Origin of the sequence: Paenibacillus sp. GCM10027627 (assembly GCF_042675505.1) — a bacterium.
GTDB lineage: Bacteria > Bacillota > Bacilli > Paenibacillales > Paenibacillaceae > Pristimantibacillus.
The window spans coordinates 57672-115342 of sequence record NZ_JBHTHB010000001.1 but is presented as its reverse complement, the minus strand read 5'-3'; the positions used below and the strand labels follow the sequence as shown (position 1 = coordinate 115342).

Below are 57671 nucleotides of genomic sequence, written 5' to 3'. Positions count from 1 at the left end.
CCCGTACATCACAACAATGCCGGGCGAAGGACTTGATTTCAATCCACACTCTCCTCACGGAGAGTGACTGACTCCGTTTGAGTGGTGGGCAAACAGTGTTGGATTTCAATCCACACTCTCCTCACGGAGAGTGACCCGAAAGTATGGTCTATACCGTTGTTAAGCCGCAATTTCAATCCACACTCTCCTCACGGAGAGTGACAACACAACGGGGCCGCATACGGTACTTGCTGAAATTTCAATCCACACTCTCCTCACGGAGAGTGACTCGCGCTCATTCTGCGTATTCCGCTCAAACAAAAATTTCAATCCACACTCTCCTCACGGAGAGTGACTTCGTCATTTTATCGTCTCCTTATCGTTGATTTTATTTCAATCCACACTCTCCTCACGGAGAGTGACTGGCGTGACCGGCACTTATAAGCGGAATTATCTCATTTCAATCCACACTCTCCTCACGGAGAGTGACCTTGTCCGTTCCTCTTGTTTCGGATTTAGTAATTATTTCAATCCACACTCTCCTCACGGAGAGTGACACGGCGAAGCTGAATGGTAAAACGATGGATCTGATTTCAATCCACACTCTCCTCACGGAGAGTGACCTTGCGCTCTGCCCGGAAAGCCATCTCTAAAATATTTCAATCCACACTCTCCTCACGGAGAGTGACAGCGACACATTTAAAGCCTTATCCAGCAAGGCTTTAACGGCTATAAAGTGCGAACCTCAAATTAACACTCTAATAATTTATGAAAAGAGCCAGCAACCACGCAAAATAATCCAATGGTACGCTAGGTGCGAATCTCCTAGGGATTTTATGTGAGCTTACCATTCGCACCTGCACCTATAAACCTTCATTATACGAATAGTGCTAGACTATTCTAGATCACTTGAATGAGTTCAACACCTACGGGTGTGCTTCCTCTATCGGCAGTTACTTCATAATACTTGAATTGTTTTGCCGACGCACTCTCATCTATCAGATACCTATCTTATCTTTTATTAAAAGAATTTGAACTTGTATTGTTTTTCTTTAAAATCTCAAACAAGTGGTACTGAGAGTCGTTATCTACTTCTTGTTCAACTGTAGGAAGCACCTTGAAAAACTGATTATCGCTACTCATATTAGTCTTAAACCACTGATGCGAAGCACTATCGTTTGCTTTATTGCTTTTTGCAGCAGCAGGCTTAAATTTCGGATAAGAAACGTGAGCAGACACAGAAGATCGCAATGTTAGTATATGTTGGAGTTGTTCCCTTGCCTTTGAAATCATCGGCAGATGTTCGTCTAGCTTTTTGAAATCGTAAGGGGATAATGCTCTCGCTCCGCTATTTGGATCAATTCGGCGAATCAACAGGTTATCTGGTTTCAATTGAACACTACCGTAGCCAAGTGGCTTGCCGTGTCCAATTTTATATGCGTATTTGCTGCTATCTCCTAATGTCAGAGCCCAATAAAGCTGTGCAAGTTCTTTTATTGTCACCTGATCGAAATAAACCCGAAACCGAAATTCGGTATTTGCTTTGACTGCCCGAACTTCCTTTCGCATTGAATCGTTTATACTCGGCTTACTCTCACTAACACTCGCTTTGTGCGACTGCTTAGGCATGTGGTGCCAATAAAACTTTCTTCCTCTCAGTTGAGGCTGATTCGACTTCAAGGGCCTTATTTTATTCCATGATTCCAGAACATCATCATATGTCCACTTTTTGTATTCTGATGCTCTCTTCACAGGCGGTATAGGAGGCATTGTATAGAACTCAACCGCGCCCGGCTTCGGTTCTCCCAACTCCTCTAGTTCCACTAACTGGTATAAATGTCCATAACTCTCTCCATCTGAATTAGAATCAGCAGAGAAATATTCAGCATCCGCAAAACGAATGCGCGAGCCAAGTGAAGCTTTCCCTTTTACGCCAACCATTCCAAATAATGCACATGCAGGACATACGTCCTCCCGATCGGTACAAGGCTGGTAGCCTCCGTTTGCTTCTAGCAAATCCCCGATCGTTTTACGATATACTTCTTTGGACATCATCGCGGGCGTCAAATAAGTAGCTTTAAGCTCCGTTCCCTGTTTGTAAGTGCTGTAATATACAAGCAGTTGACCCTGTCCGTTACTTTTAAAAAACTCACTGAATGCACTCTGAAACTCTGAATATCCGGTGTGCCCCTCTTTGCCTTTGTGTCGGTTCAACTTGGGGTCCCCGTACTGTTTTAAAACCTCTTCCAATCGTATAATTTCAGCGGAATCTATAGGAAGAAGATCATGTGGTTCGGACAGCGGTACAAATATAGACTCATGATGCTTTTTTGTCCCAAACCGTTCCCCTTTATGTAAATAACCAACATCCCATTCCTTTCCCTGACTCTCCTCTGAAAAAGAAAGTGCGACGTAGCTCTTCGTCTCTTTATTTTTGCTGGTTACAAAAGGCTTGTCGGAAACTAGTACATATAGCTGCTTTCCTTCCTCCCACTTCTCATAAACTGATTTTTCGACTTTCTCCCCATGCCGCTCATTTCCAATGTAAGTTGTATTTAGCATGACTCTCTTGCAAGGCACAATAACCCATCTTCCGTCTTTTTTTCGGAGGATTCCAGCTTCCTTTGCCTTCATCGCCCTTCTATACATTGTTCTACTCGTATCTGCCGTTGACAGACAGCCATTGAAAGCTGCTTCATGAATACTTCGAATAACTCCACGGAGTTCGGATCCAGGTATGACGGGCATGGCTGGTTCGCGGACACTACTCAGCGCTGCTCCACTCCCAGCTCCTTCTAAATTCGTATAAGAATAAAAATCGTAAGTCTGATCAACAGTGGTTTTAGAAGTATGCAGCGCCTTGTCATTGGAGGTATTAGGAATAATTAGCGGTGTCCGCGTCGTTAGCAAACATTCAATAAAACCCGCCAGCCGTTCACCTTCTCGATAATGTTCAACGTGTTGGCGTTGGCATTTCTCCTCTAGAGCAACAAAATTGTACGGATTTACAAATCGGTTTTGAGTCTCATCCCAATCTTTATTTTTTTCGCGGTTCATACATTCCCCTCCCTTTCATGCCAATCCACAAATTTGACGAAACGCTCATCGATAAATCGATATAAGCTCGCATCCAAGAAATCCGTTTCATAAATACCTGGAGGTTGGCGATTGAACTCAATATAACTGCGTATAATCAATCCTTTGCTTGACGCCTCTTTAGCTGTTTCTGGAACATACAAACAAGTTCCCCTAGCCGAAGAAAGCTTGCACCATCCTGGCACATTCTTTGATGCGCCTTGATCAACCGATCCCCAAAGCTTATGCGTTTCCTGATAAACCATATATGTTTTTTCTATTTCGCTATTTTCTTCTTCAAGTATACGACTACAGAAAGTGTCTCCTGTCCGAACAGCCTTGAACTCTCCAAATTCGCCAAACAATCGCAGTTCCTGCACATAAAGCAGCGAATCCAGTATAACCGGCAATCCATCAACGACTAGTATAATATCGGTGCCGCGGCACCAGCCGAAAGCTACGGTATGATCCATCATCGCATAAACATAAGCCTCCTCAAAGGATTCAAGCACTCCCTTTGCTTGCCTCAACACTTGTTGTTCGTCGACATCATGTTTAATGCGCCGATTTTTAATCCCGGCTTCATCTAAAATCAAACTCATAACCGACTCATCTCCTTGTGCTGTCGAGTACACCACAGCAAAGCCTCGCGGCTACACCGGGATTCAAATACGTCGTTGATAATCTCACCATCCAACCGAATTTCTCCGGCTTGCTTCAAAACACCGCGTCCAACTGCCGTTTCGCCGCCGATTGGCAGCAGACCTTCCTGCAAGTCCCGCACTACCCATAACAGCAAACCGCAAATAGCTTCTTGCGACAAGCCAGATTCATTGGATAGCAGATATTCCCTCGGCTCCATCCAACGAATAACGAGTTCAACGTGTCCATGCACCCAAGGACGAGTCGTAAATAACGCACCGCTCTTGACACCACCGGTAAAGCGGTCAACTGCCGTCCTTGATGTTAGAAGCGCAGTGCCTCCTATTATTTCCGTCTCTTCAATGCGCAGCAGTGATGCTTTAAGCCTATTGCGATTCTCTGCCGCTCCATTTGTCATAGAGCCGAATAGCTGACTGATTTTTAATGCCGCGAGATTCTGATCAGAGCCTGTTTCCTGAATGATCTGCAAGAGATGTCGCCGAATCGCTCCGGCCCAGCTCATACCCGGTATGACGGGACGCCCGTGTACACCTCCGGTTAATTGTTCATAATCAACATCGTCGGACAACGGTGTTTTATATTGGCGAATCATAATCGTCTGACTCACGGCAAGCGGAATTCGAAGCTCATGCCAACTGGAGTTCGCTCTCAAAGTACGAAGACAATCATTATCTACCTGTCTTAACGTACTTTTATCGATTTCCCACATGATGGAATAGTCAAATTCGTTCAAATCCCAGCCCCAATCCAGCCAGCGCAAGCTATCCTTTTCCGTATCTCTTAAGTGACGAAAAGAAGCGACCGACACCCGATCCAGCCCTAGACGACCGAATCCCCTCCTGCTCTTGGCACCAAAAGTTAACTCTCCCTTTGCGATACCGTCAATTATCATACATATGATTGCCTCTTCTTCGTCCTCCCGTTCCAAACTATCTTCTCGTAAAATCCATTCCAGCCGCATACGGAATGAAGTTCCGCTCTCTACGATCTGCATTTCATATTTTGCCTGGTCATCCGCTGTTTTGTATTCATCCAACTTCACGCCATCCCTATGTGATAGTAATACCTTTTCCCCAGGCACTGTCGGGAGCAGTTCCGTGTGATAACAATACAACCTGCTGCGATAACCGTCTCTTGATCCGAATAAATTCGTTAAAGGTGCAGTCTGATCGGGAAAAGACGCTTTTAAATAATGCAAGCTTGCACCCGCCACAGAACTTCCCGGCAGATAAGGATTCCCACTGGCATCTACGATCACATCGCAATCCGTTACCATATCTTTCCCTGATCCGGCAAGCAACGGAGAGGCGAGCTTGCCCTCTAGGAGCAAACAATATCGTTTGACAATCGGGTTGCTCATTTATTTCCCCTCGCTCTCAGCTCTAATGCTCGTAAATATGATCGGATAAAAACGTCACTTCTTTCTTCACAACACCGGATCAGTCTCAAGCAATTCTGCTGTGAAGATTTGTTCTTAATTTGCTCTATTTGATTATAAAAAGCATCGTAGCTGCTTCGACTTCCGTTATCAATAATAGCGTACGAATCCATCCAAGACTTCATCTGCTGGATTTTAGTAAGCCCTACTTTTTGCAAATCCTCGATAGAGATATGATCAGCACAGTCGGCGCCTAAAGCCTGTTGCTCCAGTATCCACTGCTTCCTTTGCTTTCGCTCGGCAAGCCAAATCAGAAGGGGATGAGTAGATACGCTATCGCTAGGCTGCTCCACATTACAATTCGAATTAGACAAGTTAAACGACTGCAGCTTACCTAGCTCCTCTTGACAAAGTGAAATTACCCGAACTTGCCCGTTGCCCTCCGCTGTATCCCATCCCCAAAATATCGACTCCAGCTCCATGCCCGCAATCGGACGGTCGAACTTTAAAACCAAAGCGGAGCCGGCATCCAGTGCAGGACGATTCGTCTTCGGCAGCCTCCATTTAGCGTTATAGCCGGATAATGTTGTATAACGAAGCCTTGCCGATTGAATGATGACATCACAATCTAATTTCCTTGATATCTGTTCTAGCAGCCACCTAGGATTTGGATCGGGACGTCCGCATTCATCCAATAGCAGCATTGGGGTAACTAATGACAAAGCGAGGTAAGGTGATGCTTCATTCCTTATTTCCTCCGATATGAGCACCGGACAGAATTCGAGCCGTGGTACGAAGCGTACATTTCCATACTCCGCAGTACGCGAACGTCCTAACCGGAGACGATAGTGATATTTTTCAGCAAGCTCCAGCAGCAACTGAACATCCTCACGTTTACCTTGCATAAGGCCATAGAACCGCTGGCCTGCCTCTATCGCTTCATATTGATAGAGCTGTCCGCGAATTGTGGAGTCTTTTTCCAGTGCCTGCTGTCGCTCATCTGTACTCGACTCCGAACCCAGTGCGCGCCCGATGGCTCGATTATTTGCCCGAGAGTGATGCATACGCACTTGCTTGCGAACCCTATGCTGGTACAGGATTGGATTTGGCGGAGACCAATCCGCATACACCATTCCGTCCAAATTCCGCAACTCAGCATCTTGTGGCTGAATTCCACGCATTAAGTCAAAGCCATGAGTCTCATTTTTCTCTTGCTGCCACATGATTGCACTTGGTGCAAATACACGTCCTTCGACCATCGGTAAAGCATAGCCGAAATGGACACCGCCTCTAAGAAATATCCGTGAAAATCGTTTATCCTCGTGTGCCTGCTGACCACAATCATATTCGCGGATGTACAATGCGGCGAAGGCGCCGAGCAGCGTGCTGCCCGGAATCCAATCCTCACTGCTGTCCGCTAAACCTTTACGCCCTGCTATAATAATTGGCTGATCCAACTCCAGATGGAATGGGAATTCTACCTTGCCATCGCCCAAATCCTTCATAATAGCAGTTGCTTGAGAGGCAGTTGCACTTGAAGCAGTCGCAAGCCCCGTTAAATGGCATGTAACCTCGCCACTACCTCGCGTATTCGCCAGCCCGAGATGACGCAGTCCTTTGACGCACATACGCAGTGTATTCTCCAGCGCAGCATTATCCGCTCTTTCGTCAATATCGATGCGGCAGCGCAGCACAACTCCTTTGTGTACTGCTCGCACTGTCCGTAAGTGCCCCTCTTTAGCCGAACCGTCTCGTTCATCAATTGCGGTGCGGGTGAACAGGCTTGTGAATGACTCTAGCACTTCCTGCTCCTCCCACCCCTTCACCTTAAGCTGTCGCAACAGTTCTGGGACATTCTCAATTACCTTTTTTGATGAGCCATCCTGAATTTGATGTAAATGAGCATCCTGAATTTGCAACGGTGAGCTAACATCGAGTCCCGACGTGCCGAACAACGCATACAAATCTTTAGCTTTAAGTAAGCCCCAGTCAACCAATTCTTTGCCCGTTTCAAGCAGCGCTCCCTTCAACCGCTTCGACGGTATAATAGGAAGACCACCTACATGGGCAATATCAACATCAATCAACCCTTCCCATGTATTGCCCGTCCCTGTTGTCAGTTCGCTTCTCAGCTCAATTTCCAACCATCCGCTTTTCATTCTGTGCCTCCCTTATCGCAAAACCACACTTTCTGGTCAAACATCTGGTACAAATCCAACGCATCAAGAAGAAGCCTATGCGCATCAATCGAGACATTACATTGCTTCGCACCTAAACGATAGAACACGTCCTCGGGCAGAAGCTGATCCAGCCTGTAGCCACGCGACTTGCATTCTTGCAAATAAAATTCGAGTTGTTTCAAATCGCCCACCAACGCGGAATACAATCTTTCCAGCCTCCAATTAGGCCACCCACTATCAGTAATTTTGGCTATACACGCTGCCAGCATATTGAAATTGTCGGGCCGTTGCTTGGAGTCTAATACAGACTTGTCAGGCAAACTATGATCATAGGCCGTTATTTGATATGGACGTGCACGTAAAGAAGATTGGCGATTCGAAAGCTGTGGATTGCTGTCTCGCACAATCTCAAAATCCAAATACGCAAAGCTGCCTCCCTCATCTGCACGCTTCTTTTTCGCTCTCTTACAGCAAGCTTCCGCTACTTCATATCCTAAATTGAACGGAAAGTGGCTGTGTACCAAAGCAACGCCAGCGCATGCCGACAACGAAATAAAATCCTGCGACGCAGTCCGAGATGTTTTCTCCAACTGCTTCAGCAATCGGGCCGCAAACGGTACGCCCCAAGCGCCTAAACAAACGATGGTTAAGTCGTCTCCATCCATAATAAGCGGACGAATCGGCAAATGGGTGGTGACCTTCTTCCAGCGATCCGTAGGCTGAATTTCCATTAAATCAACAATGGTCTTATTGAATACTTCTGAATAGCCGCTGGAGATGTACTTAGACAGTTGCCGCATCTCATGTACTGCCTCAGAATAAGCATGCTCATACAGTTCACGCTGCTTTTCACGCAATTGCTTCCCCATGCCGTTGCCGTCGATATGAACAATGGCAACCAAACTGTCTATCTCTCGCTCCTCTATCAATTCGTTCATCTCAAATGCCCATCGCTTATAACCGAATTCATTAGATGGAAAAGGGACAGGCTCCTGCTTATTTTCCTGCGGAATCGCTTCTAATTTAAGCCATTGCAGTCTAGATACGTTTCGATGCAGACTGATAGCTGTAATCGGCAACCCGCTTTGTGTCTCCTGCTCCGATATCGGAAATGCTCCAGGGGGCTGAGGACGCTGCATTTGCGCCTTCACCGTGGACATGCGGTTTTCGAGCATGCCCTTATCTTTAATAAAATTTCCAGTTGATTCAATCGCTGCCACAGCCAAATAGAGTGTATGACTGACGATCAGCAATCGTTTTGCCAATTGTTCATTCACGGCGTGATAATCCTCTACATGTCGATAAGCAATTAAAGCGTTGCCTCCGCCAATGTAAATGACTTCGATCATGACATCCTGATTCATAAGGAAAGAGAAAGACTGCTCCTCACACCATTCGCTAATTACTTGCTGTCCTGTACCGGACGCATACCGCTGTTCCAATACATTTGGCAGATGCACCTTAAGAATATCTCCAACAATCCGAGATGCACCGACATTTTCCTTCATACGGCTCGACTGAAAAATATATTGCTGTATGCCGCTTACATCGTACATGGCGAGTATCATAGAACGCCTCCTGACTCTGAGTGCCCATTCAAATGATCCATATCCGTATGATTCAAATGTTTGCGGAACATCTCAGCATAGGATTGATGAGGGAAAAATATCGGGTTGTTGATTAACATCAACAATTGATTCAGCTGGAGAGTAAGCGACAAAATAACGTTATCATCGTTTGCACCAATCTCCAGGTCTTTCATGGTCTTCTGAAGCGGAGGTTGAGATTGAGCGATCCTTTTGTAATTTTCACTTTCCTCATTGTAGCGGTCTAGTCTAAAATGATTCAGCTCCTTATACCAATCGCTGTAGTCCATTCCTTCCTTTACAATGACTTTGCTTAATCGCTTATTTTTATCGATATTTAGAACGATGTCGAAGCAGGTTGCATTTTGTTTCTTTTTCGTTTTAGGGTCTGCTGGATTTCCTGCCTCAACCAATGAACACAAAATGAATATAGGGCGAGTCGAAGTTTGGGACATGCTTTTGATCGGACTCCCTGCTTCAGGTAGTGCGTTTTTTATGTTGTTATGGCTCAAACCGCTAATTACCCGGGTGACCGATTCAAGCGAGGTTTTGAGCTCGGTTATCGATTTCACCCAATCCTTTGCCCCTGAAATATCTTTACTTTTACATTGCACCGCAACCGCAACGGCTTCAATTGGAATGAACTTGATCTTTCCAAATTTAAAGATATAGGGCGTATAGCTCTGATCAAATATCGCCAAGTCAACCTCATCCGAAATGTGACCGTTGGAATCAATGATGAATATTCCTTGCTCAATGTGAAACTTGCGCGGGACTATTTGAAGAAACAGAGAATACCATACTTCCTCCCGAAAACTACCGGTTGTCAAATGATGATTGGGAGTCTCCAAAGTGAGTTGATTGGCAAGCGACCCCGCCAATCCCTTGTAATTATTAATAATGGCATCAATTGCTTTCTTTTCAGCGTTAACTCGTCTCTCATTTTTCTTCTGTACATTGGTCATTTTGATCCCCTTCCAAGCAACTGGTTAAAAATCACAAAACATAAAGATATGTCATCGATCATAAAACAACTCGTAATGGCCGAAGCCATGTGTAGCATTTTTGCCGATATGCAAACGTTGCCCGGCTTCAAGAATCGCCGTTAATGGCTCCAAATTCCCTTCAAATCTGGCCCATCCTTCAATCGCAGGAAGCTCTAGATTTTTCGCCCGGTTGATTGAATATCTGGAGAAATCAATAGGAAACCAGCGCTCCTCCACCGTGCGAATTCGTCCTGCTTCTTGAAGCAGTGCTTCCTCATCCCATGACATGCGAACACCTGCATAGGCATGCGATAACAATGCTATCCGCCTGCTTGCAGATATCATAATTTGAGAAAAAGTCAAGGCATTGCAAACTTGTTGTGAAACAACGACCCGCGTCGGCGAATCAAATCGAATCAGCACACTTTTGGCTTTCCGCCCACTCGATTCCAATCCATGGGGCCTTACATTACGCAACCAAGACTTACCCCCTGACCAAACGATTTGCTCCGACTGTGGAATTATGACTTGTTCCAGCTCAAATCGCATTTGTCGTGCTCCCCAGCCTCGCTCTGACATAGCCTGCAAACCGTCGAGAAATACTCCGGCTGAATGCGCCGATTTTCCCACTAACGTCAAATCAAAAAAAAGCATGTCACCTGCATCCCATTGCGTTTTGCCGCGAATAGGCGTATAGATCACATAAGGATTTACCGATCCCGCTTCATGACCAGGCGAACAAAAATGCTGCGCATAATCGCATCCCGGAGCATGGCTGCACAGGTGACATTTTTCATTTGGATAAATACAGGCAAACTCTCGCATACAATGCCCGAGTACCCCTCGTATCGTAGATCCGAGATACGCTGGGAGGATCCCGACTTCTCTGGCCCGAAAATAGGCTCGCATAGTGAACAATTCCAGATGCCCGAACACAATGTTCCTCCCACCCACAATTACTAATATTAAAAGGTTAAATATGATTCTTTTGACATCGATCTAAAGAATCATATCTTTATTTGAATTTCGACAAAATGTTGAAAATACCTTCCATGATAACCCAACACTGTGAGTAAAGAGTGGTCGCATGTTGCTCATTTGTCTTTGGCTTTGTTGGCACGAACAAGCCCGGGCCCCTGTCTCCCCCCTTAGAGCTCAAAATAAAAAACACGCCTTAATTAGCGTGTTTACAAAATTATTTTGGCTGAACCCAGGTGGACCCTACTCCATAAGCTTAAATTCGTTGATGGTTTTCAGCATCTATAAAATCGCTAAAGTCTCGACAACAAAAGCGGATTACCTCTCTCATTTTCACCATAAACTGTTGGCGCAATGTACAACTATGCTTCCAGTATAATGCGCTGGCAAACAATATCTCGGCTATTATCGCGGTATCTTTATCCACATCCATCAATTTCTTCGTAGACGAAGATAAATGATTTTCTGAATTTTTGTTTCGGAAGAGAAATTGCTTGCAGCAATAATATCCCAGAGAACGTGCTCACAATGGGCAACAAGATCGGACGCTTCAGGATGTAGGAAACCGATATGCCGACCGAACCATTCAACTAATGCCTGAAAAACTTGCCTTCAAGCGATAATGAATCGTTATCCAGTATTTGCTCAGCCAAATGAAGGCCGTCATTGATCTTCATTTGAATTGAGGCGCTAAATGTTTCCTCTATATTTTTAAATGAAGGTAGATGCCTTGGAGAGAAATAACCGCTGCCGTAGCGATGTCCTCATTCCGATTCGCGAAGCGCTCGCTGGTTCTCAAGTCATCACGTCACCGATGACAACCGAAGTATTTGCTAACGCGCAACAGCTCAAGGAACGGTTGTGGATCAAAGGGGCGAGCCATGTCAACCTTTATGACAAAGAGAAGTATGTTGCGCCTGCGATTTGAAGCTTGCAGAATTTTAATACAAGTCTAATTGTAACCGGATTAGAAGAATAATAAGTTACAAAAAACGGAAGCAAGTAATATTCGCTTCCGTTTTTATTTAAGTTTTGTTGGAGCCTGAGGCAATTGAAACCTAGGCCTTACAGCTTAAAACGATATTCTCCCCACCTCATTAAAGGCTTATTTCACTTCATTAAATTATTCAAGGAGATTAAGACGTTCTTTTATAAAATTGGCTATCTGTTGCGGGGTGAATTTTATCCCATCTATGTAGCCATCAGTACTAGACACTCCATCAACATATCCCGTATCAAGTCGTATATACATAATTCTATTTACGGCTTTTCCTTTACCATCTCTCGAACTACTTTAAACTCAAGACCACACCACTCTTTCTCTTGATATTTCTCACATAAAAATACAACAATTAATTTTGAACGATTTCTATATATATCTTGTAGTAGAGTATCTAATGATGGTCTTGCTAGTTGGCTAATATAGTTATTATCATAAAATATATTATTAATGCCTATCATCTTTTCAAGCCCATTTACAATTTGTTCAACCAAATGCCGAGATTCTCCTGTAAATGTAAAAGAGACATCAAACTTATGTCTAGTTATATCAATGGGCCGACTTGTTTTTATTTTATTGAAGTCAATACCTAAGTGTTGTAGTTCTTTATATAGTTTAACTTTTTTTATTGCCCAATGCGTTCTGTTTAATTCCCAACTTTTTAAATCTAGCTCAAATTGCAATCTATGAAGGGTTTCTAATGAAAGTTCCTTCATTTTCTGGATCGTAACTTTAACACCAGACTGTCGTACAATAATATCTGTTATATAACCAATGCTAGCATCCTTACCACAATAGTTTTCATATGCAAAAATGCATGGAAGTCGTTTTATCTGTTCAATATCTGAGCTACCTAACTTACCGAACCTCTCAACAATGTCTTTTTCGGTATACTCCCGCAGACAACGATCTAAAGTAAAAATTATAGTACTAGATTCCCAAGCATTTTCATCTCCTGAAATAAACAGATTATATAAATCTTCTGTCATTAGCAGATCTCTCCTTACAATACATTAGAACCAAAATATCCTAATTTCAAAAACAAACGCCTCTTACTTGCATTTGGGTCTTATTGGAAACTAACTCTATTCCCTCCGTTAACAGCCTCTCCTAAATAATTCGGACTAACTAAAGCGATTATCTTTCTACAGCACGCTTAACAAAAAACTTGATTGGAAAATTGCAGTAAACGGCTAAGCGAATCAATCCTCTCGTAAACTTTCCAAGATCATATTTACTTTATCTGCTGTATCTGAGTTCTGCTTCATCTTGACATACTCTCGAAATGCGTCCTGTAGGAGAGCGCTCTTCTCTCTCTTACTTACAAAGGACCATGTATTGAGTAGATCAATAAAATCAATGTCGAATCTGAAACTGCTTGTCGTCTTTGATTTTGTCATTGTGTACCTCGATTCTATTAAAGTTCTTTCTCGCCTTTAAAGTGAATACGACTTTTCTCCGAGAGCCTTGTGTTGTATATATCGCTTAATATATCCAGATACTGACTAATTTGATTCCGTGGTTGCAGGTAACCACTCATATATTCAAGTTTCTTTGTCATGTTATCGTGGTTATATTTTGTACTATTTGAAAACAACAAGAAGGCTTTAATGAACTTTGTGGACTTATAAGTTTCATAGAAATACGGCGAGAAATCTTCGAGTAGATCCATAAACATTTGTACTTCTTCAATATTCTTCGCTTTATAGTGTCCATTTTTAAATGCTGTCATTGCATCCTGTTCGTTTAATTCCCCTCTTGTTAAAGAAATTCCTAAAATTGGTGTAATTCCGTTGTTATCAATAAAATCCTTTAACAAGACATAGTCAAAGAATTTCTCTTCTTTCTCGGCGAAAGTCGCGTAACCGTTTAAGAAGTCATTTGGCTTCCAATTATTACTTTTTTCATTTAAACGGTGAACTTCTGATAGACCGTATCCCTCACATACTATGTAGTACAACGGTAAACCCAAAATTGACTGAGATTTAAAGCGGTGCTGACCATCAATAATTTCATATTTCTCATTCACGATAATTGGTGTGATTAATTGTTTCTGTTGCATTGACTCAATAAGACGTTTTACATGCAACTCGTTGATAATTCTGTTTCCATCAATGGTATTAAACTTATCATAATCTTTCGTTACGAAAACCTCTGTATATGTATTTTGGGTCTTTACCTCTTCTTTAATCATTCAGAATCTCTCCTTTGCTTTAAACGCTGTAAACGCTTTATTTCGTTATTCACTGCATAATTATGCCTTATTTCTTTACCACATTGTTTGCACTCAGAACGGAACCTTTTCACAGAATAACTATAGTTAAATTCACGAAGTGTTTTCTCCAAATTGCATTTAGTGCAAATCTTGGTCTGGAACAAATCTATGTCTTTCGGAATGACTTTCTCGATTTCAACATAACCTATTGCCTCTATACGCTCTTTAAGCTGCTTTTCACGTTTTCGATTACGATATTGAACGGACATACACATTCTGCAAATATTTGAAAATCCATCCTTAGAATTGATGCTTTTTGTAAACTCCATGGTATTTTTAGTTTCTCTACAATTTTTACATCGTTTCTCAATAACTACTTTTTCTAAGGCTTGTTCCTTAAATTTTTCTTTTCGCTTCTTATCGAACACTCTTTTGCAAAATTTGCAATAGGTTTGTAAACCATCTAATGAGTAGTTGTGTTTGCTGAACTGACTTCTTTCTTTTATTTCCTTACAACTAGAGCACTTCTTTTCGGCTACTTGGTACAAGTCAGGATCTGCCTCGCGTCTTGCCTTAATAGCTAAATCGTACCTAAGCTTTAACAACTTCTCGCAGTCATGGCATGAGTTTTGCAAACCATCTTTTGTATACTTGTCCGTTAGGAACTCCTCTCGTAGTTTAACTCTATTACAACTAGCGCACTGTTTTGTTGCGACATATTCCTTTGGTTTCAACTCAAGTTTTAATAGTCTTTCTTTTTTTAAAAAATTAGAGCATTCTTTACAATCATTCTTCCCCACGAAAAATCCGGTAATAGGTTTGATTTCTTTGCACTTTGTACATTGTTTTTCGTCTGTCATATCCAGCACATCCTCCTGATTTACATATTACAATAAACCAAAAAAACTGTAAAACAAAATTTTTCTTTTTTTAAAATATAATCAATAAATATATACTATTACCATTTTTGATTGGAATATTGACCTTTCCGTTAAAACACATGGTCATACGTCTTACTACATAAAAATGTCGATGCATATTCATTAACTGAACCCCTTGATCCGTAACTTGAGGCTCCTTAATGCAAGAAAGGCTGATCCTTCCGAATTGGCTTTTATTGCATTATGGTGTCGCATCAGATAAAACTCTTACTAACTCAAATCTATGCCATAAGATGTCCTAATCTCAATTATATGACTGACGAAACCGACTCTACGAAGAGTACTAGGAGTTGTATCAAATTCTGTAATCCTTTATGAAGAAAATCCAAAGAAGCAACACATACTCCCATCCTTGCAGATTCATAAGTCCCGCCCTATTACGGTGGAGCCTAAGGGGTTCCCCTTTACCTCATTGCTGCCAGCTTGGAATAAGTTGTGTCTTTTAATATACCGTGGTGTCCGAAATTCTACTACGGTTTGTGTTTTGGACTTCTGTTTGTTTTGTTGCTTCCTTGAATATCAGGCGATAATCCAGGGTTCGTGATCATCTTTGTGATCACAGAGCTCAGTCGCGACAATGATTCATTCCAACTATTATAAATTCGCGATTACTTCTTTTAACAATTTTATTGCTCATCCCTCATTTGGATTATTAGTGCCTAGTTCACCACGGTATACACGAACAAGAATTGCTTTCTTAAAAAATCAATTTGTTCAACAACACTAGCGAGCTCCTTAAATGCTTGCTCCTTTAATAGCATTATTTATCCTTCTGCTCTTGAATCGGGGTCAAAGGGACTTTACAACTCCTCATATCACTTGGTTGATACTAGCTTGATTAATAGCCTGCTTAGAATTTTTTCTTAGCTCGACTAGACCACTAGAATTATTTAAATAACGGATAAGAAATATTGGATAAGCTTTTTGTTCATACACGGCTAACCGCATAATATTACTCTCAAAAATACAAACAAAAGATAAATCGCATACTATTGCTGATTTCCCCATATACTCCATGCTATTTACCCTATTGACGAAGATTACATTATTTCTCAAATCATAAAACTCAATCCATCGATGTGAAAGTGACTGTTGCTTTAATGTATCTCAAGGGTGTATTGATTCATCATATAAACTATCAATACGGACAGTTTCCGCAAAAAAGCAAAAACGCCGCCACAAAAGTGGCGGCATTTTCTTGACTGTCTGCCCAAGAGGGAACAGTCTCTTTTTTTTGCTTATTGGCTCAGTTCATGCAGGTGACGGACCAACTCATCCGTTTTGGATAAGAACGGAGCATGATCGGCTTCCATTGTAAGGATCGTTTTGCAAGTCGTTTCAGTATTCATTCTCCGCTGAAATTCAATTGGGATCGCTTGGTCCAATGTTGTCTCAATATAGACTCTCTCTACACTGCCGAATTTATCATCCGAGATGCTTACCTCTTGTTGAAATGGAACTAGAGGTTGCGGACGGCAAAGCCCCATTGCCCATTGTTTCAATTCTTCGTTTGCTACTGCGTTAAAAAATGTTGGCTCCACCGTTTCAGCCGCAGGAGCTAACGTCATATCCTTTTCGTTAAATTCGAATTTAGGCCCTTTCTCTCCTTCTGACTTCCCTGCAAGACTTTCCCCGTTTCTAGGCAAAAATGCGCATAAATAAACGAGCTTATCCAGCTTGTCCGATACATACTCAGCCGTCTGAGTAATGACGACGCCACCCATACTATGACCGACGAGAATAACATCCTCATTTTGTTGCTTGATCGCATTCACGACCTTGTCCACATACAAATCCAACGTTACCTCCTGCGGAGGCGTCATATCTTTCCCGCTGCCGGGCAAATCTAATGTAACAACTTTATGCCCTAACGATTCCAGTTCAGGTTTCACCCGATCCCATACCCATTCTCCTTGACACGCTCCATGTACCAATACATAAGTACTCATCTGTTATTTCCTCCTATTTCAGTTGTAGTGGTTGTACCATCTCTTGTTTACAACGATAATATAAATCCATATAATAAGTCCGTGACTTTGTCACCAAATGAATGAACAACTCACGAAAGGAAGTTTGTAATCGTGATACATAAAGAACAAATTAAAGAAGTCGTTGCTCGTTTCCCAAGTCTTGCTGCCCTTACCGAAGATGATTGGCAAGAAGAAGGATTATCTATAGAGGTCGTGCCAGCCAATTTCAGCATTTATGAAGGGAACTATTTAGAAAGTGCTCCTTTAATCTTAGATGGTTCCGTCAAAATATATAAGCTGAGCAGCGACGGTAGAGAAGTCACATTATATAGACTTGGCAGCGGACAATGCTGTCCCTTGATTGCGTCGAGTATACTGGGAGAATCCCCATATGACGCCTCCGCTTGCGTAGAGAAACCCAGCAAGCTTCTTATTATTCCAACTCATCTGTATAAAAAATGGGTAGGAGAGCATCAAGAGTTTCGACAGTTTATTTTTAAATCCTTTGCACAACGGCTTATTATTATGTCCAAGCTCATTGATGATATCAACTTCAAGTCCATACGAGAGCGGATTTCGGAGTATTTAATTGATAAGACAAGCCAAGATAACGATTCTCTTTCGATTACACACGACTTTCTAGCCATTGAATTGGGGACAGCCCGAGAAGTGATTAGTCGGACATTAAAAAAGATGGAGAACGACCAGATGTTACGTGTTGTTCGTGGAGAAATTACACATATTCAGCGTTCGCAATTGCTTAATGAAGGAAAGTGAGTGAGATGTTTGCGGTGGAATAAGATGCCTTGTTCGTCCGTTTGCATCAACTTCTTTAAAGCTTTCCGTTCACTCGATTCGTTCGGACCCAACCTCTGAAGTACGCTCCCTACGAGGCTGCAAAAACAAAAACGCCATCACATTTTTGTGATGGCGTTTTTGTTTTGAATGTAGTTTTACAAATAAAAGTGACCGGAGTAAACTGACTGTAATCCCTCTTTTATTAACGCTATGAATGAAAAAAAAACAATTTATAAGAAAGTAGGTTGTTATTCATGAAGATAGCTATTATCGGAACAGGGTATATTGGCGGTAACCTGACAAGAGTTTTTACTAAATCAGGGCATGAAGTCTCCATCGCAAACTCGAGCAACACCCACGTTTTACAAGCATTAGCCGATGAGACAGGAGCAACACCCGCGACAATTAACGATGTAACTCAAGGCGCTGAAGTTGTCATTATCTCAATACCACAAAAGAATATTCCCGACTTGCCATCAGGATTTCTAGATAAAATCACACCAGGCGCGATTGTTATTGATACCGGCAACTACTATCCTTTACTTCGTGATGGCCTGATTGAACCCATTGAAAAAGGAATACCTGAAAGTCGTTGGGTTGAGCAACAAATCAAATACCCTGTCATTAAGGCATTGAATGCCTCACTTTGGTACAACTTGACACCAGAAGTCCAAGCGGGACTTCAGGGTCGTCTGGCTATGCCGGTGGCTGGCGATAACCCCGAGGCCAAGGCTATCGCATTCAAATTAGTGGAAGAGGTCGGATTTGATCCAGTTGATGCCGGTGGCTTGGACGATTCATGGCGTTTACAACCCGGTTCGCCTGCCTACTGCGTCGAGCTTGATGTGCATAGCATGCGTAAAGCTCTTTCTGATGCGACCAATGTACGCAAATCGGATGTCTCAGCAATCCATCTAAGCAACGAGGAATTAAAAACAGCTCAAGGGATGCAGGCTGCGTTTTTAAAGGATGTGGGCAGAGCCATTCAGATTCTAATGGAGTCTAATGATTGGTCTGAAGCAGTGGCCACAAAAGCTCTTTACAATCAATTTGCAATAGGAAATAAGCTACCTGCCGATATCTTGCAATTTGTATTTGAAAATAAGAGTTTAGTTCCACAAAATTTTTAAATAAGGTCAGAGAGACGCAGTGAATCGATGCATGATGACTTTACATTACATAATATTATTTCAACATGTAAAAAGCCTTTAAACACTCGGAAGTCCTGTGTTTAAAGGCTTTTTACGGTATCGAGACTAGGGGGATCGAACCCCTGACCTCATCGCTGCCAGCGATGCGCTCTATCACCTTTGTCGATTGTTCTACCAAAAAAACGAAACGTAGGACACCGTTTACATAGTGTCCTGCGTAGCCATGCAAAACTTTGCTCTTACACCTCTAGTCCAAGTGAAAGAGCTTGATTCAACATCCGCATAATCATCACGACCGACTCAACGCGAGTGGCGTGAGCGTTAGGCTGGAACTGATTGTTGCCAGTACCGGTAATGATATGTGCCTTGTACAATTCCTCGATATACGGTTGTGCCCAACTTGTGGACGTATCTGTAAAGGAGTTACTCGTTGCTGGAATCATCTGCATCACACGTGCAAGGATCGCCGCAATCTCAGCACGGGTTACCGATTGGTCAGGCTTGAAAGAACCGTCACCTACACCAGTCAAAATACCAGCTTCCTTAAGAACATTAATCGCCGCTTCAGCCCAATGGCCCTCCGTATCCAAGAAAGTCTCATTGGTGGATACATTGGAAGGATCAAGACTTAAAGCTCGTACAATCATTGTAGCAAACTCAGCTCGGCTTACATCCTCACTACCGTGAAAGTTGCCATCCGAGTAACCAGTAATTATTCCGAGTTTTGAAGCAAGGTTCACAGCGTTCGCACTCCAGCTATTCTGATTGACATCCGGGAACGAAGCAACAGAGGAATTCGCGATCGCCTGACTGATCACTTGTTGCAAATCAATCGGTTTGGGAACCAAGTTTAGATTCAAGACAGGATGTGTCTCCGTCGGAACCGTAGGAAGCTCCGGGGCTGACGTTGGTGTTGGTTTTGGTATCGGCGTTGGTATCGGTTTTGCTGTTGGTGTTGGTGTTGGTGTTGGTATCGGTGTTGGTGTTTGCGCTGTCGTAACAGTAATTGATGCTGTTCCTGATTTACTTAGGTCAAAAATTGAGATTGCCGTAAAAGTATAATTGCCTAGTTCTGCATCTGAGGCTACCGTGACCAAACCTCTTGCATCCACCGTTACTTTCGGATCGTTGTCGTTGCTTGTCCAAGCGACCGTCTGCGATGCTCCTCCCACTGCCATGACCGTCGCAACCAGTTGCTGATTCGCCCCTTGTACGACGCTCGCCGTCGCAGGGCTTACGACTACGCTCCTGACCGACGGCGTTTGCGTTACCGTGATCGTCGCCGTCCCCACTTTACCGATATCGAAAGTGGATGTTGCCGTAAAAATATAATCGCCTGGTTCTGCATCTGCAGCTACCGTGACCAAGCCCCTTGAATCCACTGTTACTTTCGGATCGTTGTCGTTGCTTGTCCAAGCGACCGTCTGCGATGCTCCTCCCGCTGCCATGACCGTCGCGACCAGTTGCTGATTCGCGCCTTGTACGACGCTCGCCGTCGCAGGGCTTACGACTACGCTCCTGACCGACGGCGTTTGCGTTACCGTGATCGTCGCCGTTCCCACTTTACCAATATCGAAAGTGGATGTTGCCGTAAAAATATAATCGCCTGGTTCTGCATCTGCAGCTACCGTGACCAATCCGCTTAAATCCACTGTTACTTTCGGATCATTGTTGTTGCTTGCCCATGTTACGGTTTGAGCCGCTCCACCCACTGTTGCTACTGCAGCTGTCAGTTGCTTCGTTAATCCAGCAGCCACGTTCGATCTTACAGGATTTACGCTTACACTTATGACGGCTGGCGGTGCGACTGCCGCCTTAAGATAAGGATAGCCATTATTATAGGATGGATCGATCCCCCAGCTCCCGCCACCGTCTGAAAAATCAAATCCGGTATACGTAGATTGAAGCTTCATGTCTGCTGTTGATGTTAACGTACCCAAACCATTATCGATATTGATGTCGTAATAGCTGTTGGTTATCCTTACTGTAGCAGCATCTTGATAACCTACAAAACCACCTAAATTCCAACCCCCAGCTACACTTCCTGTCGCGTAGCTGCTACTTATGCTCGCGTATAAGTTGCTCATACCGACTAAGCCGCCTAAATGATCATTTCCGTTCACACTTCCTGATGCATAGCTGTTGCTAATCGTTCCATAGAGTCTGCCAACCAAGCCGCCGATCGTACTGCCTCCGGACAAACTTCCTGTGGCGTAACTGTTGCTGATATCCCCATTATTCCAACCTACCAGTCCGCCAGTGTTGCGTGAGCTGCCGTTAATATTTGCTGCGGCATAGCTGTTGCTGATCTTGGCATAATCTATATTCATACCGACCAATCCGCCTACATAACTACTACCGTTTATACTTCCCCTAATGAAACTGTTACTGATGTCGCCTCCATTATATCCAACCAAACCGCCCACATATGTACCAGCATGAATCGTGACGTCTACGAGCTTCATATTGGTGATAACCGCATAATAGCTGAGATAACCAAATAAACCGACAAAATTGCCATTCGTATCGTTAATGGTTAGATTTTTGATCGTATACCCGTTCCCGTCTATATGCCCTTCAAATGGTGTATCTATATCCCCGATCGGCACCCAGCCCGCGACTGAGGAGTAGTTGATCAAATCTATATCCGCTACCAGCTTATAAAAAACATCTTTTCCCAAATGATTCCTGACCTGATTGAGTTGATCCGCGGTTGCAATCTCATATGGACTGCTTGCTGTACCTGATCCGAATTGGATACTATCGATTTCTATTATCTGATTGTAAGGAGCCGCGTTACTATCTACGAATGCCCCCGCATCGATACGAATAACGTTTTCTGAACCAACTAGCGCATGCTCGAAGTTGATTGTAAACGAGCTTAACGCAGCCGTAGTTGTTAGATCCGAGACGATATCATTAATACCAAGCGGTGTAAAGGAAGTCGCTCCCGTCTTCTGTACGGTAATTTTGCTTCTCAAATCATCTAACGTGCCAGCCTGAGCGGCATACACATGAAATGAAACTGTAACGGCCCTATGGTCTCCGCTGCCGATTAACGTCACTTCGCTATCAAGCTGCAAGTCGCGAATATCGCATGATTTCAGGGCACCGATCGCGGGATCCGCTACGCCTAATCCCTTCGCAGAACACGTCACATCTCCGGAAATCACTTTCGTCACGTATCGGGTATCTGCCCCAAATCGCATCTCTTTTTTTCCTAAAGGAGAACACGTTGCTCCTTCATCCGCGCAATGCGTCCAACCACCACTATTGTCAGCCGATGCAGGGAACGTAAATGAAGACGAAAACAATGAAAATACCATCAATCCCATTAGTATTCGAACCGTAAGTCCTTTCATCTGTCCTCGTGTTGAACCGAAGATTCTCTTCTTAAACATCCTTGTACTTTCACTCCTTTTAGTCTTACAAATCCTATCTATCGGTAAGTATACTACGGCCCAATAAAAGAATAATGAAAGACTTCTTGCCTAAAAATCTCAAAATTACCTGTTAACACGGCATCAGCAACGTCTACGAACGCATGCAATTGGCTTACGTCTGCGTATGGAACACCCCATATTGGTTTGATAAATTCAATCAAAACAAAAGTGCAGCCCCAAAACTCCGTACATTTATTTATTGTGAAGCCAAAGGGGAATCGACTTCGTTTGGCTCCTCTTCTCGTCATGGAATGTCCGAATTTTTTATTTTTATGGCTGACGGAGCTTAATCAACGAGACTTTTAAAGGTAAATTCAGACGCCGTGCTCCTCCGCATTCTCCGTCCGCGCGGGCGAACCTATTGGGCTCATCTCCCCTTGGCACTCCACCAAATAAAAAACGCTACCATTTTAGGCTGCGTTAAATGAATATGTTTAGTGGAGCCTAGGGGATCGAACCCCTGACATCATCGTTATTTGACAGCGATGCGTTCTCCCACAATAGTTAGTTGCACTACCTCAAGTAAATTGACTGAAACGCACATGACAACACATACACTCAGACTTTTTGTATTAAATATTTTTCTTCAGCTTAATTTAAGGCAACACCAATATAGTTAAATTTAAATTTTCTATTCGGTCAAATAAAGTTAAATGCCTTTGCAAAAGCATCAAGATCATCAATAATGAACAAATCACTACTCCAATTACCTGGCCACACAGCATACAACGTTGTTGTTTTATTATAAACCCTATAATAGGTTTCCAGAAGCTTTGGTCTATCCGATTTATTTTTATGATAAACTTGCGACACATTACCGTTTTTATCTACCTCAAAATAACAAACTGTACCTATGATATACGGGAAGTTATCAACTGATTTAGCACTTCTCATCATTAACCCTCCTCCATAGCAATCTTACCATAAAACTCAAATTCTAATAGATATAACAAAATCCATCGAAACGTCCGGTGTCTCCTGCATAAAAATAAAAGTCAAAACTTGTCCCTTGAAACCACGGATGTTCTTCATTCGTCATTTGGCTACACTCGCCAAACGCGTCTCCTAACCGTACAAATTTTACGACAAAGTTTTTTGGAGATTTTTATAAACGGAGGTAATTAAACGAAATCCAAACTCTTATAATCAAGGGTTCAGATTAATTACTGTTATAAAAGTGAAGTCAGTTTAAGTAGAAAATTCTGATAACAGTGCGAATAAAAAAAGTGGCATCTCTGCCACTTCATTGAAAACAATATGGAGCTTAGGGGGCTCGAACCCCTGACCTCTTCGCTGCCAGCGAAGCGCTCTCCCAGACTGAGCTAAAGCCCCTTGACAATTGCACTGTGATAACAATGCAGCATTTAATAATGTTATTGACTGTCGCTGTATTACGACTTGCTCTCCCAGCTGAGCTAAGGCCCCGTATCATTGCTTGCAATCCAATTCCAAGCAATACCCTAAATTAGCGACAAGATAGATAATATCATGCGAGGAAAGCGATGTCAATCCTGATTATGTAAAAAATTGCCCCAATCAAATAAACCGCTGCAAGGTCACACTCACTCTGCCGCCCTTGCAGCGATCCATCTTAGCTTAACCAAAAAACCAGCCAAGTGCTGCCTTTAAAGCAATCAGCAATACAAAAACTCCCTACCCCTTCTCCCCAGTATTCAAAGGATGTTTATTCAGCAAACTGTTCAGTTCCTTCATAAACATGTCAATATCTTTGAACTGCCGGTAAACCGAAGCGAAGCGCACGTAAGCCACCTCATCCACGGGATAAAGCTGATTCATCACGTAGCTCCCGATCTCGCTGCTGTCGACCTCCGCATGAGCCGTCGTCCGCAGCTCCTTCTCAACCTCAGAAACAATAACCTCCAGCCGTTCCACCGGAACTGGACGCTTTTCGCAAGCCCGAATAAGTCCGCGCAAAATTTTGTCGCGGCTGAACTCCTCGCGGCTGCCATCCTTCTTAATAACGATCAGCGGCGTCTCCTCGATCATTTCAAAAGTCGTGAACCTCCGGTTGCACTTCTCGCACTCACGGCGGCGACGAATTGATTTGTTTTCGTTGGCGGGCCTGGAGTCCAGCACCTTTGTTCCCGAATAATCGCAATATGGGCATTTCATTTTGTTTTCCTCCCCTCAACCTTCTTTTACTTAACGCACCGGCTAATTTATCTGTATTTACCGCTCATAATGTACTTTGTAAGCCGAAATTGAAAATACCATCCGTTTCCTGTAATGAACTTTGGAATTACGCACATAATACATTTACCAACAGCGAGGAGGTGAACATCAATGAGCGCAAACCGCAGCAGCAACCAATTGCTAGTGCCACAAGCGACTGCAGCTTTGGATCAACTGAAATATGAAGTTGCATCTGAGCTTGGCATCGCTATTCCGCAAGACGGATACTACGGCAACATCACGACAAGAGAAGCTGGCTCCATCGGGGGTTCCATCACTCGTCGCCTGGTTCAAATCGGCGAACAATCTCTTGCCGGCACAAAATAATGATTCATCTGTATGAATAACAGAAGTCTTGGAGCGGCTCGTCCAGAAGCGATGAGTCCTTCAAGGCTTCTTTCTATGTTCAATGTAATGTGTGCAAAGTAAGGGATATCGTTAAAGATTGCCCTGTTTAAAAATCCGGGTACAAATCCTTGTACTTATTATAGTAATAAAAGACCCGCTGTACATAGTGCCGAGTTTCACCGAACGGTATTTCCTTCACCGTGTCCATGCTGCCGTCCCAACGCCCGGAATTCAACCATTTCCTCACATTGCCCGGTCCCGCATTATAAGCTGCAATAGCCGCAACTGGATTTTGTTCGAATTGCGTATGCAAGGAACTTAAATACCAAGATCCCACTTCAATGCTTACATCCGCCCGGTGGCGCAAAATGTCTTCGGTCACAGCCTCAAATCCCGCTTTCTCAACGACCCAGTTTGCCGTTTCCGGCATGAGCTGCATTAAGCCTAAAGCGCCTTTTTTCGATTCGCGGCCCGTTTCGTAATTGGATTCCGCCCTTATAATGGCCGCCACCAAATGTGGCTCCAAATCGTAATTTGTTGCGCTTGCCCGAATATCTTCCTTGTAATGAATCGGATACATCCATGACGCCAGCCAATCGGATTTCAAAAACAGCAAAGCGATAAATCCAACCACCAAAACGAGTAGAAACCGTTTTTTCAACCGGAATCGAGCCCTCTTCATCGCCGAACCCGGCTTTCCCAAAACGCGTCTACTTGCGCTTCCGTTTGATCCTGCGTGCCAGCATTGTCAATCACCCAGTTCGCCCGTTTGCGCTTCTCCTCAATGTCCATTTGCAAGGACACTCTGCGCAACGCTTCTTCCTTTGCCATACCGTTCCGGCTCATTAACCGCGTCACTTGAAGCTCTGCTGGAACATACACCACAAGAACGCCTTCATACAGCTCCTCCTGCCTCGTTTCGTACAAAAGAGGCACATCGCCGATGATAAGCGGGCTTTCGCCTTCTGAAGCGTACTTATGTATTTGTTCCCACATTCTTTTGCGGATGGCGGGATGCGTTATGCTCTCAAGCTGGGCAAGCTTGTCCTTGTCCTGAAAAACAACGCTGCCTAGAGCAGATCGGTTCAGCAATCCATCGGGCAGAAGGACGGCTTGTCCAAAGAGAGAGGCGATCGCCTCCAGCGCCGGTTCCCCGGGGAGGACGATCTCCCGCGCAACGGCATCGGCATCCACCAGCCGTGCTCCCCGCCGGACAAGCATGGCTCCAACCGTGCTTTTGCCGCTGGCGATTCCGCCGGTTAATCCAATGATCATTGCGTTCACCTCCGATTATAACAACTTCATAATACCCATCATAATCAACAATATACCTGGCAAATAAGACAACGCATGCATTCCTTTATTGGCAGCAAATCGGAGTCCAAGCCGCGTACCGCCCACCAAAAAGATAGCGCTGGCCGCCGCAATAACAAACGCCGTCAACAAAGCAGGCAACCCCAGTAATGCTGCCCCAAGCCCCGCTCCAAGCGAGTCAAGCGATAGAGCAATGCCAAGCATAACGGCTTCCGATGCGGAAATAATTCCAGATCGGTCTACGTCCGCCGCTTGAGGCGTTCGTAAAATTTGAATGACAAGGCCGAGACTTTTTAGCTCCAGCTTAATCAATTGCGCAGCTTCCGATTTTGTTGAACTTGCAGTCGCAGAGGATGAATTTGCTGGATGAGCTGAACCAGTTGTTGCCTCTACCGACCTTCTTAATTCTGCTGCCGCAGAAAACGAACTTGCTGAATGTGCTGTTGCCTCCGCCGACTTTGATAAATCCGCTTTTCCCTCTGCCGATTTTGCATAATTCCCCGCTGTTTCAGTAACTGTGCTGAGTTTGGCTTTCGAGGACTCATCTTCATCAGCATCGGCTTTGATCTTGGAAGATGAAGCCTCTTCTTCATCAAGCCCTTTGGCGCGAATCAGCTGGATTAACGCCCAGCATCCGATTGAAATCAAAATAGCAGCGCCAATCCCTTTAGCTGCCGACTCTGAAACAAAGCCGCTGAGCCAGCCTCCGGCTTGCATCGACACCCAAATAATAAAGCCTGAACAACACGCAATAATAAATACTGACAGGAAAGGAATTCGAATTTTCCTGAGACCGTAGGTTACGCCTACGCCAAAACCATCCAAGCTTACGGCAAAGGCGAGCACGACCATAGATATCAAATGTGCGATCAACCTTAAGCTCCTCCCCGCATGGCGAGAGCCTTTGTCCCCGAATTGCCATTCAATCAGCAATTAAGCAGTAGCCAATCAGCGGTCAGCATTTCATCGCTTGCCATTATGCCATCTGCATTCCAACTGTTGCGCAAGTCCAGGGGGCTTTCGCCTATCGTTCGTAACATCATCATATGCGGGGATACAGCCTAGGTGCACATTGAGTTTCTTAAGGAATCAGCATTTATAGTGATATTGGCTTTGGTTTAGCATTGATACCGGCATTCATATCGGTACCGGTATGACTACCGTTAACACAATCGTTGCTATACGTTGCTTTCTCAAGTTACTTAAGTTGCCTTTTAAGTTTCTTAAGCTGCTTAAAATAGCTAAAATACTGCTTTCCTAACTAGTAAGCTCCGCTTTCAAAGGCTGGCATTTCAAGCAAATATGCGTGCCTCGCCCGCCAACGACGTATTTGTGAATCGGCTTGCCGCAGCCGGAGCATGGCTCGTCCTTCCTGCCATAGACATTAAGCTGCTGCTGGAACATGCCCATCTCGCCTTGCCCATTCACATAGGACTTGATGGATGAGCCTCCCGCTTGCACGGCTGATTGTAGCGTATTGCGAACCGATTCATGCAGCCTTTTCCATTCTGCGCCGCTTAAGCTCTTAGGCGAGCGCTCCGGATGGATGCGCGCTTGAAACAAAGCTTCGTCCACATATATGTTGCCAAGGCCGACAATATGCTCTTGATTGAGCAGCAGCGGCTTTATTTTCGTCGACCGTTTTTCCAGACGCTCTCTGAACGCCTTCAGCGTAAAACCTTCGTCCAGCGGCTCAATGCCCAGCTTGTTCAGCGGCGGCAGCTGGAACTCCTCGCCCGGCAGAAACAGATGCATCGTGCCAAACTGTCTTACATCTTTATAGCGAAGTTCCGTCCCATCGTCAAAATGAAACAGCACATGCGTATGCAGCTCAACCGGCTCGTCGGAGCTATAAACGCCGTAACGCCCTTCCATGCGCAAATGCGACACCAATACCAAACCGTCAAGCACGATCCGCAAAAACTTGCCTCTGCGCTCCACCGTTTGAATCGTATGGCCGGCAAGCGCATCCGCGAATTGCTCCGGCTCCACCGGCCTTTGTATAATTCTAGGAAGCTTCACGGTGACGGATGAAATCCGTTTGCCCGCAACAAGCTCCACCAATGTTCGTCTAACCGTCTCTACCTCTGGCAGTTCAGGCATATCTCATCACCTCTAGCACTCATTATACCTTATTCCAAGCCCAGAGTCCCTGCAAAAGACTACTTCGCCTCATACCAATTATCGCCGTAACTAACGTCCGCTTTCAGAGGCACATCCAGCTTAAGCGCCCCGCTCATCACTTCCGGCAACAGCTTCTTCATCAGCTCCAACTCATCCGGCGGCACCTCGAACACCAATTCGTCATGCACTTGGAGCAGCATTCGGCTCTTCAGCCCGCGCTCGCGCAGCGCTTCATCCATTTGCACCATCGCCAGCTTAATAATATCGGCGGCAGTGCCTTGAATCGGCGTATTCATCGCCGTCCGCTCGGCAAAGGAGCGCAAATTGAAGTTGGAGGACTTGATCTCCGGCAAATAACGGCGGCGGTCCTGAAGCGTCGTCACATAACCGTCCCGTTTCGCCTGGGCAACGATATCATCCATATATTTGCGAACACCTTTGAACACGTTAAAATATTGCTCGATAAACTTGCCCGCTTCCGTCGGCGAAATGCCTAAGTTTTGCGACAAGCCGAAGCTGCTGATGCCGTATACGATGCCAAAGTTGACGGCTTTTGCCGACCGTCTCATATTGGAGTCAACCGCATCTGCCGCTACGCCAAACACGTCCATCGCCGTTTTTGTATGGATGTCCATATCCTCGATAAACGCTTCCTTCAACTTTTCGTCGCCTGAAATATGCGCCAGCACACGCAGCTCGATTTGAGAGTAGTCCGCCGCCAAAATGGACCAGCCCGCTTCCGATGGGACAAACCCTTTACGGATTTGCCGTCCCTCTTCCAGTCGGATCGGGATATTTTGCAAATTCGGGAACTGACTGCTGAGACGGCCCGTCGCCGCAATCGTTTGGCGGTAATACGTATGCACTTTGCCCGTTTCCTCGCGAATCTCCTTCAGCAAGCCTTCCACGTAGGTGGATTGAAGCTTGGCCAATTGCCGGAAATGAAGAATAAGCGGGATGATGTCGTGATAGGGAGCAAGCTCCTCCAGCACTTCGGCATCGGTGGAATAACCCGTTTTTGTTTTTTTCTTTGCCGGCAAACCCAGCTTCTCGAACAGGATTTCCCCAAGCTGCTTAGGCGAGTTGATGTTAAACTCCGTCCCGGCATGAGAGTAAATTTCAGCCATAATGGTGGATAGCTGGCTCTCCAAGCTTTTGCCCAGTTGCTCCAGCACTTCTCTCTCCACTTTAATGCCTTGATGCTCCATTCCGGCAAGCACGCGGGCAAGCGGCTGCTCAAGCTCAAAATACAGCTTGCTCATGCCCGATTTCTCCAACTCTTCCGTAATGACAGGCAGCAGCTTTCTGACCGCATCGGCTTTAAGCGCCAGATGGCGATGGAAAATGTCCGCTTCCGGCACTTTAAATTTGGCTCCTTTGCCGTAAACGGATTCGTCGGACGGCACGCCGCCAACGCCTTGACGATCGCTGATCGCGCTAAGCGAAAGCGCGTTGTCCGTCGGGTCTAGCAAATAAGCAGCCAGTTGAACGTCGATCGCCGCTCCGCCAAGGGCAAGCCCTTTCCACTTGAGCGCAAGCTCGGCCTTGTGCATGTCAAATCCGTATTTCGGCCTGCCTTCGTCCGCCAGCCATACTTTCAACCTATCAGCGCCGGATGACAACAACGTATCGATAGTGAGAACAAATACTTCCTCTTCTGTCGCAATCGACGCGCCAATCAAATCGGCGTGATGCGGATTTTCGCCGATTGCTTCTAAATAAAGTCCATGTTTTTCGGAAGCGTCCAATGCATTAATAAGCCGATCCAGAGCACTGCTGTCTTCACCCGAAGCAATGACCGTAACATTCAGTTCCGCAGCGGCGGCATCTGCCTCCAACTCCGAAGCTCCGCTGTCCGAGTTAAGCTGCAGCTTGTCCAAAAGCGATTTGAATTCCAGCTTGCGGAACGCTTCGCCCAGCTTTTCGCCGTCGAATCCATTGTAGCGAATTTCCTCGGCTTCCTTCTCCAGCGGCACTTCGCGGAAGATGGTGGCGAGCTTTTTGCTCATAATGGCGTCGTCCCGGTGGTTTTCTAAATTCTCTTTCAGCTTGCCTTTCAGCTTGTCCAGACTGTCCAGCACATTTTCAACCGATTCATATTCGTGCAGAAGCTTAAGCGCCGTCTTTTCTCCAACTCCCGGAACGCCGGGAATATTGTCGGATGTATCGCCCATAAGCCCTTTCAAATCGATAATTTGAAGCGGCACAAGGCCATACTTCTCTTTAATCGTCTCCGGCGTATAGTGGTCTGTCTCGCTGACGCCTTTGCGCGTAACGGCAACCGTTACCCCTTCGGATGAAAGCTGCAGCATATCCTTATCGCCTGTCACTACGATCGTTTTGACGCCTTTTTCGTCCGCTTGCTTCGTCAATGTCCCGATAATATCGTCCGCCTCGTATCCAGACAGTTCATATTGCGCAATGCCGAAGGAGGAAATAAGCTCTTTCAACACTGGGAATTGCTCCGAAAGCTCCGGCGGCGTTTTTTGTCTGCCGCCTTTATATTCGCTGTAACCCTCGTGGCGGAACGTAATTTTGCCCGCATCAAATGCTACGAGTACATGCGTCGGCTTATGCTCATCCAAAAGCTTAAGCAGCATAGTCGTAAAGCCAAAAATAGCGTTTGTATGCAAACCTGCCGAATTTGTAAGCGGCGGCATCGCAAAAAACGCCCGGTATGCGATACTGTTGCCGTCAATCAACATCCATTTATCCATAAACTTTATCCGCACCTACTTTCAAAAGCGTTAAATATCCTATACCCTATCATACCACAAAATGGGCCTTTCCCAAGCATCGCGCCGTACGCGTCGCCAAGAAAAAGCCCATTGCCATCAAGTGTTGCCCTTTGCATAATACGATCATATAAAATGGCCATTCGCAGCCTGAAATGAAGTGCTGAAATTAAAACTGAAATTAAACATTCAAATCCGGTCTGCTGCCTGTCACCAAATAAACGACGCTTTCGCCGATGTTGGTCGCGTGATCGCCGAACCGCTCCATATAGCGCCCCACAAAGCTAAGCAGCGACGCCTGCGCGATATTGCGCGGATTTTCCATCATTAGGAGCATCAGCTCGCGCTGGATTTGGCCGTACAAAGCGTCGACCTGATCGTCGTCTTTGGCCATCTTGTACGCGAGGTCCACGTTTTCGTGAACAAAAGATTGGATCGACTCGTAAGTCATCGTCCCTACAATTTCCGCCATTCTAGGCAAATCGATTAGCGGCTTGATTAGCGACTGGCCTTCGAGGCGAAGCACCACTTTTGCGATGTCGACCGCCAAATCGCCCATCCGTTCCAAGTCGCTTGCGATCCGGAATGCGGAAAGAATGCGGCGAAGGTCCTTCGCAACCGGCTGTTGAGTGGCAATCAGTTTGGAGCCAAGCTCCATAATTTTTTCTTCCATGCCGTTCAGCTTCGGATCGTCCGAGATGACGGCCCGAGCGCGCTCCACATCCACCACTTTTAACGCATCCATCGCCTCCACAAGAGCTTTTTCCACAAAGCTGCCCATATCGACAAGCAAATTGTGAAGCTGCTCCAGCCCTTGGTCGAACTCTTTCCGTATCGTCATCATCGTCTTTTCCTCCCGAGTATATAGATGTGCAAACCTGAAGCTCCAGCTTCGGATACAATCTGCAAAGATGGCCGATTAACCGAAACGTCCGCTTATATAATCTTCCGTCCTCTGATCCGTTGGATTGGAGAACAGCTTTTCCGTTTCGGAGTATTCCACCACTTCCCCGTTTAAGAAAAAGACCGTCTGATTCGAAACACGAGCCGCCTGATGCATGTTGTGCGTAACCATAACAATCGTATAACGGTCTTTCAGCTCCTGCGCCAGCTCCTCAATTTTGAGCGTCGAAATGGGATCAAGCGCAGAGGTCGCTTCGTCCATGAGCAAAATATCGGGATTGACGGCAAGCGCACGCGCAATACATAGACGCTGCTGCTGTCCGCCGGAGATGCTGAGCGCGCTGCGCTTCAGATGGTCTTTCACTTCTCCCCAAAGGGCTGCCGATTTCAAGCTGTTTTCCACGATCTCGTCAAGCTGTTTTTTGTTCGTAATGCCGTGAAGGCGTGGCCCGTACGCCACATTGTCATAGATCGACTTTGGAAACGGGTTAGGCTGCTGGAAAACCATACCGACCTTTTTGCGAAGCGTCTCGACATCAACTTCATTGGAATAAATATCGGTGCCGCCAATGGTCAGCTCGCCTTCGATTCGAGTGCCTGGGATCATATCGTTCATCCGGTTAAGCGTGCGAAGCAGCGTCGACTTGCCGCAGCCGGACGGTCCGATAAACGCAGTAATCGCTTTTTCAGGTATCGTCATGGAAACATCTTTAAGCGCATGGAACGTACCGTAAAATAGGTTTAGTTTATTTATATTAATAAGAGCTTCCATCTTAGTTCCCTCCATCGTTTGACTACACATTTTTCTGATACTTGTTGCGAAGCAAAATGGCAGACAAGTTCATGAGCAGCAGGAGCGCCAGCAAAACGATAATTCCGCTTGCCGCGAGTTCCTTGAACTCCACTTGCGGCTTGGACAGCCAGTTGTATACCTGTATCGGAATAACGGTGAAGGAATCCTTCAAACCTTCCGGAAGGAATGCGACATAGGTGAGAGCTCCGATCATAACTAGCGGAGCGGTCTCGCCGATGGCACGCGACATGGCCAAAATAACGCCCGTCAAGATGCCGGGAAGAGCCGATGGCAATACGGATCTGGATACGGTCTGCCATTTGGTAGCTCCAAGCGCAAACGATGCGTCTCTTCTCGATCTTGGCACCGCGCGGATCGCTTCCTGAGCGGAGACGATGATGATTGGCAGAACGAGCAGCGTCATGGTGAGCGCTCCGGCAATCAAGCTTTTTTCAAGCGACATGAGCCGGACGAACAGCGCAAGTCCCAAAATGCCGTATACGATAGACGGAACTCCGGCAAGCGTACTAATGTTAAGCTGGATTAGACGAGTCAACCAGCCCTTTTTGGCGTACTCCTCTAAATAGATCGCGGCGCCTACACCGAATATAAACGAGATCGGAGCCATAATGAGTAGCATATAAATCGTTCCGACAAGCGCCGACTTCATACCTGAAGCCTCTGCTTTACGGGATGGGAATTCGGTAAACAATTGCGGCTGCAAACGGGCTATCCCGTCGACTACAATATCGATAAGCAAGGCGCACAAGGCGATGACGCCGATAGAAGTGGCTAAAACGAACAACACATGCAAGATAAAGTCCATTCGCCTGCGTCCGGCAATTTGCTTTCGGTTCGCGTCTTGAAAGATGTTCATGCTAGTACTCCTCTCTGAATCGTCTCGCCACGTATTGGGCAAAAATATTAAGCAAGAACGTAATGACAAACAGCGTCATGCCAACCGCAAAAATAGATCCGTATTCAATCGAGCCGTGCGGCGTATCGCCTAAGCTGACTTGAACGATATAAGCGGTCATCGTTTGAATGCTTTCCAGCGGATTAGCCGTCAAATTCGGCGTAGAACCCGCGGCCAGCGTAACGATCATCGTCTCGCCAATTGCGCGGGAGAACGCAAGAACGGCCGATGCGACAATCCCTGAGAATGCAGCTGGAACAACGATTTTGAGCGCGACTTCGAAACGAGTAGCGCCAAGCGCATAAGCTCCGTCGCGAAGCGATCTTGGAACCGCCGACATCGCGTCTTCGCTGAGCGAGCAAACCATCGGAATAATCATGATGCCGACAACGATGCCAGCGCTTAACGCGTTGAAAATACCTGCGCTATTGAAGATAGCTTGGATGATCGGCGTTACAATACTAAGCGCAAAGTAGCCGTATACGATTGTCGGGACGCCTGCCAGCACTTCCAAAATGGGCTTTACCACTTTGCGGACCGACTTCGGCGCGTATTCCGACAAATAAATTGCGCTTGCGAGGCCAATCGGCACTGCAACTAAAATAGCAATAAATGTAATAAGTAGAGTTCCTCCTAGCAGCGGAAGGATGCCGAAGCTCTTAGGGGGAATGAGCGGCGACCATTTCGTGCCCGTGAGAAAATCGAATATCGGTATCGTTTTAAAAAATTGGTAGGTTTCGGTAGCAAGAGTGACGACGATTCCAATGGTCGTCAGGACGGAAACAATGGCGCACAAAAACAGAACGACCGGCATCACTTTGTTCATAATGCTCGTTTTGCTGTTTTTGAACGGATTGCTCCGGGGCAAAGCTTTTGCCGAGGCGTTCGTAGGCAACACTTTGTTAGGCATATGGCGGGCCTCCATTTACAATTCTTTAACATATTCGGCGAGAAAAATGTGATGTCCCGCAAGACACCACATTTGTTCTGTCGCCTAGTCTTTCGTTGTTCCTATTGAATTAAGCTTTAATTTTTGCAGCTTCTTCTGCATATTTTTCATCCGGGAGCGACACGTAGCCTACTTCGCCAGCCATCTTCCCGATGTTGTTGATATAGAAGTTAACGAATTCTTTTACTTCCGGACGCTTCAGCTCATTGTTGCTCACATAGATGTAAAGCGGACGGGAAAGCGGTGCGTAAGAACCGTCTTTGATCGTGTCATAAGTTGGAGAAATCGGGCCTTTACCGCCATCGATTGGAACCAATTTCAGCTTATCTTGGTTCTCTTCGAAATAAGCGAAACCGAAGTAGCCGATGCCGTATTTGCTGCCGGATACGCCGACAACAAGCGAGTTGTCGTCTTCACTGAACGAGATGATACCGTCGTTGCGGATGCCTTCTTTATGAAGGATCGCTTCGTTGAAATAATCGTACGTGCCGGAGTCGGCGCCTGGCGAGAACAGAACGATTGGTTCATTCGGGAAACCTTCGCGAACTTCGTTCCACGTTTTTACCGTGCTGCCCGTTTTGAAAATTTTGTTCAGCTCGTCTACCGTCAGGTGGTCGATAAAGTCATTGTCTTTGCTGACAACAACGGACAGGCCGTCATAAGCTACCGAAAGTTCTGTAAACTCGATGCCTTTTTCTTTGCAAGCTGCCGCTTCTTCGTCCTTGATCGGGCGGGAAGCGTCCGCGATTGCAATTTCGCCTGCGCAAAACTGTTTGAAGCCGCCGCCTGTGCCGGATACGCCTACAGGTACGCGAACGTCTGGATGCTCAGCGTTAAACTCTTCAGCCGCAGCTTCCGTAAGAGGAAATACAGTGCTGGAACCGTCGATTTTAACTTCGCCGGAAAGCTTGGCTGTTTCTGAAGAAGGCGATGATGTAGGTGAAGTGCTTGCTCCTCCTGTTTTTGTCTCACCATTGCCGCCGTTGCCACAAGCTGCTGTAAATACCAGCATTGCCGCCATAGCTAATGTAAGAATCCCCTTAACACCCTTGCTCTTTACCAACTCTACCACTCCTTAGTTGAATATCTGCTCTCGTATTCCTTACGTTTTCTATACTAATGTCCGATTGTTAATCCCGTATTCCCGTTTTGTAAACTCCATGTTAAAAAAATAGGAATGTTTTGCTCTATCGTTTACAAATAGGATTGACGCAAGTTTTGCATCTCTTCCGTGACACGGATCGCTGTCCGATAAGCTTGCTCCGACAAGCGGTCAACTAGCTCAGCGCTGCTTCTGTTAGCCGCTGCGGCGGTGAACAGGCGGTTAAAGACGCCCTCTGCTTCCAGCACATCGGCCTCCCCTGACTTTGCCGCTGACCTGCCAGTGACCGCAAGCTCCGACGTTTCCACGACCGCTTGGACAATGGATTCTGTAATTGCGGAAATTTTAGCAGCCGACAGCCTCGTCTGGGCAGCCATGTTCATCACTTCGGAAGCGACGACGGCAAAGCCCTTCCCGTATTCCCCGGCTCTTGCCGCTTCAATCGACGCATTGATTGCGAGTAGATTGCTTTGCTCCGCCAATTCTTTGATAAGCTTCGATACGGTTTCAATCGATCCCGCCTCCCTCCGAAGCTCTTGCATGCGCTCATCTTGAGCCGTTGAAACTTCGGCCATGGACCGGAACGCTTTTTTTACACTTTCAAGTTCCCGTTTGCCCTCTACCGTCAGGTCTACCATCTCTATTGACAAAGCCTCGCCTCGCCCAGCCGATTCTGCGGTTTGCTCAGCCGTGCGCTCAATTTCACGAAGCCGCTCCTCTGCCGACAAAATGGTTCCCTTCTGCTGCTTCACCGCATCCTCTTGCAGCTTGCGGGAAAGCTTCAGTAAGTCCGACACCGTCATAATTCCGCATAGGTTACCGTCGTCGGTGACGAGTACGCAATCGTACAGCGTGTCATCCTCGCGGGACAAAGCCATATCGATCAAATGCCGCGGTTCCGCCTCAGTGTCCACCTTAAGCGTTGCTGTCCCCGTCAGCAATAAGCCGATTGGCTTGTCATAATAAAGCTCCGCGCTGAAGCGTCCTCTGAGCTTCGAATAAAAACGTGCGCGCATCAAAATGCCAATCGGCAGCATGCCGCTGTCGCAAACGACCGCACATTCGCTCGTTTTGTCTTCATCGAATACGTTCAACATGTCCCGGCATGTAAGAGTATCGCGGACGACTGGCGCTTTACGTATGTATAATGATAGCGGAGAACCGTTCGGCGCTGTTCCCTCTGATTGTATAGACGGTATAGTCTGTATTGATTGGGCAGCTTGTGCAGGTTGGGCAGACTGCGTGGAATTTGTGGATTTGGCCGGTTTATCAGATGGAACGGAACGAGTAGTTAATGTAGATGAAATAGTTTGCGAAATATGAGTAGCTTGATCAGCTTGATTAAATCGAGTTGATTTAATGGATTTACCGGATTGAGTCGACTCGGAAGACTGCTTTTCATCTTGTTTGATTAACGTTGCAGGCAAATTTACACTTCCTTTCGTAGAGCTTGTCCATCGCTATGTCTACTATAGAAAGAAAGCATCATCTCTATTTAATGGAATTGTTTTCGCCGTGTTAAATGTCGAATAATTTCGAACTGTCTGGAAGATATCGATTCGCGAGGCAGTATGATAAACTAGTAGTCGAGGAATTGAACAAAACGGAGGAACTTACATGAACAGCAAACAAACCGTTATGGAAACGATAGATCAGCATGCGGAAACGTTCCGTGCCATTTCGCTCGCTATAGGCAACAAGCCGGAGCTGGGGCATGAGGAAGTATTCGCTTCCGGGCTGCTAAGCGCGGAGCTGGAGAAGCAAGGTTTTCAAGTAGAGCACGGTGTGCTCGGCATTCCAACCTCATTTATAGGAGTATATAAATCAAGCAAGCCGGGTCCGGTTATCGCATTCCTTTGCGAGTATGACGCTCTTCCGGAAATCGGCCACGCTTGCGGCCACCATCTGATCTGCTCCATGAGCATGGCGGCGGCAGTGGGGCTCAAATCGGTCATCGATGAGCTTGGCGGCACGATCCGCGTTTACGGCACTCCTGCCGAAGAAACAAAAGGAGCCAAAGTGCCGATGGCGGAAGCCGGACTGTTCGATGATTGCGACATCGCTCTCATGGCCCATCCTTACCATACATTCGAGCGTTCCGGCCAGTCGCTTGCGCTGGATGCGATCCAATTCGAATATACGGGAGCGGCGGCTCATGCGGCTGCCAGCCCGCACGAAGGCATTAACGCGCTAGACGCCGTTATTTCCTTGTTCAACAATATAAACGCGCTGCGTCAACAAACCAAAAGCGATGCCCGTATTCACGGCATTATCGATAATGGCGGCCAAGCGCCAAACATTATTCCGGATTATGCGTCCGCCAAGTTCTATGTTCGCTCAGCATCACGCGCGTATACAAACGAACTGACTCAGAAAGTGCTCCGCATCGCAGAAGCATCGGCACTGGCAACGGGCTGCACGCTGAAAGTGAACAACTACGAGTTTTCGTATGATGAGCTGATTACGAACGAAACGTTGTCGAGCCAATTCAACGCCAACCTGTTTGAAGCGGGCGTAAAACCGGAGGAAATTGAATCCGGCAAAGACAACGGCTCGCTCGATCTCGGCAATGTGTCGGTTCGTTGTCCGGCCATTCATCCCTACGTCAAAATTGTAGAAGAGCGCTATATGCTCCATACCATTCCGTTCCGGGATGCCGCTATGACGGAGAAAGCGCTTGACCGAATGATTTTTGGCGCCAAAATATTGGCGGCTACCGCTTACGACGTTGCGGCGGACGGGGAACTGCTCGCCAAAATTCGCGAAGAATTTAAAGCGCAAGCTCAATCTTTATCTTAAAGACGGCAATCCTAATCAACATTCGAGGAACGTGATGACCATTTATAACCAGGACCAATGCCATCTCATCACCCAAATTTGCTTGCTGGCGGGCAAAATTATATTGCAAAACGGCGGCGAAACATACCGCGTCGAAGATACGATGGTACGGATTGCCGCCGCATATGGGATTGAAAGCGCACAAAGCTTCGTGACGCCGACCGGACTTATTTTCGCAATCGACGGCTCTACTCAAATGACGAAGCTCGTACGAATTTCGGAACGCAACACCAATTTGCTGAAAGTGACGCTAGTCAACGACGTGTCCAGAAAAATCAGCAACGGCGATTTGCCCCCCGAAGAAGCGTACAAGCTACTTCAAAATATCGACCAGAAGCCACATGCTTACCATGACGGCTACAAAGTGCTTGCGGCTGCTGTTGCCTGCGGCTGCTTCCTTATTATGTTTCAAGGAAGCTGGTCCGACTTTTTGCCGGCGGCCGTCATTGGCGGACTTGGGTTTTTATTTTTTCTTATTTTGCATCATTACGTGCCGATTAAATTTTTTGCCGAATTTGTAACCGCCATTTTTATCGGCGCTACCGCTTCTCTAGTCGTCCACTTCGGATGGGGAACCAATCTCGACAAAATTATTATCGGATCGGTGATGCCTCTAGTTCCGGGCTTGCATATTACAAATGCCGTAAGGGATCTCATGGCGGGACATCTTGTTTCCGGATTGTCCAAAGGTGCGGAAGCCTTCTTAACCGCCTTCGCCATCGGAGCCGGTATTGCGACCGTTCTTTCCTTTTATTAGAATTTGCGTAGGGGAGCATCCTAGGTTATGTACAACATTATCGATCAGCTCATTACGAGCTTTATCTCTTCCGCCTTATTCGGCTTTTTCTTTAATGTTCCCAAAAAGCTTCTGCTGCAATGCGGATTTGTCGGTATGGCAGGCTGGATCGCCTACGTCGTTGGCATCGAGCTGAAATTGGATGTAATCCCTGCCACTTTGATCGCGGCTTTTCTCATAACGGTTATTAGCCAATGGTTCGCAAAGCTGCACAAAACGCCGATTATCGTCTTTAACGTATCCGGCATTATTCCGCTCGTACCCGGCGGCATGGCATACGACGCGATGAGGCATGTTGTGGAGAACGAATACGATACTGCCGTACAGCTTGCGGTAAAAGCGTTTATGATATCCGGAGCTATTGCAATTGGTCTTGTGTTTTCGGAAGTGATCAATCAAATCATTCGCAGATCCATAAGATGAGGAGGCTTTGGTCTCATGGAAGCAGTCAACGAGAAGGTCGTTTACGAAAATCCGCTCCTGTCCATCCGTATCTTCCGAACCCAGCGGCCCCTCGGAGGCTTCACGAACTGGCATTACCACAAACAACTGGAGCTGCTCCTTGTCCTTGATGGCCGGCTTGACGTTTATTTGGAAGACGAAAGCTTCTTTATGGAAGCCGGCGATCTTCTTCTAATCGGAGATTCAGAGCTGCACCGCGACCGAAGCAGCGGCCACTTGGACTATATCGTTTTGCAATTTGACCTGGACCCGTTTTTCGATCAAAGCTCCATTCCTTACATGCGCTACTTTTCGGAAACGAGACTGCCGCTTAGCAAAACCAACTACATCTATACCGAAAATGAAGCCGTCAAAGCCCGGACGACGGAATGTATTCATACAATATTGGATGAAGCTTCCCGCAAGGAGACAGGCTACGAGCTGGCCGTCAGCATTTTGATCAAACAAATTTTGCTTCATTTGCTTAGAGGGGACACTCGCAACATGCTCAAGGAGCAGGACAACTTTGATCAAATACGGCTCAAGCCTGTCCTGGATTATGTGGAAAATCATTTGGCCGATCGGATTCAAGTTGAGGAAGTTTGCAAAATCGCCAATATGAGCTACTATTACTTCGTTAAATTTTTCAAAAAAACGATTGGCCTTTCGTTCACGGAATACGTCAATTACCGCAAAGTAAAGTGGGCCGAGCGACTGCTTTTGACTAAGGATTTAAGCATCTCCGAGGTCGGGGAGCGGATCGGCATGCCGAACATGGCTCATTTTTATAAAATGTTCAAAAAATACAATGATTGCTCGCCTAAGCAATTTCAGCGTAAAATGCTGGCTTGGCAAAAGCCATAATCCGCCCGCCGGATGAAAAAAAGCTCGCAGTCCTAAACTTTAGGACTTGCGAGCTTTTTTGGCCTAACCAGCTTATAGCCTACGCCTCTAATGGATTCGATTTGGACGGATTGCTGGCCTAGCTCCAGCTTCTTGCGCAGCGAGCTGACGTGAACGTCAACGGTGCGCTGACCGCCGATATAATCAAATCCCCAAACGACGTTCATCAGATCGTCGCGTGTAATGACCATGCCTGGGCGCTGCACCAAATAAAGCAGCACTTCGAACTCCTTCGGACGAAGCGGAATCGGTTCCCCGCCTACCACCACTTCGTATTTCTCTGGGTAGATGGACAATTCTCCTACCGCAATCACTTTTTCGTTCGAAACGACCGGCTGAATATCCTCCAGCTGAGTCCGTCTAAGAACGGCGGATACGCGGGCAAGCAGCTCCGCAACGCCAAACGGTTTTGTAATATAGTCGTCCGCTCCATGCTTCAGCCCTTGAACGACTTCTTCCTCCGCATTACGTGCGGTCAAAATAATGACCGGCGTACGAACCCCATTTTGCCGCAGTCGGTTCAGCACTTCAAAGCCGTTCAGCCCCGGCAGCATAATATCCAATATAATAAGGTCGAAGCTCCGCTGCAACGCCGCCTGCAATCCGTCGCCGCCATGGTCGATTACGGTCGTTTCGTACCCCTCTTGCGTCAAATTGTACGACAGAAGCCTCGCCAGCGTCGGTTCGTCTTCGATAACCAGCACTTTATAAGACATAATGACCTCCAGCCTTCAGGATGCCGTGCATCCCTGTATGTGATTCTTATCAAATGTCAACTCTAGTTTAACACGCTTTTGCGAAGAATAGGTAAACCAATTTTATACCGCTCGCCGGAATTATTGCAAAATAGGCAGCTCTATCGTAAAAGTCGTTCCGACTCCTACCGTGCTGTTTACCGACAACGTCCCTTTATGCAGCTCCACCAAATGTTTCACAATTGACAAACCAAGCCCCGTCCCGCCTGAGCTTCGCGAACGCGCCTTGTCCACCCGGTAAAACCTTTCGAAGATGCGCGGCAAATCTTTTTTCGGAATGCCGATCCCGGTATCGCTAATTGTAATTCGGATATGATCCTGATCGGATGCGTGAATCGCTACCGTCACCCTGCCGCCTTCCGGCGTATAGTTGATGCCGTTCGAAAGCAAGTTGACCACAATTTGCCGCAGCCTGTCCTCGTCCGCCTCTACGTACAGACCGGACTCCGTTTGCCGGATAAGCTGGATCCCCCTCCGCTGCGCTTCCGACTCCAGCAGAGTAAACGTTTTGGCCATAAATCCTTCCAGCTCAACAGGTGAAAAATAAAGGGGCACACGGCGCGATTCGATTTTGGACAGCTCCAAAATATCGCCGATCAACCGGTTTAGCCGCTCGCTTTCGTCAAAAATAATTTGCAGAAACGATCTTGTCGTCTCCTCGTCTTTGACGGCTCCACCAAGCAGAGTCTCCGCAAACCCTTTAACGGCTGCGATGGGAGTTTTCAGCTCATGCGAAACGTTCGCAACAAACTCGCTTCTCATCCGCTCCAGCCTCCGAATGGCAGATACGTCTTGAAGGACGAGCAGCACTCCGCCAAACTCGCCCGGACCGCTTTGGCTAATGGGAACTAAATTAAGCTCCAGCAGACGCTCCTCCGGAAAATAAAACGTAATCTCTTCCCGCAAATGTTTTCTCGTGTCGAGAGCCTCCTGAATAATTTGCGCCAGCTCATATTGCTGCTTGGCCTCGGCAAAATGCCTCCCGACAAGCTCTTTCGCCGAAAAACCAAGCACCTCCTCGGCGCGGCGGTTCATGAGCAAAATTTGCCCTTTTGCGTCAATCATGACGACTCCGTTAATCATGTTGGCGAGGACGCTTTCGAGCTGGCTTTCATTTTGTTTGATGCGAGTCATTTGCACCTGCAAGCTGTCGGCCATCGCATTGATCGCTGTGCCGAGCTCGCCAATTTCGTCCTGCTTGCGCACTTTTACCCGTGCCGTATAATCCATATTTTTAATCCGTTTTGCGACTTTCGTAATTTGTTCAAGCGGGCGAGTAAGCCCAAGCGCAATACGGTAGCTGATCATCGCCGCAATAACAAATAAGATGAGCAAGCCGATAATAAGCACCATCGTCAGCTTGCCTATGCTCTGATCCACTTCAACTAAGCTCATCGCCAGCCGAATCACATAGGGATCGCTGCCCGGAATGACTTTGACGGGAATAGCGACATAAATCATACTTTGATCCATCGTTTCGCTCGCCCTAACGGCCCGGCCGACTCCTTTGTCGAACGCATCCTGCACTTCGGCCCTCGTCAAATGGTTGTCCATTTCGTGCGCGTCGTAATCGGAGTCGCCAATAACCACGCCGTCACTGCGAATAAACGTAACGCGGGCGGCCGTAAACGTCTTTAGCTCCTTAGCTTCCTTCGTATAAAACGGGATCAGCTCTTCGAGTTCCCCGGAACGCCAGTCCAATTTGGCCGCCATAAACTGCATCTGGCTCACCATATTGTCTTCCAGCAGACTAATATGATTTTCTTTAAACGTCTGAATCATAAAGAGGCCGGCGGCCGTCACCGAACCGGCTATCATCACGATCAATATAAATGTAAGTCTTGCGCGAAAACTGTTCAACTCGCTCACTCCTTTATCGCTGCCAGGCATTCGGCCGTTGTCTAAATGCTCTCCGTTTATGCTACATGGGAGCTGCCGCTTGCGCTAGTCTTTCCTTTGTAAAGTTTTTGTAAAACATAATGGTGAACCGTAGCAAGCGGCTGCTGGATCAAAATCGAGAGAACGACGGGCACAGCAGCCAGCGGACTGAAATAACCAAGCGCCAGCACGATGCCAAGTGATATATTTCTCATCCCTGTTGCGTAAGAAACGGTTATTTGAATCTCCCGGTTTCTAAGCGCCGCTGTAGCGGCAAATCCGAGCGCATAACAAAAACCTACAAGAATAACGACGACAGGCACAAGGATCGCCATATCCTGTTTCAGCTCGTCCAGATGCGGGGCAATCGCCGCCGCGTTAAGCGACACCACTCCGACAAAACAAAGCTTTGAAATTGGAGCCGCTACCGGCTTCACACGTTCTTGCAGCGTCCCCCGCGACCATTCGTTAAGCGCCACTCCAATTACGGTGGGGATGACGATAAGCAGCGTCATATCCAGCATAAGAGGCCCCGCCTCCACTTGCACGGCAGCATCAAAAAAGAGATGGATAGAGGCCGGCACGACTAGCGGACTAAGCAGCGAATCCAGCACAACAAGCGCCAGCATAAGCGGAACGCTTCCTCCAGACATGCTAACCCACAAAACGGTAGACACACCTAATGGGATAATTGTAAACAGAACAAGGCCAATGACATAAGGAGAATCCGCGCCAAAAAAGGCCGTTCCAAGCCCATAAGCGACAAGCGGAGAAAGAAGATGAGCAGCGCCTAGCGTGAGCAGCATAATGCCAGGCCGTTTCATGACCGTATTGATTTGCTTCATTCCGCAGCCAATGGCCATCGTTAGCGTCACAAAGGCGAACAAATACGGCACGGCACCCACCATCGGCTGCAAAACCGAAGCAAACAGAAAGCCGAGCACAAGCGAACTCGGAATAATAAGAAACATCCATTTTTCAAAATGCCGATTAAAAGCAAGCCCTAACTCCCGCATCCCGTACCCCTCATTTATGCACTCTGCATGATATAGTCTGAAAGATGAATACGCCTTATAATAGCATAGACAGCGTGTCGGTAGAACCATTCATAATAAAGGGACAGGAGTGAACGATAAGAAGATGAAAAACAGCCGATTTACAAACGGTATTATTGCGATGCAATACGTGTCCCGCTGGAAAGAATATTCGCCGCGATACAAGGACAATGCCGCAAGCCATAGCTTCCGGTGCGCCTCCATTGCGATTCTTGCCGGCATCGTCGAAGAAAGCATGTTTGGGCGCAAGCTGGATAAGCTCTCCCTTGTGGCAAGAGCGCTGCTGCACGATATGAACGAAACGGTTACCGGCTCCATCAAATATATAACGAAAAAAGACAAGCATGTAGAAGGCCATATTCAAAAGCTGGAAGTCGAAGTCAGCAAAGAAATCGTGTCCCATCTGTCCCGGTCGCTTCAGCCTCGCTTCTACGATTTTATCGTCAATGCCGAAGACGATACTTATACCGGACAGCTTGTTCGGGGAATCGACTCCTTTGACGCCATGTTGTTTTGCAAGCGGGAGTATGATCTGGATTCCAGCCCTATCTTTAAAGCGATCTACGACGAGCTGCGTTCCGAGCTTTCCGTCTCCCCGTGCTCTTCCATCGTTTGGCTGCTGGAACAAGCGGAGTCGGACGAAGGCATCCGCCAATTTCTCCATCACATACTGAATTTGGATTTGATCGAGCGCTGGGGCGGCAATTTCAACCTTGTTCCCGACAACGACGCCACACATTCCTTCCGGGTAGCTGCGATGTCCCTCTTCAACGGCCTGCTTGAAACGGAACGGTTCGGCCGGAGCGGTATCGACCTATACCGACTGCTTGGCAAGTCGCTCTTGCATGATGTTGTAGAAGGAGTAAGCGGAGACGTCGCTTCGCCCATCAAAAAGTTTTCCCCCGCCATTCGCCAGGCGTTCGAGCAATATGAAAGCGAAGTTGCTAAAGGAATGGTGTTGATGCTTCCTGAATTTTTCCATGAGGAGCTAACCGATTTCCTAGTCCATTCCAAAAACGATACCTATGAAGGACAATTGGTTGACATTGCCGACAAAATTGACGCTTTGATCAAAAGCAATTTGGAAATGCGCAACAACCCTCATTATGGGGACAAATATTACAAACAGCTTGTTCATATTCAGCATCATTACGAAAATCCTTGCGTCATCTTTTTCCTCGCCTACATTTTGCACGATCTCACCTACGACCACTTTGTCCGATAAAAGCTGCACTGACGATAAAAAGGCTGCCCCACAGCAACGATGCCGTGGGGCAGCCTTATTCCTATAAGTGCCAATTACAGTGTTGCGCTCCAGCCAAACGGATAAGCAGGAGAAATTTCTAGAGGCAGCGTGCCGGTCGGCTTCAAATCGCCAAGCAGTACTTTCGCAGCTGCCGACAAAGCGAGCGGTCTGCACTCGTAAGCGGCCAAATATGCGTTTACTTCAGGATACAGCAACAGATCGAGCGGATTGCGGACCGATACTGCAACCACGCGGTCGCCTGCCAGCTTCACCGCTTCGCGGGCAACCTCTTTTTCGATTGGATGTTTGGAAGCATCATAAGTGACGACTACGATTTGCTGGAATTGATCTAGTCCTGCAAGCACATTGTCGCTGCTCATCTTGCGCTCTACGATATTTGCGCCATATTGGGTCAAATAATCGCCAAGCGTGCCGTCGCCGGACAACATTTCGTCCGCTACCGATACCGGAACGATATCCGGCCAAAGGACAAGCGTTTTCGCTTCGCGCTTAAGCGGCAAGGAAGCTCCTTCGTTTTTAACCAGCGTAACGGAAGCTTCGCTCCACTTGCGGGCAACTGCCTTGTTGTCGGTTGTGCCGATCGCGTCTTTTACCTGATCCCAAGGCTGAATCGGCTCATCGAGCTGAAGCTTTTCCTTCAGGCGCATAACTCGGCCCAAAGCTTCATCAATGCGCGCTTCCGACAGTTCGCCGTTCTCCACAGCAGCTGCTACCGCTTCAAGCGCGGCTAGTTGCTTTTCATACCTGTGGCTGACGAGCACCATGTCCGCTCCCGCTTTTAGAGCTTTTATCGATCCTTGCTCCGGACCGTAAAACTCGTCAATCGCGCTCATCTCCAGGCAATCCGTCACCACAACGCCGTCATAACCCAACTCGTTGCGAAGCAGGCCTGTCAGCACGTTTTCGGATAACGTCGAAGGTACGCCGCTCGGCTCGATAGCCGGCAAGCATACATGAGCCGTCATAATGCAATCCGTACCCGCCTCAATTGCGGCGCGGAACGGAAGCAGCTCGATCGCGTCAAGACGCTCGCGGCTGTGCGGCAGCACAGGAAGCGCGTGATGGGAGTCGACGGACGTATCGCCGTGTCCCGGGAAATGTTTGACCGTCGCCGCAACGCGGGCGGATTGGAATCCTTCAACCGCCGCAGCGCCCATTTCGGAAACAACGTCGGAACGGTCGCTATAGGATCTGACGTTAATGACCGGATTGTCCGGATTGTTGTTTACATCGATACAAGGCGCGTAGTTCATCGTAATGCCGAGCAGTCGCAGCTCTTCGCCGCAAATGCGGGCCGTCTCCCTTGCCCCTTCTACCGTACCCGCAGCGCCAAGCGCCATATTGCCCGGCATAAGCGTAACGCCGTCAACAATCCTTGCAACCATGCCGCCCTCTTGGTCGATCGCCACAAACATTGGCGGTCTTCCAGCTTCCTTCGTCAGCGCCTGAAGCTCGCTCGACAAACCGTGAATTTGCTCCGCGTCCTTTACGTTGCGAGTAAAATAAATAGTGCCGCCAATGCCGTACGTCTTGATCAACTCTTTGAAGTTTTGCGGCGGCTCATAGCCGCTAAAGCCAAATACAAACAATTGTCCAATCTTCTCTTTAAGCGTCCAGCTTTTCCAATTAACGTTTGAAGCCATGTTCAAGTAATCCTCCCACATTGTGTAATCCGCTTAATTTTTTCCTTCTAGAGCATCGTCGGTTCCGGTTCCCGCCTCTTTCATCGGCAATTGGTGCTTGCTGCGATAATCGGTAGGGTTGTCACCCGTATATTTCATAAACACTTTCGTGAAATATCTGCGCTCCGCGTAACCCACTTCCTTGGCGATTTGGGCAACGCTTTTTTGAGATTCCGCCAGCATGCTCTTAGCCCGCTCCATCCGTTGTCTCGTTACATATTCAATGAACGTTTCACCGTACGTTTGTTTAAATAAAAGACTAAAATAGGATGTGCTGAGCCCGACATGAGTAGCTGCTTCTTCTACGCTTAAATCGCGATAAAGGTTGCGGTCGAGAAACGATTTTGCCTCCGCCATCGAGTTTTCGGACTGCTTCTTTTTGTCCATTGATCTTTCGGAAACGGCATTGGTCACTTGGCGGATAAAAGCAAGCAAATCTTTAATGCCAAAGCGACGGTCCAGTCTCCGCCAAAGAAGCTCCTCCTGCTCGCGCGAGAACACCGACATTTCTTTCATTTCCCGCATCAGATGAAGCACGAAAAAATGAAGAAGAGGTTTTACTTTGGAACCGCTTTGCTCGTTCAGCAGCTGAAGCTGCTTCGATATATTTTCTACCTCGTAGTCGACCGCCACGGTATCTCCCCGTTTTACCGCGCTGATCATTTTTTCAGCTGTCACCCAAAACGCTTGATCCGCGCTTGTTGACTTTTGCTGATCCGAGGGATAGAACGTAATTTGGTCGTGGACGGGAGTAAGCTGCATTCCCATTTGCACAAGCTTGAAAGCGTCCGACAGTTCGCCCACCCCCGCATATTGCCTATAGATGCCGGCATTCAGCGAAAGCTTGACATGATTGCGAACGGCCGTGAGCAGCATTTCCGCCCAGCTTTGGATCATATCCCCGTTAAAAGCGGCTTGTTTGTCCGTTTCAATCAAAACGCACCATTCGCCGTCTCGGGTTTGAATGACCGCATGATGCAAGCCGTTGTTTTGCAGCTTCTCGCGGAGAACGTTGCAAACCGCAAAATTCCACAGTTTGCGCTCTTTGTCCGACCAGTCCCTCCAGTCCTTCGTTTTCTCGGAGCTAACGTCGAGATCGAGCACAATCATTACAAATTGCTTCAGCCTAAGCTGCTGCTCGTCTCCTGAAAACAGCCAGTGGCTGCCCGCTAAATCCGTATAGTCCATAATAATATCATACAATATTTTCTCGCTGGCTAGATCAATCATTTTTCCTAGCTTTTGCTGTTCCTCAAAAAGCTGCTTTTGCTTGTTCCGCTGAGTGGACATTATGCGGGCAATGACGCCGGTCAGCTCATCGTACGGAATCGGCTTCAGCACATAATCGTTGACTCCGTATTGGATCGCAGCCCGGGTATAAGTAAAGTCCTGATAACCGGACAGCATGATGATATCGCAAGGAATCTCTCTTTCCCGAATTTGCCTGACAAGCTCAAGTCCGTCCATGACGGGCATCCGAATGTCGCATAGCAGCAAGTTTATTGAATCCTGCTCCATCAGCTCAAGCGCCTCAACGCCGTTTTTGGCAACGCCTGCAACGGTTAAGCCCAGCATTTCCCACGGAATCACTTTTTCCAAGTTTCTTGTGATATGCGCCTCGTCGTCCACCAGCAGCACTCTGCCTATCATAGCCCTTCACCTCTGCTTTTCGGTATTACGCATCTAATGGATGTTCCATAATTTTCTGAACTGCAAATCATCATGCCAAAGCCCGGACCATAATGAATGCGCAGACGGTCGGCCACATTGCGAATGCCAAGCCCTCTCCGCTCGCCCATCTGGGCTTCGTCATGTTTTTTTCTAGAGGGACTGTAGCCTTCCGCCAGCTTGTGAAGAACGTCGCGGCTCATTCCGATTCCGTTGTCGCTCACCATAATGACCAGTTGATGAGGCTCAACCGTCACTTCTATTTTAATGATTCCTTGTCCGTCGTCAAAGCCGTCAAACCCGTGTTGAATGCTGTTTTCGACAAGCGGCTGAAGCGTAAGTTTCAAAATCGTATAATCAAATGCTTCTTCCGGAACGATCAGCTCATAGGTAAACAGCTCTTCGAATCTGTACTTTTGGATTTCCAAATAGCTTCTGACATGCTCCACTTCCTGCATGATGCTGATTTCCTCGGAATGATGCATGCTTGTGCGAAGCAAATTGCTAAGCCTTCTCACCATCAGCATAATTTTGGCGCCTTCGTTTTGCGCGGCGAGCGCATTGATCGACTCCAGCGTGTTGAAGAGAAAATGCGGTTTGATCTGAGCTTGCATAAGCATCATTTCCGCATGCTGCTTGCGCTCCTGCTCCGTCCGCACCTCGCTGAGCAAATCGCCGATCCGCTCCACCATGCTGTTGAAGCTGTTGGCTAGCAGCACCGTCTCGTCTTTGCCTTGGGCCGTCACCCGAATATCGAGCAGCCCCTGCTCCACCAGTCTCATTTTGCGGACGACCTTAATGATAGATTTCGCTACACGGTTCACAAAAAAGACATTGAACAAAACGGCAGAAATGAGTCCAATTACCGTAATCATGCCTATCCACTGGACAAATCGAATGTTTTCGTTCGTCAAAGAGTTCCAAGATTGAACCGACAGCAAAATCCAGCCGTTGCGGTCGAGCTGGTAAGAGGAGACGAGGCTGTCTACTCCGTCAAAGTCCATTCTTGCGCTTTCATAATCTTTGGTCAGCTGCGGCATCGAATTCGTGTACAGATCGATGCTGTTTCCGTCATAGCGCTTGTTGCTGTCCAGCATGACCAGCCCTTCGCTATTCAATATAAAATAGCGCGCTCCCTGTGATTCCGATTCCGGGTTTTGGAACGCTTTCAGCATGCTGATAACTTCTTCCGTCTTAAATTGGGTAACCATAATGCCCAAATCGTTAAAGGACTCCAGCTCCTTCACGACCCTCATCATCGTAAAAAGAGGCGGTTCCACGCCCGTTAAATCCCGCTGCTCATGCGGACCTATCCAAAGCGGCCTGCCTCCGAGCTTGATCACTTCGTCGTACAGCGATTGCCGCTGCAAATCGGCAAACGAGATCGGACGAAACGTCGTCGGATCGTTCCGGTTGGAACGGAACATCGTCCCGTCCCTAGCATAAAGAACGACAAAGCTGACAGCCGGATGTTGAAACAAAATCCGGCTCATCTCTTTTTCCGCTTGGTTAATTTGAATCAATGTAATGGGATCGTCAAACGGCAATTCGCTCTTCCGCAACGTATCTTGCACTTCGGAGCTAATTACGTTCCCATTGGAGAGCTGGTCCAGCTCTCGAAAAAAATAGGATATATTTCCGCCAATCGCTTTCAGCGTAATTTCCGTCTGCTCGCTATATTTTTTTTCCAAAAGCGTTTCGGAATTTACAAAAGAGAAGATGCCAAGACCGATCATCGGAATGATGATGAGCGATATAAAGGCAAGCATCAGCTTGGGCCGTAAATTCATTAAGCTTTGCCTCCTAATTGCTGTCCTGCGCCGAAGTAGACCCCAGTCCCGCCGATTTGACTCCCGCGGAATTCGCTTTGTCTTGGGCCGCTTGTATTTTCTTCGCCACCTTCTCCGGCGTGCTCAGATTGCCGATTAGCTCCTGCAAGCCCACTCCTATTTCACCTGTTACGGAAGGCTGGACGATGGCGTCGAAGGCTGGCCATGAGCTGGACGCTTGCGCCATTACCGTCAGCACTTCGGTCATAAGCGGGTCGATGTCCGACAAGTCGGATAGTTTCATGGAAGGGAGAAGCTTGTCCTCAATAAGCGACCGCTTCTGAACCTCTTCGTTAAAGAAGTTGGAAATGAACTCCTTGACCACTACCACTTGTTCATCGGTCAAATTGGAGGAGAAGCCGATACCGTTTGAGTAGGATGCGTTAATCGAACGCTGGTCGCCTTTGCCCCCCGGAATGGAAGGAAACGCAAAAAAGCCGATTTGACCTTTAAGACCGCCTGCGTCCATGCTCGTAAAATGGTTGGCGTCCCAAGTGCCCGTATAGACCATCGCCGCTTGCCCTCTTAGAAGCTGCAAGCTATGGGCGGAATCCTCAAGGCCAAGCGCGCCTCTTGTAAAATAATCCTTGCTGACGATCTCGGAATAGGCTTTGAATCCTTGGACAAATTCCGCATCCGTCCATTTGGTCTCGCCCGTGACAAGTTTGTTGAACGCATCGATGCCAACGTATCTCTCCATGATGGTATTCCACATCATGCCTGTCACCCAAGCGTCTTTGGCCGCAAGACCAAACGGCACATAGCCCGCCTCTTTAATCCTTTGCGCCGTCGCCATCAGCTCTTCCCAAGTCGTCGGAATGGACAGCCCCAAATCTTTGAAAATTCGTTTATTGTAAAAGACGCCTTCGCTGTATCCTCCATAAGGAATACCGTACACTTTGCCGTCAATCGTAAATTCAGCTAGGCTTATAAACTTGTCGGACAAACCAAGCTCCTTCAAAATTGGCGTTAAATCGAGCATGCGGTTTGCTTTGACATAAAGCTTCAAATCCGCTCCGCCAAACACTTCAAAAATGTCCGGTGGATTGCCCGCCGCCATCTCTTGCTTGAGCTTCGTATCGCGATTAACGATCTCGTCAATGCCTTCGAGCTTGATCGTTAGCCCCTTGTTTTCCGCTATTGTTTTGGCAACGACATCTTCCAGAACCCTTAGCCGGGTTTGGCTGGTTTCCTTTATTTGCGTATGACGCAGAGAAAGAATGACTTCTCTGTATTCCTTGTCCTCTTCCTCAGAGGAATTATCGGAACCAGCGCCGCAAGCAGCTGCGCTTGTCATGAAAGCAAGAAGAACAGCAATCAAGATGTAGCTTTTCTTCAACGTAGGATACCCTCCTCGCAGAGATAGGTGCCCCTCCTTGCCGTCCCTTCTATTATAGCCCGTCACGCGGGGGCGGAACGAGGCCAAAAAAACGTCAAGCAGGGGATACAATTCTATTTTTTATTGACGGAGCTTCTCCGTCACTTCACGTACTCTTGCATAGAGCGCTCGCCAATGATCGCTTGCTTCCGGGGGGCCGACAGCTTCTTCAGTACCCGCTTCTTCCCCCGCTTCCTCCTCCATGCGATCATCTCGATTATCGGATTCGCGGCCGGCTAGCTTCAGCCGGCTCGCTCTTTCACGCAAGCTTTCCTCAGCCACTCCGCGATCATCCTTTCATCCATCCGTCCCGCAGGGCGAACAATTGTTTCAGCTCATCCGTGCTTAACTCCGTAATCCAATTTTCGCTTGCGCTGACGACCTGCTCGTTAAGCGATTGCTTGCTTTCGATCATTTCGTCGATTTTCTCCTCAAGTGTGCCAAGCGTCACAAACTTGTGAACCTGGACCCGCCTCGTTTGTCCGATGCGGAACGCCCTGTCCGTCGCTTGGTTTTCCACCGCAGGATTCCACCATCTGTCGAAATGGACCACATGGTTGGCCGCAGTCAAGTTGAGACCGGTTCCGCCAGCCTTTAAAGATAAGACAAAGGCGGTACGGCTGGACTCCTCCGCTTGGAAATCGGATATCATATCATCGCGCTTAGCCTTCGGCACGCCGCCGTGCAAATACGAAACCGGGGATCCAAGCCCTTGTTCCAGCATTCGCTTCAGCCTCTCTCCCATTTCCACATATTGCGTAAAAATAAGACAGCGCTCTCCCTCCGCCGAAATTTCCTCGCACATTTCCAGCAATCTTGCCATCTTGGCCGAACGGCCCGGATCCCATGCCTCTTCTCCCGTTTCTTTCAGAAGGAGCGCGGGATGGTCGCATAATTGCTTAAGCTTGGTCAGCGTGGCGAGAATCAGTCCCCGTCTTTGCATCGTATCCAAGGAATCCAGCTTCTCCATGAGATCGGATACAATGTTTTCGTACAGGGTGCCTTGTTCGGCCGTTAACGTCATATAGCTTTTGGATTCGATTTTTTCCGGGAGTGAAAGCTGGATGAGCGGGTCCTTCTTAACTCTGCGCAGCATAAAAGGTTTGACCCATCTCTGCAAGCCGTCGATCAGTTCCTTGTCTCTCGTCCGTTCGATAGGCGCTACAACCGTTTTTCTGAAATCGTTCAGACTTCCCAAATAACCGGGATTTATAAAATCGTAAATCGACCATAACTCCGTCAGCCGATTTTCCATTGGCGTACCCGTCATCGCGATCCGGTGCCGCGCTTGAAGACGGCGAATCGCCCCGGATTGCTTCGTATATACATTTTTTATATTTTGAGCTTCGTCCAGACATAAGGCGTTCCAGTGGAGCCGCGCCAGCTCTTCCTCGTCCAATTGAGCCAAGGAATAAGAAGTAATGACGAGATCAGCGCCTTGTACCGCTTCCTCCAGCTCTTCCCCTTTAGCCCTTCTGCCTCCGTAATGAAGCACGACGTTCAGGGATGGCGCAAACTTCTTCAGCTCCTTTTCCCAGTTGCCGATTACAGAGGTGGGGCAAATGAGCAGCGCCGGCCCGCTCGGCGGCTCCTGTTCTTTGACGCAAGACAAATAGGCCATAAACTGAATCGTTTTGCCAAGCCCCATATCGTCTGCGAGTATTCCTCCCAGCCCGAAACGGCGCAAAAACAGCAGCCATGATACGCCTTGCTGTTGGTATGGACGCAGTTCGCCTTGAAACCAGGCTGGAGGATCGACAAGCGGAATGTCCGAAATATGCTGAAGCTGAGCAAGCCATGACGCTAAATGCTCGTTCAGCTCCACCTCGGCGCGAAGTCCCGATTCAATATCGTCATCGCCGATATCCATCGTCGATCCGCCTCGCAGATGCATCTCCAGCACATCCCGGAAGGACAACCCCTTCCTTTTTCCGACGCGTTTCAGCCATTGCTTAATTCCTGCCACATCCTGCGGGTCGAGGTGAACCCATTCATCGCCGATTCGGAACAGCCTGCGGTTTTGCTCCGCCAACTCCATAAATTCGGATTCGGTCAGCTGAATGTCTCCTAGCGCAAGCTTCCAATCGAATTGAATGATCTGTTCGAGCCCGAACATAGATTGCGAGTGGGAGCCGGCCGCTGACTTCATTTTCGCTTTTACACGCAGCTTTTTGCTTCGGACGGCTTCCCACCATGCTGGCAGCAGCACCGGGATTCCGGCTTCCAGCAAGGAGACGCTGCCATGTTCCAGAAACGTCCATGCCTCCTGTTCCGTCAGCGCGTCCTTAAGCGCCCCGTCCTTTGTCTCGCTCGCCAAATGAGGCAGCACGGACAGCCATTTGGCCGACTCCTTCCGAAGCTTTTCCTCCAGCAGCGGAACCCACTCTGCCGGAAGCTGCTCCAGATCGCGAGCATCGTTTAACGGCATCCAAGAACCGCCCTCCCGGCTTTGCAGCGCGGGACGAAGGCTCCACTCTTTTCCATGATCCGGCTCCATTAAACGAAGAGCAGTCCGAAACGGGAACGTATCCTTTCTGAGGCCAATGGCAATGAGCCATTCCTGTTCGTCCGCTCCTTTAAACTTAAGAGCGCCTTCTCCGCATTCCGCTCCAATCGAACTCCATAGCCGGATTGCCTGATCATCGGTCGAAAGCATTTCCTCCACTGCCGACCCGAGCCATTCCTGAACGCCTATATCGCCAGCCGCTTCCGCTTCTTGAATGAGACGTTCCCATTGCATTTGCATGTCGGAGCGGGATTCCGGAATTTCCGCCTTCCAGGCCCGCTTATGCTCCGACCAATTTCCCCAATCAGGAAAATACCAGCCGTGAATCAGCATTTGACGAATAAGCGACGCCAACTCCATTAAAGTGGACAAACGCGGCGTCCATGTCAATTGCAGCAGCCGAACCGGCATCGGCTTCGATAAATAATCGACCGCAAACAGAGGAGACAGCTTCAGAAGCGACCTGCCGCTAATCCGCTGCTCTTCCGCTTTTGCACCGTACATCGTGCCCTTATGCCATGCAAAAAGCAGGGACCGCAATTGCCCTTCGTGCAAGTCCTTGCGGTCCTTTGCGCTGAGCAGCAAGCATGGAGCTTCGCTTTCATAAGACCACGAGCCGTCTACCGTCAGTTGTCTTCCGCTTGCCAAAGTTCTCATTCGATCATTTTCCCTTTCCACAATTCTTCCTGGAACGCTCTAAGACGCAATGTTTTCGTTGTCAACTCGGACAGAAACTGCTGCCACTTGTCTGTTTCCTTTAAAGCCTTATAAATTTTCTCCAACTTCTTCAACTGTTTGACCGCCAAGCGGTATCCTTGCCTGTTTCTTGAAGCGACTGCCGCTTCAATCGACTGATGATACAGAGGCAATAAAGCGTGCGGCGCGCTTTTGGTCATCTCCTTAAGCTCTTGCGCAGAGATATCCTCCGCTTTCACTTGAACGAACATTTGGAGATCGGCCCAATCCTCAAACCGCCCTATTTTCATCCAGTGCTCGGAAAGCTCAGTATAGGAATACGGCAGCAACTCGGTCATATAGACCGTCCATATCGGCTGCTCGGGCTTTCCTTCATCCGCTTTGCGGCATAGCGCCATAAAAGGCCCGATATTGCGCCCGTTACGAATCGCATAAACCTTCTCATATATAAAAGCCATCCACTTCTCCGCTTTATCCCACTCTTGTTCCTGCATTCGGGCTTCTGCGCATGGATAAATCAGCCTTTGCGTCTTCTCAAAAGAAGCTAGCGTGAAATAATCAATAGAACGGTCGTCATCTTCTATAAAGAAACACAACATGCCGCAGGCCGCATTCAAAAAGGAATGGTTTTGCTCCATTTCCCCAGTCGACTTAAGCGAGTTTTGCAGCTCTTGCAGCTCCAGCTCGCGCCACTTGGCGTTTGCTGCAAACTTTTTGCAAAAACGAAGGTACAACTGGCTCCAATCGAACAATGTGCGCTCTTGTCTGGCGGCATATTCTTTTGCAAATGCAATAAGCTCTCGGCTCCATATCCACTCGGCTTCGCTCATTTCGTCTGGCTCAAGCTCGTCAATGAGCGTATAGGCATGCTCCAGCCAAGGTTCCGCCATGCGGGCAAACGACAATTCATGATAGTAACGGCTGAAGCTGTCTACTGTCGTTATGGCTAGCTCCGACTGCTCCAGCACAAACATAATGGAGGTTGACCAATGAAGCCGTTGCAGCGGCTTCGGCCAGTCCCGAGACAATCCTTTTAAAGCGGAGAGCACAGGCTGAAGCGCATGAAGGGAATGTCTACACTTCCGCCAAGTTTCTCCATGTTCCTGCCTCATCCAGCTGAGCCAATTTTCCGCTGTATCGTTCTCTCCGGGATGAAGAGGGGCTTCCGGCTCTTTCCCACCACTCTCCTGCTGGAGCAGGCTGCTAGCGGCCGTAAGCCCGATCAACCGGAAATACGCTTTCTCCGCTGCTCCGGAACCTCCTTCATGCGTCTCACAAAATTGGAAAAAGACAGCCGCCATATGCTTGCAATAACCGCCGTCCGGACATGTGCACGAACTGTAGGCAAAATGCTCCGAATCCATGACAACTGAATATAGCGCTTCACCTTTGACAATTCCGGTCAGCGTGTCTTGCAAAGTAGGTTCCGCCCGGTGAACATTCCCCTGTTTGTAGTAGCTCCACCCTCGTTTAATATCCGCAATGGGGATGGATTGGCCGATTTGCCGCTCTAACGCCGCATACAGCTTATGATCAAGGTGCATGAGAAAGTTTCACCCGCTTCCCTTATTTCTTCCGTTCCAATCCATTCCTCCTATTATAGCAGAAATAACGCCATCAAGACGAAATGTTCCGCCCGATGACGTTAATGGATTTCCTGCTGCCCCATAGAAGCTGCCTATAATGGGATTCTCACATAAAAAGCGAGCCTTTCGGGCGCTTCTGCCCTGACGTATACTTCCCCTTTATATCGCTCCGCAATCGATTTGACAATCGACAGTCCAAGTCCTTGATGGCCCTTATTCTTTGTCGAATAGCCCGATTCAAAAAGCGGTCTCGCCGCCTCTTGCGCGGCACCCAAACAAGTATTGGAGATCATCATCTCCAGCGCATGATCCGTCTGGTTGACCGCAAGCTGCACATCCCGCTTGCTCTCCTCGTACTTCTGCACCTCGTCAAAAGCGTTGTCAATCAAATTGCCGAGTATTCGGTTTACATCCAGCGTCTTAGCTCCCATATCCTGCATCTGCAAGTTGTTGAAGCTGCATTCAAAATTAATTTTGTAACTTTCCGCTTGCGATATTTTCGACCTGATCAGAGCTGCAATGGCCGGATTGCCGATATTAATAATATCGTTCATAAATTTGATTTCGCCCGTCAATTCTTTTGTATAGGCAACGAGTTCCTTATGCTTGTTCAGCGCTGCCAATGAATGAATCGTCTGCACATGGTTAAGGAAATCATGGCGCTGCGCCCTGA

At 47.3% G+C, this 57671-nt stretch carries 45 protein-coding genes, 3 tRNA genes and 1 CRISPR repeat array (2 of these 49 cut by a window edge); of the genes, 9 read left to right on the top strand and 39 right to left on the bottom strand.

Features of this window, described 5'->3' with window-relative positions; all coding sequences use genetic code 11:
* Positions 1-668: direct repeats of the CRISPR family, unit length 33 nt; unit sequence ATTTCAATCCACACTCTCCTCACGGAGAGTGAC (it extends 1364 nt beyond the left edge of the window).
* A gap of 322 nt (positions 669-990) precedes the next feature.
* The 7 genes from ACFQZE_RS00505 to cas6 are packed head-to-tail and all read right to left on the bottom strand — an operon-like array spanning position 991 to position 10783.
* Positions 991-3036, bottom strand: coding sequence for a TIGR03986 family type III CRISPR-associated RAMP protein (locus ACFQZE_RS00505; protein ID WP_379352527.1), 2046 nt, complete (start codon positions 3034-3036; stop codon positions 991-993).
* The gene (csx19, locus tag ACFQZE_RS00500; protein ID WP_379352525.1) at positions 3033-3656 is read right to left on the bottom strand and encodes a type III-D CRISPR-associated protein Csx19; all 624 of its coding nucleotides are present in this window, start codon (positions 3654-3656) and stop codon (positions 3033-3035) included. Before csx19 ends, ACFQZE_RS00505 begins: the two co-directional genes overlap by 4 nt.
* A complete protein-coding gene (locus ACFQZE_RS00495; RefSeq protein WP_379352523.1) occupies positions 3653-5077 on the bottom strand; it encodes an RAMP superfamily CRISPR-associated protein in 1425 nt (474 codons plus the stop codon). The genes csx19 and ACFQZE_RS00495 overlap by 4 nt, the downstream gene beginning before the upstream one ends.
* Complete coding sequence (locus ACFQZE_RS00490; RefSeq protein ID WP_379352521.1) at positions 5074-7254, bottom strand: RAMP superfamily CRISPR-associated protein; 2181 nt, start codon at positions 7252-7254, stop codon at positions 5074-5076. Before ACFQZE_RS00490 ends, ACFQZE_RS00495 begins: the two co-directional genes overlap by 4 nt.
* Entirely contained in the window at positions 7251-8843 is a 1593-nt protein-coding gene (locus tag ACFQZE_RS00485; RefSeq protein WP_379352519.1) for a Cas10/Cmr2 second palm domain-containing protein, read from the bottom strand. Before ACFQZE_RS00485 ends, ACFQZE_RS00490 begins: the two co-directional genes overlap by 4 nt.
* On the bottom strand, positions 8840-9826 hold the full coding sequence (locus ACFQZE_RS00480; protein ID WP_379352517.1) for a DUF6602 domain-containing protein: 987 nt from the start codon (positions 9824-9826) through the stop codon (positions 8840-8842). The genes ACFQZE_RS00485 and ACFQZE_RS00480 overlap by 4 nt, the downstream gene beginning before the upstream one ends.
* A gap of 51 nt (positions 9827-9877) precedes the next feature.
* A complete protein-coding gene (gene cas6 / locus ACFQZE_RS00475) occupies positions 9878-10783 on the bottom strand; it encodes a CRISPR system precrRNA processing endoribonuclease RAMP protein Cas6 (RefSeq protein ID WP_379352514.1) in 906 nt (301 codons plus the stop codon).
* Between the two features lie 772 nt (positions 10784-11555).
* Here cas6 and ACFQZE_RS00470 point away from each other — a divergent pair.
* Positions 11556-11753 carry a hypothetical protein gene (locus tag ACFQZE_RS00470; RefSeq protein ID WP_379352512.1) on the top strand — a complete coding sequence of 66 codons (198 nt, stop codon included), beginning with the start codon at positions 11556-11558 and terminating at the stop codon, positions 11751-11753.
* A 332-nt stretch (positions 11754-12085) separates the two neighbouring features.
* On the opposite strand, the gene ACFQZE_RS00465 is transcribed toward ACFQZE_RS00470, so the two are convergent.
* From ACFQZE_RS00465 to ACFQZE_RS00450, 4 genes are all read right to left on the bottom strand, one after another.
* The gene (locus ACFQZE_RS00465; protein ID WP_379352510.1) at positions 12086-12814 is read right to left on the bottom strand and encodes a hypothetical protein; all 729 of its coding nucleotides are present in this window, start codon (positions 12812-12814) and stop codon (positions 12086-12088) included.
* A gap of 428 nt (positions 12815-13242) precedes the next feature.
* Positions 13243-14019 carry a ParB N-terminal domain-containing protein gene (locus ACFQZE_RS00460; RefSeq protein WP_379352508.1) on the bottom strand — a complete coding sequence of 259 codons (777 nt, stop codon included), beginning with the start codon at positions 14017-14019 and terminating at the stop codon, positions 13243-13245.
* Positions 14016-14900, bottom strand: coding sequence for a hypothetical protein (locus tag ACFQZE_RS00455; RefSeq protein WP_379352506.1), 885 nt, complete (start codon positions 14898-14900; stop codon positions 14016-14018). The genes ACFQZE_RS00460 and ACFQZE_RS00455 overlap by 4 nt, the downstream gene beginning before the upstream one ends.
* Positions 14901-16219: 1319 nt before the next feature.
* On the bottom strand, positions 16220-16930 hold the full coding sequence (locus ACFQZE_RS00450) for an alpha/beta fold hydrolase (protein WP_379352504.1): 711 nt from the start codon (positions 16928-16930) through the stop codon (positions 16220-16222).
* Positions 16931-17062: 132 nt separating this feature from the next.
* Here ACFQZE_RS00450 and ACFQZE_RS00445 point away from each other — a divergent pair, with 132 nt between their 5' ends.
* Together ACFQZE_RS00445 and ACFQZE_RS00440 are read left to right on the top strand one after the other, a co-directional pair.
* Entirely contained in the window at positions 17063-17728 is a 666-nt protein-coding gene (locus tag ACFQZE_RS00445) for a Crp/Fnr family transcriptional regulator (protein WP_379352502.1), read from the top strand.
* Positions 17729-18003: 275 nt separating this feature from the next.
* Positions 18004-18879, top strand: coding sequence for an NADPH-dependent F420 reductase (locus tag ACFQZE_RS00440; RefSeq protein ID WP_379352500.1), 876 nt, complete (start codon positions 18004-18006; stop codon positions 18877-18879).
* A 120-nt stretch (positions 18880-18999) separates the two neighbouring features.
* Here ACFQZE_RS00440 and ACFQZE_RS00435 read toward each other — a convergent pair.
* The 6 genes from ACFQZE_RS00435 to nrdR all read right to left on the bottom strand — a co-directional run bounded on the left by ACFQZE_RS00435 (position 19000) and on the right by nrdR (position 24476).
* Positions 19000-19065: transfer RNA gene (locus tag ACFQZE_RS00435), tRNA-Ala, on the bottom strand.
* Between the two features lie 74 nt (positions 19066-19139).
* Positions 19140-22301 carry an S-layer homology domain-containing protein gene (locus ACFQZE_RS00430; protein WP_379352498.1) on the bottom strand — a complete coding sequence of 1054 codons (3162 nt, stop codon included), beginning with the start codon at positions 22299-22301 and terminating at the stop codon, positions 19140-19142.
* 480 nt (positions 22302-22781) lie between these two features.
* Positions 22782-22858: transfer RNA gene (locus ACFQZE_RS00425), tRNA-OTHER, on the bottom strand.
* A gap of 124 nt (positions 22859-22982) precedes the next feature.
* Entirely contained in the window at positions 22983-23240 is a 258-nt protein-coding gene (locus ACFQZE_RS00420) for a hypothetical protein (protein WP_379352496.1), read from the bottom strand.
* Between the two features lie 361 nt (positions 23241-23601).
* Positions 23602-23675: transfer RNA gene (locus ACFQZE_RS00415), tRNA-Ala, on the bottom strand.
* Positions 23676-23996: 321 nt separating this feature from the next.
* A complete protein-coding gene (gene nrdR / locus ACFQZE_RS00410) occupies positions 23997-24476 on the bottom strand; it encodes a transcriptional regulator NrdR (RefSeq protein ID WP_379352494.1) in 480 nt (159 codons plus the stop codon).
* 171 nt (positions 24477-24647) lie between these two features.
* Between nrdR and ACFQZE_RS00405 the strand changes: the two genes are divergently transcribed.
* Positions 24648-24863 carry an alpha/beta-type small acid-soluble spore protein gene (locus tag ACFQZE_RS00405; protein ID WP_379352492.1) on the top strand — a complete coding sequence of 72 codons (216 nt, stop codon included), beginning with the start codon at positions 24648-24650 and terminating at the stop codon, positions 24861-24863.
* A gap of 127 nt (positions 24864-24990) precedes the next feature.
* Here ACFQZE_RS00405 and ACFQZE_RS00400 read toward each other — a convergent pair whose 3' ends face one another.
* From ACFQZE_RS00400 to ACFQZE_RS00350, 11 genes are all read right to left on the bottom strand, one after another.
* Positions 24991-25566, bottom strand: coding sequence for a lytic transglycosylase domain-containing protein (locus ACFQZE_RS00400; protein ID WP_379352490.1), 576 nt, complete (start codon positions 25564-25566; stop codon positions 24991-24993).
* Complete coding sequence (gene coaE, locus ACFQZE_RS00395) at positions 25563-26159, bottom strand: dephospho-CoA kinase (protein ID WP_379352487.1); 597 nt, start codon at positions 26157-26159, stop codon at positions 25563-25565. Before coaE ends, ACFQZE_RS00400 begins: the two co-directional genes overlap by 4 nt.
* A gap of 15 nt (positions 26160-26174) precedes the next feature.
* Positions 26175-27071, bottom strand: coding sequence for a manganese efflux pump (locus ACFQZE_RS00390; RefSeq protein WP_379352485.1), 897 nt, complete (start codon positions 27069-27071; stop codon positions 26175-26177).
* Positions 27072-27455: 384 nt separating this feature from the next.
* Complete coding sequence (gene mutM, locus ACFQZE_RS00385; protein ID WP_379352483.1) at positions 27456-28301, bottom strand: DNA-formamidopyrimidine glycosylase; 846 nt, start codon at positions 28299-28301, stop codon at positions 27456-27458.
* A 59-nt stretch (positions 28302-28360) separates the two neighbouring features.
* Positions 28361-31039 (bottom strand): DNA polymerase I, encoded by a 2679-nt coding sequence (polA, locus tag ACFQZE_RS00380; protein ID WP_379352480.1) that lies wholly within the window; start codon positions 31037-31039, stop codon positions 28361-28363.
* A gap of 199 nt (positions 31040-31238) precedes the next feature.
* Entirely contained in the window at positions 31239-31898 is a 660-nt protein-coding gene (gene phoU, locus ACFQZE_RS00375; RefSeq protein ID WP_379355431.1) for a phosphate signaling complex protein PhoU, read from the bottom strand.
* Between the two features lie 78 nt (positions 31899-31976).
* A complete protein-coding gene (gene pstB / locus ACFQZE_RS00370) occupies positions 31977-32732 on the bottom strand; it encodes a phosphate ABC transporter ATP-binding protein PstB (RefSeq protein WP_379352478.1) in 756 nt (251 codons plus the stop codon).
* Between the two features lie 22 nt (positions 32733-32754).
* Positions 32755-33630: a phosphate ABC transporter permease PstA gene (gene pstA, locus ACFQZE_RS00365; protein WP_379352476.1), complete on the bottom strand. Its 876-nt coding sequence runs from the start codon at positions 33628-33630 to the stop codon at positions 32755-32757.
* A 1-nt stretch (position 33631) separates the two neighbouring features.
* Entirely contained in the window at positions 33632-34495 is an 864-nt protein-coding gene (gene pstC / locus ACFQZE_RS00360) for a phosphate ABC transporter permease subunit PstC (RefSeq protein WP_379355429.1), read from the bottom strand.
* A 193-nt stretch (positions 34496-34688) separates the two neighbouring features.
* Positions 34689-35681, bottom strand: coding sequence for a PstS family phosphate ABC transporter substrate-binding protein (locus ACFQZE_RS00355; protein WP_379352474.1), 993 nt, complete (start codon positions 35679-35681; stop codon positions 34689-34691).
* 131 nt (positions 35682-35812) lie between these two features.
* Entirely contained in the window at positions 35813-37147 is a 1335-nt protein-coding gene (locus tag ACFQZE_RS00350) for a methyl-accepting chemotaxis protein (RefSeq protein WP_379352472.1), read from the bottom strand.
* Between the two features lie 190 nt (positions 37148-37337).
* Here ACFQZE_RS00350 and ACFQZE_RS00345 point away from each other — a divergent pair, with 190 nt between their 5' ends.
* From ACFQZE_RS00345 to ACFQZE_RS00330, 4 genes are read left to right on the top strand one after another with little or no spacing between them, the layout of a single operon-like run.
* Positions 37338-38519 carry a M20 family metallopeptidase gene (locus tag ACFQZE_RS00345; RefSeq protein WP_379352470.1) on the top strand — a complete coding sequence of 394 codons (1182 nt, stop codon included), beginning with the start codon at positions 37338-37340 and terminating at the stop codon, positions 38517-38519.
* A gap of 34 nt (positions 38520-38553) precedes the next feature.
* Positions 38554-39315: a threonine/serine exporter family protein gene (locus ACFQZE_RS00340; protein ID WP_379352468.1), complete on the top strand. Its 762-nt coding sequence runs from the start codon at positions 38554-38556 to the stop codon at positions 39313-39315.
* A 27-nt stretch (positions 39316-39342) separates the two neighbouring features.
* The gene (locus tag ACFQZE_RS00335) at positions 39343-39777 is read left to right on the top strand and encodes a threonine/serine exporter family protein (protein WP_379352466.1); all 435 of its coding nucleotides are present in this window, start codon (positions 39343-39345) and stop codon (positions 39775-39777) included.
* Between the two features lie 15 nt (positions 39778-39792).
* Positions 39793-40659: a helix-turn-helix domain-containing protein gene (locus tag ACFQZE_RS00330; RefSeq protein WP_379352464.1), complete on the top strand. Its 867-nt coding sequence runs from the start codon at positions 39793-39795 to the stop codon at positions 40657-40659.
* 32 nt (positions 40660-40691) lie between these two features.
* Here the strand turns inward: ACFQZE_RS00330 and ACFQZE_RS00325 are convergent, their stop codons facing one another.
* From ACFQZE_RS00325 to ACFQZE_RS00315, 3 genes are all read right to left on the bottom strand, one after another.
* Entirely contained in the window at positions 40692-41414 is a 723-nt protein-coding gene (locus tag ACFQZE_RS00325; protein ID WP_379352462.1) for a response regulator transcription factor, read from the bottom strand.
* 120 nt (positions 41415-41534) lie between these two features.
* Complete coding sequence (gene pnpS, locus ACFQZE_RS00320) at positions 41535-43313, bottom strand: two-component system histidine kinase PnpS (RefSeq protein WP_379352460.1); 1779 nt, start codon at positions 43311-43313, stop codon at positions 41535-41537.
* Positions 43314-43369: 56 nt separating this feature from the next.
* Entirely contained in the window at positions 43370-44347 is a 978-nt protein-coding gene (locus tag ACFQZE_RS00315) for a bile acid:sodium symporter family protein (protein WP_379352458.1), read from the bottom strand.
* Positions 44348-44471: 124 nt separating this feature from the next.
* Between ACFQZE_RS00315 and ACFQZE_RS00310 the strand changes: the two genes are divergently transcribed.
* Positions 44472-45611, top strand: a complete 1140-nt coding sequence (locus ACFQZE_RS00310; RefSeq protein ID WP_379352456.1) for a YfbR-like 5'-deoxynucleotidase — start codon at positions 44472-44474, stop codon at positions 45609-45611.
* A gap of 74 nt (positions 45612-45685) precedes the next feature.
* On the opposite strand, the gene ACFQZE_RS00305 is transcribed toward ACFQZE_RS00310, so the two are convergent.
* The 8 genes from ACFQZE_RS00305 to ACFQZE_RS00270 all read right to left on the bottom strand — a co-directional run.
* Positions 45686-47296 (bottom strand): glycoside hydrolase family 3 protein, encoded by a 1611-nt coding sequence (locus tag ACFQZE_RS00305; protein WP_379352454.1) that lies wholly within the window; start codon positions 47294-47296, stop codon positions 45686-45688.
* Positions 47297-47329: 33 nt separating this feature from the next.
* Positions 47330-48985, bottom strand: a complete 1656-nt coding sequence (locus ACFQZE_RS00300; RefSeq protein WP_379352452.1) for a response regulator transcription factor — start codon at positions 48983-48985, stop codon at positions 47330-47332.
* Entirely contained in the window at positions 48982-50793 is a 1812-nt protein-coding gene (locus ACFQZE_RS00295; protein WP_379352450.1) for a cache domain-containing sensor histidine kinase, read from the bottom strand. Before ACFQZE_RS00295 ends, ACFQZE_RS00300 begins: the two co-directional genes overlap by 4 nt.
* 13 nt (positions 50794-50806) lie before the next feature.
* Positions 50807-52171 (bottom strand): extracellular solute-binding protein, encoded by a 1365-nt coding sequence (locus tag ACFQZE_RS00290; RefSeq protein WP_379352448.1) that lies wholly within the window; start codon positions 52169-52171, stop codon positions 50807-50809.
* Between the two features lie 120 nt (positions 52172-52291).
* Complete coding sequence (locus tag ACFQZE_RS00285; RefSeq protein ID WP_379352446.1) at positions 52292-52492, bottom strand: hypothetical protein; 201 nt, start codon at positions 52490-52492, stop codon at positions 52292-52294.
* Between the two features lie 7 nt (positions 52493-52499).
* Positions 52500-55373, bottom strand: a complete 2874-nt coding sequence (locus ACFQZE_RS00280) for a DEAD/DEAH box helicase (RefSeq protein WP_379352444.1) — start codon at positions 55371-55373, stop codon at positions 52500-52502.
* Positions 55370-56956, bottom strand: coding sequence for an SWIM zinc finger family protein (locus ACFQZE_RS00275; RefSeq protein ID WP_379352442.1), 1587 nt, complete (start codon positions 56954-56956; stop codon positions 55370-55372). The genes ACFQZE_RS00280 and ACFQZE_RS00275 overlap by 4 nt, the downstream gene beginning before the upstream one ends.
* 134 nt (positions 56957-57090) lie before the next feature.
* On the bottom strand, positions 57091-57671 hold the 3' end of the coding sequence (locus ACFQZE_RS00270) for a sensor histidine kinase (protein WP_379352440.1). The gene runs 1168 nt beyond the window's last position; only the last 581 of its 1749 coding nucleotides appear in the window; the start codon falls outside the window, past its right edge; it ends in the stop codon at positions 57091-57093.

Bases quoted from the DNA above. Each gene is read 5' to 3' on its own strand.
- ACFQZE_RS00305 (WP_379352454.1), bottom strand. From the start codon at position 47,296: ATGGCTTCAAACGTTAATTGGAAAAGCTGGACGCTTAAAGAGAAGATT.
- ACFQZE_RS00330 (WP_379352464.1), top strand. From the start codon at position 39,793: ATGGAAGCAGTCAACGAGAAGGTCGTTTACGAAAATCCGCTCCTGTCC.
- ACFQZE_RS00340 (WP_379352468.1), top strand. From the start codon at position 38,554: ATGACCATTTATAACCAGGACCAATGCCATCTCATCACCCAAATTTGC.
- ACFQZE_RS00275 (WP_379352442.1), bottom strand. From the start codon at position 56,956: ATGCACCTTGATCATAAGCTGTATGCGGCGTTAGAGCGGCAAATCGGC.
- ACFQZE_RS00345 (WP_379352470.1), top strand. From the start codon at position 37,338: ATGAACAGCAAACAAACCGTTATGGAAACGATAGATCAGCATGCGGAA.
- csx19 (WP_379352525.1), bottom strand. From the start codon at position 3,656: ATGAGTTTGATTTTAGATGAAGCCGGGATTAAAAATCGGCGCATTAAA.
- ACFQZE_RS00480 (WP_379352517.1), bottom strand. From the start codon at position 9,826: ATGACCAATGTACAGAAGAAAAATGAGAGACGAGTTAACGCTGAAAAG.
- ACFQZE_RS00310 (WP_379352456.1), top strand. From the start codon at position 44,472: ATGAAAAACAGCCGATTTACAAACGGTATTATTGCGATGCAATACGTG.
- pstC (WP_379355429.1), bottom strand. From the start codon at position 34,495: ATGAACAAAGTGATGCCGGTCGTTCTGTTTTTGTGCGCCATTGTTTCC.
- ACFQZE_RS00455 (WP_379352506.1), bottom strand. From the start codon at position 14,900: ATGACAGACGAAAAACAATGTACAAAGTGCAAAGAAATCAAACCTATT.
- ACFQZE_RS00300 (WP_379352452.1), bottom strand. From the start codon at position 48,985: ATGATAGGCAGAGTGCTGCTGGTGGACGACGAGGCGCATATCACAAGA.
- ACFQZE_RS00495 (WP_379352523.1), bottom strand. From the start codon at position 5,077: ATGAGCAACCCGATTGTCAAACGATATTGTTTGCTCCTAGAGGGCAAG.
- ACFQZE_RS00490 (WP_379352521.1), bottom strand. From the start codon at position 7,254: ATGAAAAGCGGATGGTTGGAAATTGAGCTGAGAAGCGAACTGACAACA.
- ACFQZE_RS00465 (WP_379352510.1), bottom strand. From the start codon at position 12,814: ATGACAGAAGATTTATATAATCTGTTTATTTCAGGAGATGAAAATGCT.
- ACFQZE_RS00400 (WP_379352490.1), bottom strand. From the start codon at position 25,566: ATGAAGAGGGCTCGATTCCGGTTGAAAAAACGGTTTCTACTCGTTTTG.
- ACFQZE_RS00460 (WP_379352508.1), bottom strand. From the start codon at position 14,019: ATGATTAAAGAAGAGGTAAAGACCCAAAATACATATACAGAGGTTTTC.
- ACFQZE_RS00405 (WP_379352492.1), top strand. From the start codon at position 24,648: ATGAGCGCAAACCGCAGCAGCAACCAATTGCTAGTGCCACAAGCGACT.
- ACFQZE_RS00420 (WP_379352496.1), bottom strand. From the start codon at position 23,240: ATGATGAGAAGTGCTAAATCAGTTGATAACTTCCCGTATATCATAGGT.
- phoU (WP_379355431.1), bottom strand. From the start codon at position 31,898: ATGACGATACGGAAAGAGTTCGACCAAGGGCTGGAGCAGCTTCACAAT.
- ACFQZE_RS00280 (WP_379352444.1), bottom strand. From the start codon at position 55,373: ATGAGAACTTTGGCAAGCGGAAGACAACTGACGGTAGACGGCTCGTGG.
- ACFQZE_RS00325 (WP_379352462.1), bottom strand. From the start codon at position 41,414: ATGTCTTATAAAGTGCTGGTTATCGAAGACGAACCGACGCTGGCGAGG.
- polA (WP_379352480.1), bottom strand. From the start codon at position 31,039: ATGGATAAATGGATGTTGATTGACGGCAACAGTATCGCATACCGGGCG.
- pstB (WP_379352478.1), bottom strand. From the start codon at position 32,732: ATGGAAGCTCTTATTAATATAAATAAACTAAACCTATTTTACGGTACG.
- mutM (WP_379352483.1), bottom strand. From the start codon at position 28,301: ATGCCTGAACTGCCAGAGGTAGAGACGGTTAGACGAACATTGGTGGAG.
- nrdR (WP_379352494.1), bottom strand. From the start codon at position 24,476: ATGAAATGCCCATATTGCGATTATTCGGGAACAAAGGTGCTGGACTCC.
- ACFQZE_RS00485 (WP_379352519.1), bottom strand. From the start codon at position 8,843: ATGATACTCGCCATGTACGATGTAAGCGGCATACAGCAATATATTTTT.
- ACFQZE_RS00315 (WP_379352458.1), bottom strand. From the start codon at position 44,347: ATGCGGGAGTTAGGGCTTGCTTTTAATCGGCATTTTGAAAAATGGATG.
- ACFQZE_RS00440 (WP_379352500.1), top strand. From the start codon at position 18,004: ATGAAGATAGCTATTATCGGAACAGGGTATATTGGCGGTAACCTGACA.
- ACFQZE_RS00295 (WP_379352450.1), bottom strand. From the start codon at position 50,793: ATGAATTTACGGCCCAAGCTGATGCTTGCCTTTATATCGCTCATCATC.
- ACFQZE_RS00335 (WP_379352466.1), top strand. From the start codon at position 39,343: ATGTACAACATTATCGATCAGCTCATTACGAGCTTTATCTCTTCCGCC.
- pstA (WP_379352476.1), bottom strand. From the start codon at position 33,630: ATGAACATCTTTCAAGACGCGAACCGAAAGCAAATTGCCGGACGCAGG.
- coaE (WP_379352487.1), bottom strand. From the start codon at position 26,159: ATGATCATTGGATTAACCGGCGGAATCGCCAGCGGCAAAAGCACGGTT.
- ACFQZE_RS00505 (WP_379352527.1), bottom strand. From the start codon at position 3,036: ATGAACCGCGAAAAAAATAAAGATTGGGATGAGACTCAAAACCGATTT.
- ACFQZE_RS00450 (WP_379352504.1), bottom strand. From the start codon at position 16,930: ATGAGTACTTATGTATTGGTACATGGAGCGTGTCAAGGAGAATGGGTA.
- ACFQZE_RS00430 (WP_379352498.1), bottom strand. From the start codon at position 22,301: ATGTTTAAGAAGAGAATCTTCGGTTCAACACGAGGACAGATGAAAGGA.